This is a genomic window from Bradyrhizobium sp. JYMT SZCCT0180 (genome assembly GCF_018130165.1).
Classification (GTDB): Bacteria; Pseudomonadota; Alphaproteobacteria; order Rhizobiales; family Xanthobacteraceae; genus Bradyrhizobium.
In genome coordinates, this window is the sequence record NZ_JAFCLZ010000001.1 from 227,079 (window position 1) to 283,900 (window position 56,822).

At 62.8% G+C, this 56,822-nt stretch carries 54 protein-coding genes (1 of these 54 only partly in view); 23 read left to right on the top strand and 31 right to left on the bottom strand.

What is annotated here, in order from left to right:
• Both gltB and JQ641_RS01065 read left to right on the top strand, forming a co-directional pair.
• A protein-coding gene (gene gltB / locus JQ641_RS01060) for a glutamate synthase large subunit (protein ID WP_211993951.1) crosses the window boundary here: on the top strand, positions 1–3,606 show its 3' portion. The gene continues 1,158 nt to the left of window position 1, outside the view; only the last 3,606 of its 4,764 coding nucleotides appear in the window; its start codon lies beyond the left edge, outside the window; it ends in the stop codon at positions 3,604–3,606.
• 154 nt (positions 3,607–3,760) lie between these two features.
• Positions 3,761–5,230, top strand: coding sequence for a glutamate synthase subunit beta (locus tag JQ641_RS01065; RefSeq protein WP_211993954.1), 1,470 nt, complete (start codon positions 3,761–3,763; stop codon positions 5,228–5,230).
• 71 nt (positions 5,231–5,301) lie between these two features.
• Here the strand turns inward: JQ641_RS01065 and JQ641_RS01070 are convergent, their stop codons facing one another.
• A complete protein-coding gene (locus tag JQ641_RS01070) occupies positions 5,302–5,544 on the bottom strand; it encodes a hypothetical protein (protein WP_211993962.1) in 243 nt (80 codons plus the stop codon).
• Between the two features lie 252 nt (positions 5,545–5,796).
• Positions 5,797–7,509 carry an outer membrane beta-barrel protein gene (locus JQ641_RS01075; protein ID WP_211993971.1) on the bottom strand — a complete coding sequence of 571 codons (1,713 nt, stop codon included), beginning with the start codon at positions 7,507–7,509 and terminating at the stop codon, positions 5,797–5,799.
• A gap of 193 nt (positions 7,510–7,702) precedes the next feature.
• Between JQ641_RS01075 and JQ641_RS01080 the strand changes: the two genes are divergently transcribed.
• Positions 7,703–8,716, top strand: a complete 1,014-nt coding sequence (locus tag JQ641_RS01080; RefSeq protein ID WP_192738163.1) for a KpsF/GutQ family sugar-phosphate isomerase — start codon at positions 7,703–7,705, stop codon at positions 8,714–8,716.
• 117 nt (positions 8,717–8,833) lie between these two features.
• On the opposite strand, the gene JQ641_RS01085 is transcribed toward JQ641_RS01080, so the two are convergent.
• Entirely contained in the window at positions 8,834–9,385 is a 552-nt protein-coding gene (locus JQ641_RS01085; RefSeq protein ID WP_211993973.1) for a carboxymuconolactone decarboxylase family protein, read from the bottom strand.
• A 93-nt stretch (positions 9,386–9,478) separates the two neighbouring features.
• Here JQ641_RS01085 and JQ641_RS01090 point away from each other — a divergent pair, with 93 nt between their 5' ends.
• On the top strand, positions 9,479–9,799 hold the full coding sequence (locus JQ641_RS01090; RefSeq protein WP_211993976.1) for a winged helix-turn-helix transcriptional regulator: 321 nt from the start codon (positions 9,479–9,481) through the stop codon (positions 9,797–9,799).
• 46 nt (positions 9,800–9,845) lie between these two features.
• On the opposite strand, the gene JQ641_RS01095 is transcribed toward JQ641_RS01090, so the two are convergent.
• The 3 genes from JQ641_RS01095 to hemH all read right to left on the bottom strand — a co-directional run bounded on the left by JQ641_RS01095 (position 9,846) and on the right by hemH (position 12,678).
• Complete coding sequence (locus JQ641_RS01095) at positions 9,846–10,292, bottom strand: NfeD family protein (protein WP_211993978.1); 447 nt, start codon at positions 10,290–10,292, stop codon at positions 9,846–9,848.
• A 182-nt stretch (positions 10,293–10,474) separates the two neighbouring features.
• Positions 10,475–11,485, bottom strand: a complete 1,011-nt coding sequence (locus tag JQ641_RS01100) for an SPFH domain-containing protein (protein WP_211993981.1) — start codon at positions 11,483–11,485, stop codon at positions 10,475–10,477.
• Positions 11,486–11,640: 155 nt separating this feature from the next.
• Positions 11,641–12,678 carry a ferrochelatase gene (hemH, locus tag JQ641_RS01105; RefSeq protein WP_211993983.1) on the bottom strand — a complete coding sequence of 346 codons (1,038 nt, stop codon included), beginning with the start codon at positions 12,676–12,678 and terminating at the stop codon, positions 11,641–11,643.
• A gap of 88 nt (positions 12,679–12,766) precedes the next feature.
• On the opposite strand from hemH, the gene JQ641_RS01110 reads away from it, so the two are divergent.
• Complete coding sequence (locus tag JQ641_RS01110) at positions 12,767–13,165, top strand: MAPEG family protein (protein WP_192738169.1); 399 nt, start codon at positions 12,767–12,769, stop codon at positions 13,163–13,165.
• An 800-nt stretch (positions 13,166–13,965) separates the two neighbouring features.
• A complete protein-coding gene (locus tag JQ641_RS01115) occupies positions 13,966–14,307 on the top strand; it encodes a hypothetical protein (RefSeq protein WP_192738170.1) in 342 nt (113 codons plus the stop codon).
• On the opposite strand, the gene JQ641_RS01120 is transcribed toward JQ641_RS01115, so the two are convergent.
• From JQ641_RS01120 to JQ641_RS01140, 5 genes are all read right to left on the bottom strand, one after another.
• Positions 14,304–14,738, bottom strand: a complete 435-nt coding sequence (locus JQ641_RS01120; RefSeq protein WP_211993985.1) for an acyl-CoA thioesterase — start codon at positions 14,736–14,738, stop codon at positions 14,304–14,306. The two genes, JQ641_RS01115 and JQ641_RS01120, sit on opposite strands and share 4 nt — an antisense overlap.
• A gap of 53 nt (positions 14,739–14,791) precedes the next feature.
• Positions 14,792–15,226: a hypothetical protein gene (locus tag JQ641_RS01125; protein WP_211993987.1), complete on the bottom strand. Its 435-nt coding sequence runs from the start codon at positions 15,224–15,226 to the stop codon at positions 14,792–14,794.
• Between the two features lie 91 nt (positions 15,227–15,317).
• Complete coding sequence (locus JQ641_RS01130) at positions 15,318–16,475, bottom strand: nickel/cobalt transporter (protein ID WP_211993989.1); 1,158 nt, start codon at positions 16,473–16,475, stop codon at positions 15,318–15,320.
• Positions 16,472–17,107 (bottom strand): DUF1007 family protein, encoded by a 636-nt coding sequence (locus JQ641_RS01135; protein ID WP_211993991.1) that lies wholly within the window; start codon positions 17,105–17,107, stop codon positions 16,472–16,474. The genes JQ641_RS01130 and JQ641_RS01135 overlap by 4 nt, the downstream gene beginning before the upstream one ends.
• A 147-nt stretch (positions 17,108–17,254) precedes the next feature.
• Positions 17,255–19,345, bottom strand: a complete 2,091-nt coding sequence (locus tag JQ641_RS01140; protein WP_211993993.1) for a M3 family metallopeptidase — start codon at positions 19,343–19,345, stop codon at positions 17,255–17,257.
• A gap of 211 nt (positions 19,346–19,556) precedes the next feature.
• Between JQ641_RS01140 and JQ641_RS01145 the strand changes: the two genes are divergently transcribed.
• From JQ641_RS01145 to JQ641_RS01170, 6 genes are all read left to right on the top strand, one after another.
• Positions 19,557–19,817 carry a hypothetical protein gene (locus tag JQ641_RS01145; protein ID WP_192738178.1) on the top strand — a complete coding sequence of 87 codons (261 nt, stop codon included), beginning with the start codon at positions 19,557–19,559 and terminating at the stop codon, positions 19,815–19,817.
• Positions 19,818–20,545: 728 nt separating this feature from the next.
• A complete protein-coding gene (locus JQ641_RS01150) occupies positions 20,546–21,688 on the top strand; it encodes a type III PLP-dependent enzyme (protein WP_211993995.1) in 1,143 nt (380 codons plus the stop codon).
• A gap of 248 nt (positions 21,689–21,936) precedes the next feature.
• Positions 21,937–22,539: a GNAT family N-acetyltransferase gene (locus tag JQ641_RS01155; protein WP_211993996.1), complete on the top strand. Its 603-nt coding sequence runs from the start codon at positions 21,937–21,939 to the stop codon at positions 22,537–22,539.
• 94 nt (positions 22,540–22,633) lie between these two features.
• The gene (locus JQ641_RS01160) at positions 22,634–23,023 is read left to right on the top strand and encodes a RidA family protein (protein WP_211993997.1); all 390 of its coding nucleotides are present in this window, start codon (positions 22,634–22,636) and stop codon (positions 23,021–23,023) included.
• 47 nt (positions 23,024–23,070) lie between these two features.
• Positions 23,071–24,513, top strand: coding sequence for a homospermidine synthase (locus JQ641_RS01165; RefSeq protein WP_211994002.1), 1,443 nt, complete (start codon positions 23,071–23,073; stop codon positions 24,511–24,513).
• 157 nt (positions 24,514–24,670) lie between these two features.
• Positions 24,671–24,892 (top strand): hypothetical protein, encoded by a 222-nt coding sequence (locus tag JQ641_RS01170; RefSeq protein WP_211994005.1) that lies wholly within the window; start codon positions 24,671–24,673, stop codon positions 24,890–24,892.
• 33 nt (positions 24,893–24,925) lie between these two features.
• Here JQ641_RS01170 and JQ641_RS01175 read toward each other — a convergent pair whose 3' ends face one another.
• The 3 genes from JQ641_RS01175 to JQ641_RS01185 form a co-directional block, all read right to left on the bottom strand.
• Complete coding sequence (locus JQ641_RS01175) at positions 24,926–25,666, bottom strand: acetoacetate decarboxylase (RefSeq protein ID WP_211994007.1); 741 nt, start codon at positions 25,664–25,666, stop codon at positions 24,926–24,928.
• Between the two features lie 249 nt (positions 25,667–25,915).
• Positions 25,916–26,248, bottom strand: coding sequence for a hypothetical protein (locus JQ641_RS01180; protein ID WP_211994009.1), 333 nt, complete (start codon positions 26,246–26,248; stop codon positions 25,916–25,918).
• A 91-nt stretch (positions 26,249–26,339) separates the two neighbouring features.
• Positions 26,340–27,056 carry an MgtC/SapB family protein gene (locus JQ641_RS01185; protein WP_211994011.1) on the bottom strand — a complete coding sequence of 239 codons (717 nt, stop codon included), beginning with the start codon at positions 27,054–27,056 and terminating at the stop codon, positions 26,340–26,342.
• A gap of 174 nt (positions 27,057–27,230) precedes the next feature.
• Between JQ641_RS01185 and JQ641_RS01190 the strand changes: the two genes are divergently transcribed.
• Positions 27,231–28,181, top strand: coding sequence for a hypothetical protein (locus JQ641_RS01190; RefSeq protein WP_211994014.1), 951 nt, complete (start codon positions 27,231–27,233; stop codon positions 28,179–28,181).
• A 262-nt stretch (positions 28,182–28,443) separates the two neighbouring features.
• Here the strand turns inward: JQ641_RS01190 and JQ641_RS01195 are convergent, their stop codons facing one another.
• From JQ641_RS01195 to JQ641_RS01240, 10 genes are all read right to left on the bottom strand, one after another.
• A complete protein-coding gene (locus JQ641_RS01195) occupies positions 28,444–29,457 on the bottom strand; it encodes a WD40 repeat domain-containing protein (protein WP_211994016.1) in 1,014 nt (337 codons plus the stop codon).
• Positions 29,457–30,515 (bottom strand): CobW family GTP-binding protein, encoded by a 1,059-nt coding sequence (locus tag JQ641_RS01200; RefSeq protein ID WP_211994018.1) that lies wholly within the window; start codon positions 30,513–30,515, stop codon positions 29,457–29,459. Before JQ641_RS01200 ends, JQ641_RS01195 begins: the two co-directional genes overlap by 1 nt.
• A 53-nt stretch (positions 30,516–30,568) precedes the next feature.
• Positions 30,569–31,441: a metal ABC transporter substrate-binding protein gene (locus tag JQ641_RS01205; protein ID WP_211994020.1), complete on the bottom strand. Its 873-nt coding sequence runs from the start codon at positions 31,439–31,441 to the stop codon at positions 30,569–30,571.
• 2 nt (positions 31,442–31,443) lie between these two features.
• A complete protein-coding gene (locus JQ641_RS01210) occupies positions 31,444–32,313 on the bottom strand; it encodes a metal ABC transporter permease (RefSeq protein ID WP_211994028.1) in 870 nt (289 codons plus the stop codon).
• Positions 32,314–32,318: 5 nt separating this feature from the next.
• Positions 32,319–33,086: a metal ABC transporter ATP-binding protein gene (locus JQ641_RS01215; RefSeq protein ID WP_211994031.1), complete on the bottom strand. Its 768-nt coding sequence runs from the start codon at positions 33,084–33,086 to the stop codon at positions 32,319–32,321.
• A gap of 2 nt (positions 33,087–33,088) precedes the next feature.
• A complete protein-coding gene (locus JQ641_RS01220) occupies positions 33,089–33,292 on the bottom strand; it encodes a hypothetical protein (RefSeq protein ID WP_211994032.1) in 204 nt (67 codons plus the stop codon).
• 51 nt (positions 33,293–33,343) lie between these two features.
• Positions 33,344–33,841 (bottom strand): hypothetical protein, encoded by a 498-nt coding sequence (locus JQ641_RS01225; protein WP_211994268.1) that lies wholly within the window; start codon positions 33,839–33,841, stop codon positions 33,344–33,346.
• Between the two features lie 19 nt (positions 33,842–33,860).
• On the bottom strand, positions 33,861–34,463 hold the full coding sequence (locus JQ641_RS01230; protein WP_211994033.1) for a permease: 603 nt from the start codon (positions 34,461–34,463) through the stop codon (positions 33,861–33,863).
• A gap of 125 nt (positions 34,464–34,588) precedes the next feature.
• The gene (gene crcB / locus JQ641_RS01235; protein WP_211994034.1) at positions 34,589–34,963 is read right to left on the bottom strand and encodes a fluoride efflux transporter CrcB; all 375 of its coding nucleotides are present in this window, start codon (positions 34,961–34,963) and stop codon (positions 34,589–34,591) included.
• Positions 34,964–35,230: 267 nt separating this feature from the next.
• The gene (locus tag JQ641_RS01240; protein WP_192738198.1) at positions 35,231–35,830 is read right to left on the bottom strand and encodes a superoxide dismutase; all 600 of its coding nucleotides are present in this window, start codon (positions 35,828–35,830) and stop codon (positions 35,231–35,233) included.
• A gap of 162 nt (positions 35,831–35,992) precedes the next feature.
• Between JQ641_RS01240 and JQ641_RS01245 the strand changes: the two genes are divergently transcribed.
• Both JQ641_RS01245 and JQ641_RS01250 read left to right on the top strand, forming a co-directional pair.
• The gene (locus JQ641_RS01245; RefSeq protein ID WP_211994035.1) at positions 35,993–36,544 is read left to right on the top strand and encodes a GNAT family N-acetyltransferase; all 552 of its coding nucleotides are present in this window, start codon (positions 35,993–35,995) and stop codon (positions 36,542–36,544) included.
• A gap of 93 nt (positions 36,545–36,637) precedes the next feature.
• Complete coding sequence (locus JQ641_RS01250; protein ID WP_211994036.1) at positions 36,638–38,020, top strand: MATE family efflux transporter; 1,383 nt, start codon at positions 36,638–36,640, stop codon at positions 38,018–38,020.
• Between the two features lie 122 nt (positions 38,021–38,142).
• On the opposite strand, the gene JQ641_RS01255 is transcribed toward JQ641_RS01250, so the two are convergent.
• The 4 genes from JQ641_RS01255 to JQ641_RS01270 form a co-directional block, all read right to left on the bottom strand.
• Positions 38,143–39,297, bottom strand: a complete 1,155-nt coding sequence (locus tag JQ641_RS01255) for a DUF3095 domain-containing protein (protein WP_211994037.1) — start codon at positions 39,295–39,297, stop codon at positions 38,143–38,145.
• 73 nt (positions 39,298–39,370) lie between these two features.
• Complete coding sequence (gene htpG, locus JQ641_RS01260; protein ID WP_211994269.1) at positions 39,371–41,239, bottom strand: molecular chaperone HtpG; 1,869 nt, start codon at positions 41,237–41,239, stop codon at positions 39,371–39,373.
• Positions 41,240–41,340: 101 nt separating this feature from the next.
• On the bottom strand, positions 41,341–42,147 hold the full coding sequence (locus tag JQ641_RS01265) for an MBL fold metallo-hydrolase (RefSeq protein WP_211994038.1): 807 nt from the start codon (positions 42,145–42,147) through the stop codon (positions 41,341–41,343).
• 70 nt (positions 42,148–42,217) lie between these two features.
• Positions 42,218–42,397 carry a hypothetical protein gene (locus JQ641_RS01270; RefSeq protein ID WP_211994039.1) on the bottom strand — a complete coding sequence of 60 codons (180 nt, stop codon included), beginning with the start codon at positions 42,395–42,397 and terminating at the stop codon, positions 42,218–42,220.
• Between the two features lie 39 nt (positions 42,398–42,436).
• Between JQ641_RS01270 and JQ641_RS01275 the strand changes: the two genes are divergently transcribed.
• Positions 42,437–42,772: a VanZ family protein gene (locus tag JQ641_RS01275; protein WP_211994040.1), complete on the top strand. Its 336-nt coding sequence runs from the start codon at positions 42,437–42,439 to the stop codon at positions 42,770–42,772.
• A gap of 130 nt (positions 42,773–42,902) precedes the next feature.
• On the opposite strand, the gene JQ641_RS01280 is transcribed toward JQ641_RS01275, so the two are convergent.
• The 3 genes from JQ641_RS01280 to JQ641_RS01290 form a co-directional block, all read right to left on the bottom strand.
• Positions 42,903–43,928, bottom strand: a complete 1,026-nt coding sequence (locus JQ641_RS01280; protein ID WP_502754920.1) for an NAD-dependent epimerase — start codon at positions 43,926–43,928, stop codon at positions 42,903–42,905.
• Between the two features lie 108 nt (positions 43,929–44,036).
• Entirely contained in the window at positions 44,037–45,398 is a 1,362-nt protein-coding gene (locus tag JQ641_RS01285; protein WP_211994042.1) for an HlyD family type I secretion periplasmic adaptor subunit, read from the bottom strand.
• Positions 45,399–45,409: 11 nt separating this feature from the next.
• Entirely contained in the window at positions 45,410–47,056 is a 1,647-nt protein-coding gene (locus tag JQ641_RS01290; protein WP_211994043.1) for a type I secretion system permease/ATPase, read from the bottom strand.
• Between the two features lie 488 nt (positions 47,057–47,544).
• Between JQ641_RS01290 and JQ641_RS01295 the strand changes: the two genes are divergently transcribed.
• The 7 genes from JQ641_RS01295 to JQ641_RS01325 all read left to right on the top strand — a co-directional run bounded on the left by JQ641_RS01295 (position 47,545) and on the right by JQ641_RS01325 (position 56,773).
• Positions 47,545–48,633, top strand: coding sequence for a glycosyltransferase family 4 protein (locus JQ641_RS01295; RefSeq protein ID WP_211994044.1), 1,089 nt, complete (start codon positions 47,545–47,547; stop codon positions 48,631–48,633).
• Between the two features lie 143 nt (positions 48,634–48,776).
• Positions 48,777–49,925: a glycosyltransferase family 4 protein gene (locus tag JQ641_RS01300; protein WP_211994045.1), complete on the top strand. Its 1,149-nt coding sequence runs from the start codon at positions 48,777–48,779 to the stop codon at positions 49,923–49,925.
• A 527-nt stretch (positions 49,926–50,452) separates the two neighbouring features.
• A complete protein-coding gene (locus JQ641_RS01305; RefSeq protein WP_211994046.1) occupies positions 50,453–50,731 on the top strand; it encodes a hypothetical protein in 279 nt (92 codons plus the stop codon).
• Positions 50,732–51,298: 567 nt separating this feature from the next.
• A complete protein-coding gene (locus JQ641_RS01310; protein ID WP_249150131.1) occupies positions 51,299–52,489 on the top strand; it encodes a polysaccharide biosynthesis/export family protein in 1,191 nt (396 codons plus the stop codon).
• Between the two features lie 352 nt (positions 52,490–52,841).
• A complete protein-coding gene (locus JQ641_RS01315) occupies positions 52,842–54,029 on the top strand; it encodes a glycosyltransferase family 4 protein (RefSeq protein WP_211994048.1) in 1,188 nt (395 codons plus the stop codon).
• 74 nt (positions 54,030–54,103) lie between these two features.
• Positions 54,104–55,303 carry a glycosyltransferase family 4 protein gene (locus tag JQ641_RS01320; RefSeq protein ID WP_211994049.1) on the top strand — a complete coding sequence of 400 codons (1,200 nt, stop codon included), beginning with the start codon at positions 54,104–54,106 and terminating at the stop codon, positions 55,301–55,303.
• Between the two features lie 315 nt (positions 55,304–55,618).
• A complete protein-coding gene (locus JQ641_RS01325) occupies positions 55,619–56,773 on the top strand; it encodes a glycosyltransferase family 4 protein (RefSeq protein WP_249150132.1) in 1,155 nt (384 codons plus the stop codon).
• Positions 56,774–56,822: the final 49 nt, after the last annotated feature.

Consider the following 56,822-nt stretch of genomic DNA (forward strand, 5'->3'; position numbering starts at 1 on the left):
ATGGAGCCGTGGGACGGCCCCGCCGCGATCGCCTTCACCGACGGCCGCCAGATCGGCGCAACGCTGGACCGCAACGGCCTGCGGCCGGCGCGCTATCTCGTTACCAAGGACGATCGGATCGTGATGGCGTCCGAAATGGGCGTGCTCAAGATCCCCGAGGACCAGATCATCACCAAGTGGCGGCTGCAGCCCGGCAAGATGCTGCTGGTCGACCTCGAACAGGGCCGCCTCATTCCCGACGACGAGATCAAGGCTGATCTGGCCAAGAGCCATCCCTACAGCGACTGGCTGCATCGCACCCAGATCCAGCTCGAGGAATTGCCCGACGCTTCGAGCAAGGGCATGCGCTCCAACCTGCCGCTGCTCGACCGGCAGCAGGCGTTCGGCTATTCGCAGGAAGACGTTACCATCCTGATGACGCCAATGGCCTCGACCGGCGAAGAGGCCGCGGGCTCGATGGGCAACGACACGCCGATCTCGGCGCTGTCGGACCGGCCGAAGCCCCTGTTCACCTATTTCAAGCAGAATTTCGCGCAGGTCACCAACCCGCCGATCGATCCGATCCGTGAAGAGCTTGTCATGAGCCTGGTCTCGATCATCGGGCCGCGGCCGAACCTGTTCGACCTGCAGGGCCTCGCTTCGACCAAGCGTCTCGAAGTGCGCCAGCCGATCCTGACCGACGCGGATCTGGAAAAGATCCGCTCGATCTCCGACGTTGCCGACAGCCATTTCAAGTCGCGCACGCTCGACACGACTTTCCATGCCGGCTTCGGCGCGGCGGGCCTCGAGCAGGTGCTCGACGAACTCTGCGCGCGCGCCGAAGGCGCGGTGCGCGAAGGCGTCAACATCATCATCCTGTCCGACCGCATGGCGGGCTCGGACCGGATTCCGATCCCCTCGCTGCTGGCCTGCGCCGCCGTGCATCATCATCTGATCCGCACCGGCCTGCGCACCTCGGTCGGCCTGGTCGTCGAATCCGGCGAACCGCGCGAAGTGCATCACTTTGCGTGCCTCGCCGGCTACGGCGCCGAAGCGATCAACCCGTATCTGGCGTTCGAAACCATCATCGCGATGAAGGACCGCCTGCCCGGCTCGCTCGACGATTACGAGATCGTCAAGCGCTACATCAAGTCGATCGGCAAGGGCCTCTTGAAGGTGATGTCCAAGATGGGCATCTCGACCTACCAGTCCTATTGCGGCGCGCAGATTTTCGACGCCGTCGGCCTGAAGGCAGATTTTATCGCCAAGTATTTCGCCGGCACCCACACCCGGGTCGAAGGCGTGGGTCTTGCCGAAATCGCCGAGGAGACCTGCCGCCGTCACAGCGATGCGTTCGGCGACGCGCAGGTCTACAAGACCGCGCTCGATGTCGGCGGCGAATATGCCTACCGCACCCGCGGCGAGGACCACGCCTGGACCGCTGAATCGGTCTCGATGCTGCAGCATGCCGCGCGCGGCAATTCACTGGAGCGCTACAAGGCGTTCGCCAAAATCCTCAACGAGCAATCCGAGCGGCTATTGACGCTGCGCGGCCTGTTCCGGATCAAGTCCGCCGAAGACGAGAAGCGCAAGCCGATCAAGCTCGACCAGGTCGAGCCCGCCAAGGACATCGTCAAGCGCTTCGCCACCGGCGCGATGAGCTTCGGCTCGATCTCGCGCGAGGCGCACACCACGCTGGCGATCGCGATGAACCGGATCGGCGGCAAGTCCAACACCGGCGAAGGCGGCGAAGAGGCCGATCGCTTCAAGCCGATGCCGAACGGCGATTCGATGCGCTCGGCGATCAAGCAGGTCGCCTCGGGCCGGTTCGGCGTGACGACGGAGTACCTCGTCAACTCCGACATGATGCAGATCAAGATGGCGCAGGGCGCCAAGCCCGGCGAAGGCGGCCAGTTGCCCGGCCACAAGGTCGACGCCGTGATCGCGCGCGTGCGGCATTCGACGCCGGGCGTCGGCCTGATCTCGCCGCCGCCGCACCACGACATCTATTCGATCGAGGATCTGGCGCAGCTGATCTACGACCTCAAGAACGTCAATCCGGACGGTCAGGTCTCGGTCAAGCTGGTCTCCGAAATCGGTGTCGGCACCGTGGCCGCGGGCGTAGCCAAAGCACGCGCCGACCATGTGACGATCGCAGGCTTTGAGGGCGGCACCGGCGCGTCGCCGCTGACCTCGATCAAGCACGCAGGCTCTCCGTGGGAAATCGGCCTTGCCGAAACCCACCAGACGCTGGTGCGCGAGCGACTGCGCAGCCGCATCGTGGTCCAGGTCGACGGCGGCTTCCGCACCGGACGTGACGTCGTGATCGGCGCGCTGCTCGGCGCCGACGAATTCGGCTTTGCCACCGCGCCGTTGATCGCGGCCGGCTGCATCATGATGCGCAAGTGCCATCTCAACACCTGCCCGGTCGGCGTCGCGACGCAGGATCCGGTGCTGCGCAAGCGCTTCACCGGCCAGCCCGAGCACGTCATCAACTACTTCTTCTTCGTCGCCGAGGAAGTCCGCGAGATCATGGCCCAGCTCGGCTACCGCACCTTCAACGAGATGGTCGGCCAGACCCAGATGCTCGACCAGTCGACGCTGGTGGCGCACTGGAAGGCCAAGGGCCTCGACTTCTCAAAACTGTTCGTGCGCCAGAAGGAACAGCCCGGCCAGAAGATCTATCACGCCGAGAGCCAGGACCATCATCTGGAAGCCGTTCTCGACCGCCGCCTGATCGAGAAGGCGCAGGCCGCCATCGACCGCGGCGCGCCGGTGAAGATCGACGAGGAGATCAACAACACCGACCGCTCGGCCGGTGCGATGCTGTCGGGCACGCTGGCCAAGATCTACGGCCATGCCGGCCTGCCGCTCGACACCATCCAGGTCAGCCTGAAGGGCACCGCGGGCCAGGCGTTCGGCGCCTGGCTGACGCGCGGCGTCACCTTCGAGCTCGAAGGTGAAGGCAACGACTATGTCGGCAAGGGCCTGTCGGGCGGCCGCATCATCGTCAAGCCGCCGCGCAATTCCGGCATCGTGCCGGAAGAGTCCATCATCGTCGGCAACACCGTGATGTATGGCGCGATCGAGGGTGAATGCTATTTCCGCGGCATCGCCGGCGAGCGCTTCGCGGTGCGTAACTCCGGCGCGGTCGCGGTCGTCGAAGGCGCCGGCGACCATTGCTGCGAATACATGACCGGCGGCATCGTCGTGGTGCTGGGCAAGACCGGGCGCAACTTCGCAGCCGGCATGTCCGGCGGCATCGCCTATGTGCTGGACGAGGCCGGCGACTTCGCCAAGCTGTGCAACATGGCGATGGTCGAGCTCGAACCGGTGCTCTCGGAAGAAATGATCAACCAGAACACCTATCACCACACCGGCGATCTCGAAGCGCATGGCAGGGTCGACGTGTTCCAGAACCTGCTCGACTCCGACGTCGAGCGGCTGCACGTCCTGATCACGCGGCACGCCAAGCTGACCGGTTCGAAGAGGGCCGAAGAGATCCTCGCCGACTGGAAGACCTGGCTGCCGAAATTCCGCAAGGTGATGCCGGTGGAATACCGCCGCGCGCTGAAGGAATTGAAGGCGAACGCCGACGCCGAGCCAAAAATCGCGATCGGGGCGTAATGTTATCCTCATGGTGAGGAGGCGCTTGCGCCGTCTCGAACCATGAGGCCACGGTTGGGCCTCCCATCCTTCGAGACGCGGCAAAGACGCCGCTCCTCAGGATGAGGGTCTGAGAGGGAATGACGAAGCTTAAGTTGCAGGAACGTTGGGTTTAATGGGCAAGATCACAGGTTTTCTGGAAATCGACCGGCACGACCGCAAATATGCGCCCGTCGCCGACCGCTTGCAGCACTATCGCGAATTCGTCATTCCGCTGAGCGAGAAAGACACCCGCGACCAGGCCGCGCGCTGCATGAATTGCGGCATTCCCTATTGCCACGGCACCGGCTCGGTTCAGCCGGGTACGCCGGGCTGCCCGGTCAACAACCAGATCCCTGATTTCAACGACCTCGTCTATCAGGACAATTGGGAAGAAGCCTCGCGCAATCTGCACTCGACCAACAATTTCCCGGAGTTCACCGGCCGCATCTGCCCGGCGCCGTGCGAGGCCTCCTGCACGCTCAACATCGACGACAACCCGGTCACCATCAAGACCATCGAATGCGCGATCGTCGACCGCGCCTGGGACAATGGCTGGCTGAAGCCGGAAATCGCCCCCAGCACGACCGGCAAGAAGGTTGCGATCGTCGGTTCCGGCCCTGCGGGCCTTGCCGCCGCGCAGCAGCTCGCGCGCGCCGGCCATGACGTCCATGTCTACGAGAAATTCGCCAAGGCCGGCGGCCTGCTCCGCTACGGCATTCCCGATTTCAAGATGGAAAAGCACGTCATCGACCGCCGCGTGGCGCAGATGGAAGCCGAGGGCGTCACCTTCCATTACGGAGTCCATGTCGGCGGCACTTCGCAAGGAAATGGTCAAACCGCGATCGATCCGCGCGAGTTGCACCGGCAATACGACGCGGTGGCCCTGACCGGCGGCGCCGAAGCCGGCCGCGATCTGCCGATCCCGGGCCGCGACCTCGACGGCATCCACTTCGCGATGGATTTCCTGCCGCAACAAAATCGCCGCGTCTCCTCCGAGCCGCTCGGGGCGGCCGCGGAGATCCTCGCCGGCGGCAAGCATGTCGTCGTGATCGGCGGTGGCGACACCGGTTCGGACTGCATCGGCACGTCGTTCCGACAGGGCGCGAAGTCCGTGACCCAGCTCGAAATCATGCCGGCGCCGCCCGAGCACGAAGACAAGGGCGTGACCTGGCCGAACTGGCCGTTGAAAATGCGGACGTCGTCGAGCCAGGCCGAAGGCGCCCGCCGCGAATTCGCGGTGCTGACGCAGAAATTCTCAGGCGTCGACGGCAAGGTGCAGAAGCTGCATTGCGTGCAGGTCAACGAAAAATTCCAGCCGGTCGCCGGCACCGAATTCGAACTCGACGCGCAGCTGGTGCTGCTGGCGATGGGCTTCGTGCATCCGGTCCATGACGGCATGCTGAAGACGCTCGGCGTCGACCTCGACCAGCGCGGCAACGTTCGCGCCAACCTGACCGACTACCAGACCTCGGTGCCGAACGTGTTTTCCGCCGGGGACATGCGCCGCGGCCAGTCGCTGGTGGTGTGGGCGATCCGCGAGGGGCGCCTCTGCGCCCGCGCCATCGACCAGTATCTGATGGGATCGACCACGCTGCCGCGGTAAGCGGGGCCTGGCGCAATCGGACATAAAAATGGTGCAGCGCGCCGGAGCACGCTGCACCATTTTCGCAAGTGTCAGTCCTGCGGAACGCTGAACTTACGGACAGATCCGCACGGGACCAGCCCAGTAGCAGGAAGGCGCATAGTAGCCGCCGCCATAACCGTAGCCGCGACCACGACCGCGACCACCACGATGGTGGTGGTGATGGTGACCACGACCGCCGCCACGGCCTCGTCCGCCGCCGCGACCACCGCCACCGCGGCCTCCGCCGCCACGACCACCGCGCTGCGCGTACGCTGCCGTTGTCGATCCTCCAACCATCAGCGCCGTCACACCGACGATGCTGAAACAATAGATGCCAACGAGAATAATCGTAGCCAAAGTACGTGATAAAATGCTGCGAGAGGCGGTTTTGCCTTGGGCCATTGAAACTCCTTCTGTAAGGAGTACCAGAGTGGGGCCGCTTTGCTCTGCGGTCAAGCACTAGTGGGTGTGACACCGTCACACAACTGTTAGCGGTGTGTCACAATTTCCTCCCCTCGCCTTGGCACGCAAGCGAGGCGATGAGTTCAGTGCTGAAGGCGCACGCCGAGCATGACGATGGTGGCGGCAGTGCTGTTGCCGGGGAGGTTTGAATCCAGCCAATCGCGGCGGACCGTGCCCTTGACCCAGAGATTGCGGGTCATCTTGTAGATGAGGTCGCCGGACACCGTATAGATCTTGTCCTTGCGGTTGTCGCCCTGGTAGTCGAGCGTGCCCCAGGTGAACTTGCCGATCGCGGTCAGCCAGCGGCGGAAATCATGATCGACCTCAACGGTGTAGATGTGCGTCAGCACGCCGGATACGCCGGGCAGCGTGGTCTCGGTGATCGTGGTGTCGGAATAGAACTTGGCCGTGGTCAGCGGTGTCGCCGTCCAGGTCAATGAAGCCGAGGTCAGCAGGCCTTCGAGGCGGTTGAGGCGGCTGTCGACATAGTCGCGCGCGGCGTAACCGACCGCGATTTCGCCGGTGAGCAGCCGCGAGAATTCGAAACTCGTGCCGCCCTTGACGTAGCCGCCGGTGGAATCGCGCGCGAAGCCGCTGCGGTCGAGTCTCAAATCATGCACGCGGCTGTCGGCCTGCGCTTCCACGAATGGCTTCAAGCCCGGCATCAGATCGTAGCTGACGCGGCCGACGCCGCCGAACTGGTTGAAGTTGCGGTCGTCGTTGCTGGTCGAGGTGCCGTCGGTGAGCTTGGAATAGGTATAGGCGGTGCGATCGACGGTGGCGCCGCCGGAAACCTGCAGGCGGTTGAAATTCTGGTCGAAGCCGAAGGTGCCGCCGAACGTGGCATAGACCGGATATCTTTGCAGGCCGGCCTGGATGTTCGGACTGCCCGGATTGTCGGTGGCGAGACGCAGCCGCGCCTGCGCGAGCAGCCGCGTGTCGCGCGAGACGTCGAGACGGCCGTCGACATGGCCGGTGAAATCCGGACGATCGACAACGACCGGCGCCGGCGAAACCGTGCCGTCGGCCGGCGGCGGAAAAGTGTTGCCGTAGCCGGTGAACGATCCGCGCAAATCCGCGACGACAGCGTGGCGCTCCCAGTCCGACATCACGAGGAGTTCCGGCGCGATCACATAGAACGGCGAGCCCTTCTCATCGACGGTGCGGCGCGGGTTGGTGTTGTAGCCGCCCGAGAGTTCGAGCGCCGATTTGATCAGGAAGCTGCCGGCGTAATCGCCGACCGCGCCGAACGGATCGTCATCGATCTTGAGCCGCTTGCGAGCGGGTTGGCCTACCACCGTGCCGGCCATCGCCGGCGGGATCGGGGCCTTGTTCGCGGTCTGCGACGGCGGAATCGAAAGCCGCAGCGGTGTGTTCGACAGCAGCGGCGGCCGGCTGCCGGGCCCCGGCGGCGGCTTCGGCCGGACCTGTCCCGGATAATATTTCGGCTTCTGAAGCTTGCGGTTGAGCGAGTCGTAGCCGGAGCTGGAGGCGCCGCTGGCGGCGGGCAGGCCATAGCGCGGGATCGCCCCGATGCGCGACGGCGCGGGCTTCTCCTTGTCGCGAACCCGGGCGTCGTTGGCCTCGTCGCTGGTTTTGTCGTTGGCCTCGGCACTGGTCCGCCGCAGCGGCGAATCCACCGGCATCAGCTGGCTGCTGCGGGTCGGGCTGAACAGGTCAGGCGTGACGGTCTGGGCCTGCGCTGGGGTCCCGGTCAGGGCAATCAGCGCAAGGCATGGCAATACCGCGCGGAACACTGTCGCGCGCCTGCTACGGCCCTCTACTGGACCTGCCATCACGATGAAAATACTCCAACAACGTCAGCTACTTATTCGACGTGTTCCGAGCGCGCGGGGGAAACGTCGTTAATGGAGTTAAAACAATTATGGTTAATGACCCGTTGAGAGCCGGCGGCCCGCGTCGCATCGCCAAATCGGCCGTGCTAAGGAGGGGTCCGGGGGCTTTGCCCCTCCTCCCTGGATTTAAGACATGGCCAAGCCGAAACCGCTGATGGCAAAATCATCCGGCACCGATCACGCCAACGCCGCCATCGAGTCGGCCCTGCGCACGCTCGATGTCGAGGCCGGCGGCATCGCCGCGATCACGGCGGCGCTGCAGTCCGACCTCCGCGCGCCGTTCGCGGCGGCCGTCGATTGCATCGGCAACGCCAAGGGCCGGCTGATCGTGACCGGGCTCGGCAAGTCGGGCCATATCGGCCGCAAGATCGCCGCGACCTTTGCCTCCACCGGCACGCCGGCGTTCTTCGTCCATGCCGCGGAGGCCAGCCATGGCGATCTCGGCATGATCACCGCCGACGACGTCATCCTGGCGCTGTCCTGGTCCGGCGAGCAGCCGGAGATGAAGAATCTCATCACCTATGCCACCCGCTTTTCCATTCCCCTGATCGCGATGACCGCGGACCGGGAATCGACCCTGAGCAAGGCCGCCGACGTCGCGCTGACCTTGCCGAAGGCGCGCGAGGCCTGCCCGCATAATCTGGCGCCGACCACCTCCTCGCTGATGATGCTCGCGCTCGGCGACGCGCTGGCAATCGCGCTGCTCGAAGGCCGCGGCTTCACCTCGGTCGATTTCAGCGTGCTGCATCCCGGCGGCAAGCTCGGCGCGCTGCTCAAATACACCCGCGACCTCATGCATTCGGGTGACGCGGTGCCGCTGAAGCCGCTCGGCACCAAAATGTCGGATGCGCTGGTCGAGATGTCGTCGAAGGGCTTTGGCTGCGTCGGTATCACTGACGGTCGCGGCCATATCGTCGGCATCGTCACCGATGGCGATCTGCGCCGCCACATGCGCCCCGATCTGATGACCGCCACCGTCGACGAGGTGATGACGAAGAATCCCAAGACCATCGGCCGCGACCTGCTCGCGGGCGAGGCGCTGGAGATCCTCAATTCCTCGAAGATCACCGCGCTGATCGTGACCGACGCCAGCAAGCCGGTCGGCATCGTGCATCTGCATGATTTGCTCCGCGCGGGCGTGGCGTAGCTCCAAGGGACTTCGTAGGGTGGGCAAAGGCGCAGAGCGCCGTGCCCACCATCCCGACCGTGCGCTCGAGGGTGGGCACGCTGCGCTTTGCCCACCCTACAATTCCCGCAATGACGGCTATCTGGGAAATCTCGCCGCCGTTTCCTCGAGCGGCAAGGCCAGCGCGTTGGCCAGATATGACACCGTGCGGTAGAAGCCGCAGAGCTGGATGATCTCGACGATTTTTGCGTCGTCATAATGTGCCGACAGCGCCTTGAATTCGGCCTCATCGAGCGTCGCGCGGTCGTGCAGGGCATCGACGGTTGCGATCAGCACCTGCTCGGCTTCCGACCAGCAGGCGGCCCTGGCATCGCCGAGCACGATGGCGCGGACCTGTTCGGCGGTCAGGCGGGCGGCCTCCGCGAACGCCGCGATATGCACGCCCCATTCGTACTCGCAGCCGGTCCGCGCGCAGGTGCGGTCGATCACGATCTCGCGTTCTCGCAAGCTGAGCGGGCCGCGATCCAGCAGACTGCCGCCGCGGAATTTCTCCCAGGCGCGGGCGTTGCCGGCCACCACCCGGAACAGCGTCAGCGGCGGCGCGCCGCGCATGATGCGCTCGAATTGCCCTTGAATCTCGGGTGGATAAGGCGGTTGCAGCGGCGCTATCCGGGGCGCGGTCTGTGACATCGGTCCACTCCTGTGCTACAATAAATGTAGCACTACGCTACAATATCTGTAGCGGCTCGCAAGAGCTTTCCGATTCCGAAACAGGCCCCTGCCATGAAGAAACGCGCCGTCCGCGGCTCCCGCACCGGCCGGCCGGTGATGGCGCTGCTCGACCTGCTCGGGCGCCGCTGGACCTTGCGCATCCTGTGGGAGCTGCGCGAGGGACCGCTGACCTCGCGCGCGCTACGCACCGCCTGCGACGGGGCCTCGCCGACGGTCATGCAGACCCGGCTGACCGAGTTGCGCGAGGCCGGCCTGATCGAACTGCTGCCGGGCGATGGCTATGGCCTCACCGCGCTCGGCCTCGAATTGAACGAAACCTTCCTTCCTCTCCACCGCTTTGCGGAGCGGTGGAGCAAGCAAATGCAAGCTTGAGCATGATCTGATCGGAAAACCGGTACCCACTTTTCCGGATCATGCTCTAGGCCACCGCTACCGTCAGGCTGGCGCCATCGGCCTGCACGACCTTGACGCGGCTGCCGGCCGGCGCATCGGGGCCGGCGACGCGCCAGATCGTGTCGTCGATCCGCACCGTGCCTGTGCCGCCAACGATCGGTTTTTCCAGCGTGAACTCCCGGCCGATCATCGCTTCGGTCCGCCGGTTGAGGAACGGGTTGCTCTGGCTGCTGCTGCCGGCGCTCTTGGCAAAATGCCGCCACGCCGGCACGGCCGCGGCCGCGAACAACGCGAACATCAAAAGCTGCGTCTGCCATGACGGGTTGATCGCAAACGACACCAGCCCGACCATCAGCGATGAAAGCCCGAGCCAGAACAGGAAGACACCCGGCGCCAGCAATTCCAGCGCCATCAGGATGAAGCCGAAGATCAGCCAGTTCCAGGTGCCCAGGGTAGCAAACATGTCGGCCATGACACGACCTCTGTCCTTTTTAGTCGAACTCGACAACACACCGGCGGTGCGCCCCCTCTCCCGCACTTGCGGGGGAGGGTTGGGGTGGGGGCTCTCTCCGCGAGATGACTCGTGGAGAGAGCCCCCACCCGCCTCGCTTTCGCTCGGCACCCTCCCCCGCAAGCGCGGGAGAGGGAAATCTCTTACCGCTGCGGCGAGAACGGTGACGGCGGCGGCGGCGGTGGCGGCGTCGGACCGGTGCTCGGCACCGAACCACGCCGCGCGACTGCCGCGGTAGCGGCGTCGCCGAAGGTCGCCTTGGCGATCTCGCCGATGCCGGCGAGCGAGCCCAGGATGCTGGTCGCCTCGATCGGCAGCATCAGGATTTTCTGGTTCGGCGATTCGGCCAGTTGCCCGAACGCCTTGATGTATTTATCGGCGATGAAGTAGTTCAGCGCGGCAACGTCGCCCTTGGAGATGGCTTCGGACACCATCTGCGTCGCCTTGGCTTCGGCCTCCGCCGAACGCTCGCGCGCCTCGGCGTCGCGGAACGCGGCTTCTTTGCGGCCCTCGGCCTGCAGGATCTGGCCCTGTTTTGCGCCTTCAGCGCGTAAAATCTCCGACTGCCGCTGGCCTTCGGCCTGCAGAATGTCGGCGCGCTTGACGCGCTCGGCCTTCATCTGCCGGCCCATGGCCTCCACGAGATCCGCCGGCGGCACGATGTCCTTGATCTCGATGCGGTTGACCTTCAACCCCCACGGCGACACCGCGGCGTCGACCACGCGCAGCAGCCGCTCGTTGATCTCGTCGCGGTGCGACAGCACCTGGTCGAGGTCCATCGAACCCATCACCGAGCGGATGTTGGTCATCGTCAGCACGATGATCGCCTGCTCGAGATGGGCCACCTCGTAGCTGGCCTTGGCGGCGTCGAACACCTGGAAGAACGCGACGCCGTCCACCGTCACGGTGGCGTTATCCTTGGTGATCACTTCCTGCTCGGGAATGTTGATCACCTGCTCCATCATATTCATCTTGCGGCCGACGCGGTCGAAATAGGGAACGATGATGTTCAACCCCGGCGACAGCGTGCGGGTGTATTTGCCGAACCGCTCGATGGTCCAGTCATAGCCTTGCGGCACCGTTTTGACGCCGGCGAACAGGGTCACAATGACCAGCAGCAAAAACGCAATCGCGAAAATGTCGAAACCAGTCATGAATTCCCTCCAAAACCGGCAAGACCGTTGCCGGACGCGGTCGTCCATATGTCTGCCGGATGCCACCGCCGGTTCAGCCCGGCTGTTCTCTTACAATGGTTACGTAGGGAGCCGTTTGACGCCTGCCAGATGTATGGCGCTTGGACAATGGAATATCAAATCCAGCCCTGAAGCTCGCGCAACACGAGCTGGCGGATCACGTCCATGCCGGGCTCGGAGTCGTTGAGGCAGGGGATCAAGGCGAATTGCTCGCCGCCATTGTGCTTGAATATTTCGGCGTTTTCCTGCGCGATCTCTTCCAGCGTCTCCAAGCAATCGGCGGAGAAGCCGGGGGTCACCACGGCTATGCGCTTGACACCATCCTTCGCGAGCTGCGCGATGGTCTTGTCGGTGTAGGGCTGCAGCCACTCGTCGAAGCCGAAGCGCGATTGAAATGTAAGCTTGAGTTTGGACGCATCAAGGCCCATGCGCCGGCGCAAGGCGTCGGTTGTTGCGATGCACTGCGCCTGGTAGGGATCGCCCTTGTCGACATACTTTTGCGGCATGCCGTGAAACGACGCGACGATCAGTTCGGGCTGGAACGGCAAGGTCGCCAGATGCGCATTGATTGAGACCGCCAGCGCGTCGATGTAGTCGGGGTCGTCATAGTAAGGCGGCGTCACCCGCAATATCGGCTGCGCGCGCATGCCGGCCAGCACGCGGAAAACCTCGTCGCACACGGTGGCCGAGGTCGCCGCGGAATATTGCGGATAGAGCGGCACGACCAGCAGACGGTCGCAGCCTTGCGCGGTCAGGGCATCGATGCGCGAGCGGATCGACGGATTGCCGTAACGCATCGCCCAGTCGACCACGACGTGATCATGGTCCGCGATCGCCTCGGCCAGCTTCTCGGCTTGCGCGCGCGTGATGGTCTTGAGCGGCGATTCGTCTCGATCGACGTTCCAGATCTTCTGGTAGTCGCGCGCCTTGCGGCGGGGACGGATGCGCAGAATGATGCCGTTGAGGATCAGCTTCCAGCGCAGCCCCTGGTCCTCGATCACGCGCGGGTCGGAGAGGAATTCCTTGAGGTAGACCCGCACGCCCCTGGTATCGGCGGTATCGGGCGTGCCGAGATTGACCAGCAGCACGCCGACGCGCTCCGGCTTGGCTTCCGGCGCAGGCTTCGCACTTCCTATGGGAACGACCACGGTCATGATTTCCGTGGCTTCGCGCGTTGCACCATCCTTGTCAAGACAAGCATCGGTTCGCTACGCTCAGGTCTTGCCCGGGGCGGGAGGAACCATGACGGTCGCCGAATGGTGCGTTTTCGGAACGCTGCTGCTGTACTTGCTGACGATCGCCTCGGTCAAATGGATCGGGTTTCGCCGTTTCGACAATGCGAGGCCCCGCGACCCCGATTTCTACGAGGATCCGATCCGCGCCCGGGCTCTGGGCGCCCATCAGAACGGCATCGAGGCCTTTCCGTTTTTTGCGGTCGCGGTCCTGCTGGCCGAGTTTCGCCTCGGGCCGCAACATTTGATCGACGAGCTGGCGGTGCTGTTCCTGATCGTGCGGATCGCCTACGTCTTCACTTATCTCGGCAACCGCCCGACGCTGCGCTCGATCCTGTGGTCCATCGGTTTTGCGATCAACATCGCGATCTTCTTCCTGCCGGCGGTCAAGGGGTATTTGCCGGGGTAGCGCCATCTCTCGTCGTCCCGGCCTTGAGCCGGGACCCATACGCCGCGGCAGTTATTGTGCGAAAGGTGTCTAACGTCTGCGCTCTCACCGATGGGCCGCGGCGTATGGGTCCCGGGTCAAGCCCGGGACGACGGCGGTGTTTTTCGCTACACCATATCCAAACACACCTTCGCGTTCTCGCGACGCGATGCGCCCGAGCTTTGCCAGAACTTCCTTGCCCTCCAATGAGAGGGCGCAGGGAAGACCGGGTGCGCGCTGCACCCGCGGTCCCGTGTGCGGTCTGCACTAAGTAGGCTGCACACGAGCATACAGGGCAGCGGGGAACACCCGGCCTTCCCTGCGCAATGGCTTTACGGCTAATGCCGTGCTCTCCCCGGAGACGAGTTCTTGGTTGACTCCGTCGCTGCCGTTCCCGCTCGCGCTTCTTCGACAGCTTGACGCCGGCAACGGACGCCAGGACCACACGGTTTTGCCGTACGCTTAGTCCACGCCATCGTCTCAGCGCAAACCAGCGTCCACCGCAACCCGTCCAACGTCCGTGACGACGGCCGACGCCCTCTGAGTGGGACGGGATGCGCGAATATATGCACCTGATTTTCATTCTGGTAAACAGAAATATTTTTTGCTCTGGGGCTTGACACAATTTCCGCAAATCGGAAGTGATTTGCCCGTCGGGCCAAATTGCCGCAGCTTTGCTTGCCTGTCCGGGCACCTTCAGTTCACATTGAACCTTCAAGCGGCGGAATCGCACCAAGGCACAAGCGCGGCTCGCTCCAAGGCGGCGCGGGAGATTTCATGTGATGGATACTGTGATGGATAGTGCCGTACAATCCCGCCGGTTCAGCATTATCGGCAGCGTGACAGGCCTGTTGGCGCTGCTGGTCTCGGCGCTGACGCAATTGGTGCCGGGGATTTATCTTTCCGGGCTCGTCGGTCAGGCGACCTGGAACGAGGTACTCTCAACGGGGGCGGCCGCGCTCGGCGTGATCGCCATCTCTTTCGCCGTCGTCGCGATCATCATGAAGGAAGGAAAGCTGCTGGCAGGTATCGCGGCCGTCCTCGGCTTCGTAGCCATCGCCGTCCAGATATGGTGGGTTCTGCTCATCCTGGCGATCGCTCTCATCATCCTAAACTCCCTCTAGGACAGGTGCCGCTCCCGCGTCGTGATGAAATCCCGGATCGATTGCGGGATCGGGACCGGACGGTGGGATTTCTGATCGGTATAGACCCAGACGATCTCACCGGTCACCAGCGCCTCGTTGCCTCCCTTGAGAAAGATCGCAAGCTCGAAGGTAAGGCTTGAATTGCCGATCCGCGCCACCCGCGCGCCGACGTCCAACTCCTGGTCGAACAGCACCGGCGCCTTGTACTCGATCAGCGATTTGACGACGTGGAAGTCGATGCCGGTCTTTCGGGAGTCGGCATACTGGTCGTAGCCCAGCGCGCGGAAATACTCGGTGATGGTAGTGTCGAAATAGGTCAGGTAATGCGCGTTGAAGACAACACCCTGCCCGTCGATTTCGGAATAGCGCACCCGAAACGGGTGGAAGAACCAGAACTGCTCGCGTGACATTGAATCCCCTGTAGCGCCTCTTACCTGCTCGTCTCTCGCTTACCCTACACGCTTTAATCCGTTTCAGTACCGTCCGTCCCAATGGTCTGCGTCGCGAAAGCGGGCGGGAGTCCATGCAACCGCAGAGCGGCCTTCGCGGCGACCTTGCCGACCTCCCCGCTTGCGCTAACCTTGTAGGTGCAGCTGTCGTGCGCCAGCTGCAATGCAGTGAACTCGCCTCCATCCTTTACAAAGAGGCGATCCTGCTCCCGACCGCCTTCATCGCGGACCACACCATTATGCGCGGTATAGCGAGCCGAGGTAACACCGGGATTTTCCGTTACGCTTATGTTCAAAACTGCGTTCTTTATGAAATAGACGTCGATGCCGCCATTGGCCTTGGCGATACGATCTATCCAGCAGATCGGGGCCGCAAGGGATGGCATTGCCGTCACAGCCCAGCAGACCGGAATCAGCAAGCAGGCGACGGCAATTGATCTGAAGCGCATTGCTGCCTCCCTATCGTTGCCAAATGAAGGCGCCAGTATTGCTCCTCGCGGATAGTATTCTATTCTGCGCCGCGCTCGTCCGGGCTACGGATCACAGACACGTCACCCGCTCTGCGGCGAGATAGCCGAACAAGAGGCCGAGGCCGAACAGCAGCACGAGGCCGGCCGCGCCGAATTCGATGCCGCGCATGATCAGCGCGCCGCCGCCTTCGCGGCCGGCGCTGAGGCGCTCGGCGAGGCCTCGCGCGGACACCGCGACGATGGCGATGGTCGCGACCGTGATCGCGGTGCCGAGGCCCATCACGAAGGTCGCGGCGATGCCGGCCCAGAACAGGCCCTGCGCCAGCGCGAACACGAGAACGAGGATCGCGCCCGAACAGGGCCGCAGGCCTACGGCGAAGATCGCGCCGAGGCCACGTTGCCAGCCACCGGGACCGGCAAGCTGATCCGGCGTCGGGCCGTGGGAGTGGCCGCAATGCTCGTCATGGACGTGGCCGTCCGCGTGGGAATGAGCGTCGGCATGAGCGTGCGCGTGGGCATGACCGTGCGCATGGGCGTCTGCGTGCGCGTGGGCATGTTGATGATGTTCATGGTGGTGATCGTGGTGATGGTGATCGTGGCCATGATTGTGATGATGGCCGGCCGCAGCCGTAGCGGTGGCCATCGCGGGCACCGGCTTGGCCTGCAGCGCGCGCATAAAACCGCCGCCCTTGGTCCAGACCAGCCGAGCGCCGAACGCCGCGATCAAAGCGTAGCTCGCGATCTCGATCGCCTTCTCCGCCCCGCACATGGTTTTTGCGGTGGCGTTGAGCAGCCAGGCGCAGATGCCGACGATCAGCACGGCGACCAGCGCCTGCAGCATCGCGGATGCAAACGACAGCACGATGCCGCGCCGCGCGGTCTCGTGATTGGCGACCAGATAGGACGAGATGACAGCCTTGCCGTGGCCGGGACCGGCGGCGTGGAAAATCCCGTACGCAAACGAGATCGCCAGCAGCGTCCAGACCGCCGAGCCATCGGACTTGGCGGCGCGGATGGTCGCCGACATCTCGCGATAGAATTCCGATTGCTTGGCCAGGAGCCAGCCGACGATGCCGCCGACCTGCGGCTCAGGGGCTTTGGCCGGCCGTGGGCCGCCGAACGGGTTTTGCGCCAGCAGGACGTGCAAGGCGCCGTCGACCGCGACAATGGCGGCGAGTGCGACGATCCCGATCAGGAGCGCCTGGGCAACGCTGGTGTGGCGCCTCACGGGCAATCCACCAGTATCTTGTTGGCGTACATGGCGCCGTAGTTCGAATTGTCGCCGTTCATAAAGTTGTTTTCGTTGAGCCGCTGCGCATTGGCGGTGCCGTCATTGGGCCTCTGGAATTGCAGCTTGCAGTCGGCGGGCGCGCCGACCAGCTTGATCGGGTCCTTCTCCTCGAACTTGAAATCGATGAAGTAGGCCGGATCGAACACTTCCAGCGCGGCCTGTCTGGCCTTGAACGGCGTCTTGGCGGGCAGCATGAAGTGCAGCGTCAGCGCGTCATTCTTGAATTCGAGATAGTAGTCGACCGGCTCCAAAAACCTCTCCTTCTTGCCGTCGGCCCTGGCGAAGGTGAAGTAGCCGAATTCCTTCAGCGACTCGATATTGGTCTGCGCCAGCGGCGCCAGTTCCTCACGGCTGTAGACGCCTTTTGTCTTGGTCTCGATGCCCTGCAACGCATAGGTCGAGAACATGTCGTCAAAGGTCCAGGCGTGGCGCACGCCTGAGATCGAGCCGTCGGGCGCGTAGACCACCTCGCTCTTGGCGGTGATCCAGACATGCGGATGCGCCTGGGCAGGGGCAGCGCCGAGGAGTGACACGACGATCAAGCCTAAGAAGCCGAACAGTACACGCATGACGTCGTCCCTGCGAACGCAGGGACCCATACGCCGTGGCGTCTCTTTTTGGCAGTGTGGCAATGGCGTTCCTTCAAAACAGACATCAGTGGTTATGGGTCCCCGCGCCCGTGCGCAATTGCGCACTAGGCGGGGACGAAGTGGGGCTCACGCCGCCTCTGGCGTTTCGAGCAAGCCCCGGCGGCGCAGCAGCGCGTCGGGCTCCGGCTCCCTGCCGCGGAACGCGACATAGGCATCCTCGGGGTCGCGCGAGCCGCCGGACGAATAGATGTCGTCGTGCAGGCGCCTGGCGGTGGCGGGATCGAAGATGTCGCCGGCCTCCTCGAAGGCGCCGAACGCGTCGGCGTCCATCACCTCCGACCACATGTAGCTGTAATAGCCCGACGCATAATGGTCGCCGGAGAAGATGTGGCCGAACTGGGTGGGCCGGTGGCGCAGCGCGATCTCGGCGGGCATGCCGATTTTCTCCAGCTCCGCCTTCTCGAACGCGCCGACGTCGCGGCTGGCTGATGCCGGCTGGGTGTGGAATTCGAGGTCGATCAGCGCCGAGGAGACGAACTCCACGGTGGCAAAGCCCTGGTTGAATTTGCGCGCGGCCAGGAAGCGGGTGAGCAGTTCGTCCGGCAGCGGCTCGCCGGTCTGGTAGTGTTTTGCGAACTGCCGCAGCACCTGCGGCTGCTCCTGCCAGTGCTCGTAGAGCTGCGAGGGCAGTTCGACGAAGTCGGTGAACACGGACGTGCCCGACAGCGAGGGATAGTTCACGTTGGACAGCATGCCGTGCAGGCCGTGGCCGAACTCGTGGAACAGGGTCCGCGCGTCATCAGGCGACAGCAGCGACGGCTCGCCGTCGGCGCCCTTGGCGAAATTGCAGACATTGATCACCAGCGGGGCGATCGCGCCGTCGAGCTTCTGCTGGTCGCGCAGCGAGGTCATCCAGGCGCCGGAGCGCTTGGACGGCCGGGCGAAGTAGTCGCCATAGAACAGCGCCTTGTGCTTGCCGTCGGCGCCCTTGACCTCCCAGACCCGAACGTCCGGGTGCCAGACCGGGATATCCTTGCGCTCCGAGAACGTGACGCCGAACAGGCGGGTGGCGCAGTCGAAGGCGGCCTCGATCATGTGGTCGAGCACCAGATACGGCTTGATCGCGGCGTCGTCGAAATTGGCGCGGACCTGACGCAGCTTTTCGGCGTAGTAGCGCCAGTCCCACGGCGCCAGCGCGAAATTGCCGCCCTCTTCCGCGATCATGGCCTGCAGCGCGTCGCGGTCGGCGAGCGCCCGGGCCCGCGCCGGCTTCCAGACCCGCTCCAGGAGGCTGCGCACCGCCTCGGGCGTCTTGGCCATGGAATCTTCCAGGCGGTAGGCGGCATAGGTCGGGTAACCCATGATCTTGGCGGCCTCCTCGCGGAGCCCCAGGATCTCCACCACGGTGGCGTTGTTGTCGTTGGCGTTGCCGTTGTCGCCGCGGGCGGTGAAGGCACGGAAGACCTTCTCGCGCAGGTCACGCCGGTCGGAGCTCTTCAGGAACGGCTCCACGGAAGAGCGCGACAGCGTCACGATCGCCTTGCCGGGCATCCCGCGCGCCTCGGCGGCGGCCTTGGCGGCGGCGACGAAGGCTTCGGGTAGCCCGCCGCGGTCGTCCTCGCCGAGCTCCATGAACCAGTCCTGCTCATCGCCGAGCAGATGATGGCTGAACGAGGTGCCAAGTTCGGCCAGCCGCTCGTTGATCTCGGCCCGGCGCGCCTTGGCGGCTTCGTCGAGGCCGGCACCAGCGCGGTGGAAGTTGGTGTAGGTGCGCTCCAGCAGCCGGATCTCCTCTCCGGTCAGGCCGAGCGCGGCGCGGTTGTGGTGGAGCATGGCGATGCGCCCGAACAGCACCGCGTTCATCATGATCGGATTCCAGTGCCGCGCCATCCTGGGCGACACTTCCTTGTCGATCTCCAGGATCGCCGGATTGGAGTGCGCCGACACCAGGTCGTAGAACACGGCGGAGACCTTGGAGAGCAGCTTGCCGGAGCGCTCCAGTGCCGTAACCGTGTTGGCGAAGTCCGGCGCCGCGGGATCGTGGGTGATGGCGGCGACCTCGGCGGCGTGATCGGCAAAGGCCTGCTCGAAGGCCGGCAGGAAGTGCTCCGGGAGAATTTCGGCAAAGGGCGGCGTCTCGAACGGCGTCTGCCACGGCCGGAGCAGCGGATTTACCGGGGCTTCCGGAGGGGCTGCATTTTGCTGGGTTTCCGACATCACAAATCCCGCTTTCGCGCTGAAGCCGCTTCGGGCCCCAGCCTTGTTTTTGACGCGTTTTCCTACCGCGAACCGGTTATCCACTTCGGCTCGAAAACGCTCTGAATGATGCGTCAATCTATATCACGCGATACGGCATTTTTGGGCCTTTTAAGCTTGATAGTGGGGGCCTTTTCGGAGAGATTGCGCCCACCCAACAGGACCCGTTTCCATGAGCATGCAGCCTTCTTCCGGCGCCAAGAGCGAGATCATCTGGCCGAGCGTCATCACCGTCATCTCGGCGGCGATCCTGATCGGCGCCGAGGTGTTCGGCGCGGCGTTCGCCGGCGGCTGGGCGCTCGCGATCCTGCTCGGACTCTCCGACACCGGCGCGCACATCCTGCAGGCGGTGATGTTCGGCATCGGCGTCGTGATCATGGTCGGCTTCATCCGCCAAGCTCAGCGCATCGAGCCGTTCTGGAAACGCAGCTGACGCGCTGAGCCAGGAAGCTGCTCAAGAAAGCGCTGCGGCACAGGCGCTTTCGCGATTCCACTTCTCACGACACGCTCCGTAATTTCCCCGACAAATCTTAACGGCTGTTCATGTTTGACGCCGCCAGCGCGCGCTGAGCGACGTCAAGCGACGCGCCGGCGACGTCAAGCGACGCGCTGAGCGCGCTGCTGTAAGCACGCGTTAGGGAAATTTGCCCACAGCCTAAAAAAAATGTTGCGAAGCGGATTCAAAAGTCTTATTTCCAGCCTTGCCCAATTTCGCACGTGCCTGTGGTCGTGTGTCAGTCGGTAGGTATCCGGACAAGAGGCCGGACAGCCGCCAAGGGATGAAGAACCGAGGGTCGCTTCATAAGCGGCCAGCATCTCTCTCAAGAGATGCCGTTGAAGGTCTCTGCATCCTTTGCAACCGTGACTGGCAGCCGGAGGCGAACCGGCGCACCCCGCTCTCAACGGGGGACGCGACTTAAAGCAACGACGGATCGGGCTTTTTTGGTCTCTACCGGCATTCCAACGCCGGCGCGGGCTACTGAAAAGGCTTGTCCTTCATTGCCAGGTGTGCGGGCGGGAAATTCCCAACCAATCCACGGCAGCACTATTCGGTCTGAGTCCAAGGCCTAGTCGCGTCTCCATCGTGCGACTGCGCCGAAGCACTTATGGCCGAGATTCACATTTGAACGCGTCCCGTCGCTGGGCCGTTTGGAGGGTGCTATGACCGAACGTATTCAGGAATTCCTGCGCAACCGCCGCAGCGAGGGCCAGGACACCGAGCCGTGCCTCGTGGTCGACCTCGAAGTCGTGCGCGACAATTACCAGACCTTCGCGAAGGCGTTGCCGGACAGCCGCGTGTTCTACGCGGTGAAGGCAAACCCGTCGCCGGAAGTGCTGGCGCTGCTGGCCTCGATGGGCTCGTGCTTCGACACCGCAACGGTGGCCGAGATCGAAATGGCGCTGGCTGCCGGTGCGACGCCGGACCGCGTCTCCTATGGCAACACGATCAAGAAGGAGCGCGACATCGCGCGTGCCTTCGCGCTCGGCATTCGCCTGTTCGCGGTCGACTGCGCCGCCGAAGTCGAGAAGGTCGCCCGTGCTGCGCCCGGCGCCAAGGTGTTCTGCCGCATCCTCTATGATTGCGCCGGCGCCGAATGGCCGCTGTCGCGCAAGTTCGGCTGCGATCCGGAGATGGCGGTCGACGTGCTCGACCTCGCCAAGCGTCTGGGCCTGGAGCCGTGCGGCATCTCGTTCCATGTCGGCTCGCAGCAGCGCAAGGTGAAGGCGTGGGACCGTGCCCTGTCGATGGCCTCGTCGGTGTTCCGTGACTGCGCCGAGCGCGGGATCAACCTGTCCATGGTCAACATGGGCGGCGGCTTCCCGACCAAGTACCTCAAGGACGTTCCTCCGGTCCTGCAATATGGTCGGTCGATCTTCCGCGCGCTGCGCAAGCATTTTGGCAACCAGATCCCGGAAACCATCATCGAGCCGGGACGCGGCATGGTCGGCAATGCCGGCATCATCGAGACCGAAGTCGTTCTGATCTCCAAGAAGAGCGACGAGGACGAGGTGCGCTGGGTGTATCTCGACATCGGCAAGTTCGGCGGTCTCGCCGAGACGATGGACGAGTCGATCCGTTACGCCATCCGCACCCCGCATGACGGTGCGGAAATGACGCCGTGCGTGCTCGCAGGCCCGACCTGCGACAGCGCCGACGTGCTGTACGAGAAGCTGCCGTATCCGCTCCCGGTTACGCTCGAGATCGGCGACAAGCTGCTGATCGAAGGCACCGGCGCCTATACGTCGACCTACTCGTCGGTGGCGTTCAACGGCATCCCGCCGCTGCGGACCTACCACATCTGACGTAGCGAGGCGCTGCGCTGTCCTTCACCTCTCCCGCTTGCGGGGGAGGTCGGCGCGAAGCGCCGGGTGGGGGCTCTCTCCCATCGAAGAGTGCGAATCGCGGAAGCACCCCCACCCCACCCTCCCCCGCAAGCGCGGGAGAGGGAGTGATAGAGCGGAAGCCGGTGCGCCGGCTTTTTCCAGACATCCAAGTTTTCGAGACAACGCTCCGCGGCGTGATCTGCCGTTGGAGTGAGGACTGACGTGCCATGACTGCTTTGCGGAAGACCACTGTTGCCCTCACCCCGAATGCCGCTCCGTTCGCGATCCGTGCGGAACGGGCTTCGGACGTCGTTGCGCGTGAAGCGCTGCTGGATGCCTGCTTTGGCGCAAACCGCCATACCCGCACCTGCCAGCGCCTGCGTGACGAACGTGCGCCCGCCGAAGGCCTTGCCTTGTCGGCCGTGGCACGAGGGAAGCTCGTGGGCACCGTCCGGTTGTGGCACGTCAGCGCCGGGGGCATCCCGGCGCTCATGCTCGGCCCGCTGGCGGTTGAGGAATCCTCCCGCAAGCTCGGCGTCGGGGCCGCGCTGATGGACCACGCGCTCGCGGCGGCGACGGCGCGTGGCCATCGCGCGGTGATCCTGCTCGGCGACGCGCCCTATTACGTCAGGTTCGGCTTCTCGGCCGAAAAGACCGGCGAGCTGTCGCTGCCGGGCCCGTTCGAGCGCGACCGCCTGCTCGGCCTCGAGCTGCGCGGGGGCGCGCTCGACGGTGCCTGGGGCATGATCTCGGCGTCCGGCGCGCCAATGTCCAAGGCAAGGGCATCGCGCGCGAAGAAGGCGTTGCAAGCCGTGCCGCACGCGGCCTGAGCCGTCGCATCAGAGGGGTTGCGCGGTCCGGCGAAAAGCCCTTAAACCGCGCCAAATCAGCAATTTTCGGATCAGGCCGCAAATCGAGGTTCCGATGCCCCGCCGTCTCATATCCACCGGTTCGCCGTTCGAGAAGACCGCCGGCTACAGCCGCGCCGTGATCGACGGCGATTTCGCCTTTGTCGCCGGCACCACCGGCTATGACTACACCACCATGACGATGCCTGACGATGTCACGAGCCAGTCACGGAACTGCTTCAAGACCATCGAGGCCGCCTTGAAGGAAGGCGGCTTCGCGATGGCCGACATCGTCCGCGCGACCTACTACATCACCGACCTCAGGGATGCGGATGCCCATTTCGCAGTCTGCGGCGAAGTTCTCGGCGACATCCGCCCGGCCGCCACGCTTCTGGTGGTCGCAGGGCTCTACAAGCCCGAGATGAAGATCGAGATCGAAGTGACCGCCAAGCGCCGCAGCGCCTGATCCACCCCTTACCTTTTGTTTGCCAGACTTTCCGGAGAAACCATCCCATGAGCCCCGCCTCGCAGATCTACGCGAAGATCACCGGTCCCATCGTCATGGTCGGCTTCGGCTCCATCGGCAAAGGCACGCTGCCGATGATCGAGCGGCATCTCGATTACGACAAGTCGCGCATCACCGTGCTCGATCCCAAGGACGAGGGCCGCAAGGCGCATTGCGAGAAGCACAATGTAAAATTCATCCAGCAGGGCGTGACGAAAGACAATTATCGCGAATTGCTCACCCCGCTGCTCACTGAAGGCGGCGGCCAGGGTTTTTGCGTCAATCTGTCGGTCGACACCGGCTCCACCGACATCATGGAGCTCTGCAACGAACTTGGCGCTCTTTATATCGACACGGTCAACGAGCCCTGGCTCGGCTTCTATTTCGATTCGTCGAAGGGCCCGGAAGCGCGCTCCAACTACGCGCTTCGCGAAGCGACGCTGGCCGCCAAGAAGGCGCGCCCGGCGGGCTCGACGACGGCCGTCTCCTGCTGTGGCGCCAATCCCGGCATGGTCTCGTTTTTCGTCAAGCAGGCGCTGCTCAATGTCGCCGCTGACCTGAAGCTCAATGCCCCCAAGCCGAAGACCAAGGCCGAATGGGCTGATTTGATGCGGCAGGCCGGCATCAAGGGCATCCACATCGCCGAACGCGACACCCAGCGCTCCAAGTCGCCGAAAGAGCCTGACGTCTTCGTCAACACCTGGTCGGTGGAAGGTTTCCTGTCGGAAGGCGTGCAGCCGTCCGAACTCGGCTGGGGCACCCATGAAAAATGGATGCCCGAGAACGCGCGTACCCACGAAGCGGGCTGCGGCGCCGCCATCTATCTGATGCAGCCCGGCGCCAACACGCGCGTGCGCACCTGGTGCCCGACCCGCGGCGCGCAGTATGGCTTCCTCGTCACCCACAACGAGTCGATCTCGATCTCCGATTACTTCACGGTGCGTGACGCATCTGGCACGGCGATCTATCGGCCGACCTGCCACTATGCCTATCATCCGGCTGACGATGCCGTGCTGTCGCTGCATGAAATGTTCGGCCGCGCGGCGAAGATGCAGGAGAAGCACCACATCCTTGATGAGAACGAAATCGTCGATGGCATCGACGAACTCGGCGTGCTGCTGTTCGGCCATGACAACAATGCCTACTGGTACGGCTCGCAGCTCTCCATCGAAGAGACCCGCAAACTCGCGCCCTATCAGAACGCCACCGGCCTGCAGGTGACCTCCGCCGTGCTCGGCGGCATGGTGTGGGCGCTGGAAAACCCGAACCAAGGCATCGTCGAAGCCGACGAGATGGATTTCGATCGTCTGCTGGAAATCCAGATGCCCTACCTCGGGCCGGTAAAGGGGTACTACACCGACTGGACCCCACTGACGGACCGGCCGGGCCTGTTCCCGGAAGACATCGATACCTCCGATCCCTGGCAGTTCCGCAACATTCTGGTGCGATAGGTATGGTTCCACCCCTGATGCGACGCAGCATCAGGGGCCTCCAGCCACCGTAACGCTCGCTTAATAAAATCGCGCAATCCTGAAAGGTACCTCTTTTACGAGGACCTTGAGCCGTTCTGCGTCTCTTCGCAGCGGCGTCTTCGGTGGAGCGATGGACATGCGTGCCCTACTTGCAATCATGCTATCGGCGGTCGTTTTGGCCGGGTGCAAACCTGACAACAACAACGACATCACCGGCTCGATCGATAACTGCGCCCGCAAGCTCTACAGCTCCTACAATCCCAAGGACCTGAAGCAGTGCATTAACGTGTGCATCTCCTGCCAGCGCGGCGTGATGACGACCTGCTCGACCTCCTGCACGCTGAAGGGCGCGCAGTAGAGCGTCTTCGTCATTCCGGGTTGGTGACGACCGTCACTTCGCCAGATAATCGAACGCCACCTTCCCCAACCCCAGCGTCAGATCAGCCTTGAAATGCAGCGCGGAAACCACTTCGCGCACCGGAAGCCGGGCGACGTCGCAAAGCGCGTGGGGAAACAGGCCAAGCGCGGCCGGACCGCTCCATGCTTCCTTCAGCGTGATGTCCTCGAGCCGGAAGCGGACCAGTTCGCAGATCCGCGGCGTGCCGTCGACATGCGGGATGATCTTGAGAATGAAGTTCGGCGCCTTCATGCCTTTCAGCACGGCGTCATGATCGACCGGACGGTGCTTGTAACCCATGGTGGCGGAGGCGCAGAGCACCGAGCCGTAATGCAGCGAGCCGACCAGCACATCGCTCTCGACTTCGATCTTCGGCTTCGCCAGCTTCTTGGGAAATCCCCAGATTTCGCGGCCGCCGGCGATCGGGCCTTCGTCGTCAAGGTACATGGCGTGGGTATAAGCGCCCTCCTCGCCGTTGAGACGGACCGGGATCACCTGGCCGGTTTCGGTGTAGTCGCCGAAGCCGGTCGAGTCGGGCATGCGGATAAATTCGTATTTGACGATGGGTTCAACGACTTCGAGCGGCTCCGGCACCAGCGCGCGAAGCACGTCCGGATCGGTCCGGTAGGTGATGATGAAATATTCGCGGTTGAAGAACCGATAGGGCCCCGGCGGGAAGGACGGGTTGTTCAGCGGCATCGAATAGGCGGTTCGTCTGACATCGTCGATCTTCATGGCCTGCCCCATCTGTCGTCGGCGCGGTCGCGCGATGACGTGAGTATGCGGCAGCTTGAGGATGTAGGCGAGGCTGTAAATCCGGCAGCGTCAGTCAAATCGACGTCAGCAGTCTCCGTCATTCCGGGATGCGCCACTCGGCGCAGGCCCGGAATCCATTTATCTGCGTAACTCGCCGCCTGATGGATTCCAGGTTCGCGCTACGCGCGCCCTCAGATGCGCAATCGCGCATCGGGGAATGACGAGAGACTACTTCTGCTTGATTGGTTCGGCCGTTTTCTCGGCCGGTGCAGGCGGCAGCGCGGGCTGGGCGCCCGCCTTCTGCGCGTCGACATCAGGCCGCGCCGGTTCGGGCGGCACGTTGGACGGCCGGGTGCCGGTCGTCGTCTCCGCGGGCACCGACGGCCTGGTTTCCGCGCCCGGCGACGATTGCAGCGGTTGGGTCGCTTGCGCCAGTTGCTGCGGACCACGCGCGCGCAACTCGGCCAGCGACAGGCCTGATATCACGAGGCCCGTGGTGACCAGCGCGGCCGCAACGAGAAAATCAATCCGGTAGCTGCGCTTGTTCTGATCGGCAGACATATCGTTCACCGCATGGTTGTTCACGATGACAACGGCCGTCAGAGCGCATTGTTCCGCGACCCGCAGCGTGCGGAACCGGGCAAGAATCAAACTAGTCCTTGGTCGAGACTTCCCAGGTGGCGTGGCGAACGCCGGGCTGGCGCTGCAGATCGACCGCGACCGCATTCAATTCGTTGGGATCGATCGCGGTGGAGACCAGCGTGGCGACGATCTCCAGCAAGTCATCGCCATGCTCGACCACATTGAGTTCAGCGACCGGATATTTTGCATGCTCCAGCCGCTCGACCAGATGGTCGCGCATGTCAGGCAACGCCTCCGCACTGACCGCGAGCTTGAAGTAGTAAGTCGCCTCGGACGCACGTTCGTCGATCGGAATGCGGTTGATCGCGTTCACCAGCGGACGCAGCAAGGTGTTGCCGGCGACCACGAACAGGGTCAGCGCCGCCGCCTGGGCCACCATGTCGGCGCCGGCGCAAGCTCCGACCCCGGCCGATCCCCAGAGCGTCGCCGCAGTGTTGAGGCCGCGGACGTTCATGCCCTCTTTCATGATGACGCCGGCGCCGAGGAAGCCGATCCCCGAAACGACATAGGCGATCACATGTACCGCGCCTTCGGCGTACTTCAGATGCATCGCCAGATCGACGAAAGCAGCCGCGCCGACGGCGACCAGCACATTGGTGCGCAGGCCCGCGGTCCGCTGCCGGTATTGCCGCTCGGCACCGATCAGGGTGCCCAAAACGAACGCCGCGGTCAGGCTGACCAGGGTGTCGAGGAAATCGGCGATCTGGAAGGTCGTGAGAAAGCGCATGGCGGTTTTCTAGGGGAGAGAGGTGACGAATCTATCACAAGCTGAACGATCTGGCCTGTCCCGGCGACTAACGGTCGCCGGGTCCGGTGCGAGCGACGAGCCGCTTCGCTGCGGGCAGCGGCGCTCGGTGCGGTCCCAGATAGAATAGATTCGCCTGATTTTGCGAGAATTGTCATGAAAAGATTGCTTTACGTCGCGGTCGCACTGCTTGGCCTACAATGCTCGCCCGCGGCGGCCGACCAGAACTGCATGACCGGCTATTACCGCGCCAAGCTGCCCGCCTGCGTCGACAGCGTATTGTCGCAAATGCGCGCCGGCCCAAACGCCGATCCCAGCGCGGTGATTGGATTCCTGGCACAGATCTTCAGCACGTCGCCCGCGGAAAAGCAGCGCATCCTGCAACTTGAAGCCTCTTCCTACGTCAAATCGGTGAAGCTCGTGGCGCTCTACGGCGCCGGCCTCACGGAAGACGCGCAGAAATTTGCCGAGGAAAACCAGATCACAGCCACGCTGCAGAAAATCGAAAAGAACCAACCGGCTAAACTTGCCGTGGTGCGGCCGTCGTCGAATGCCGCCGACAACGACCTCTTGATTGGCGCCTATATGGCATCCGGTGACACCAGTTTCATTGAAAGAATCCTCGCCAACTTCTCCAGCGCAGATGACGACATGGCCGGCATTGCCATCCGCATGGGATTCATGAAGAGCAAGTTCGGGCCGAACATGACCGCGGAAGGCCGGGACAACGTGATGGCCAAAATGGCCTGCGACAAATACGCGTGCAAAACCGAGCCCGCCAAATTCTTCCGCGTGCTGACATTGGCGAGCGCATTCTGGGCGTTGCAGTCACTGGCATCAGCCGACGACGGCATCAAGAAGACGTTCACCGGCTTTTTTGCGAACGATCCTCGCCTGAAGAACCTGTTCGCGGCCGAGCAAGCGGCGTTCGGAAATTATGTGACGGCACTCACCATGCTCGCCGTCTTCAAACCCGACCCGAAGGATCGCGACAAGACCGCCGAAAACATGAGCAAGGCCGCTTCGGCCTTCGAAAACCTCGAACCGGCCGGCAAGACGTTTGACCACATCGAGGCTTACGTCAAAGGTGGGAAGAAAGTGAAGTAGGCTGATGGGTTTGAATTGAACGGTGCTGGCGTTCAGGTCACCTCGCCCCGCTTGCGGGGAGAGGCATAGGCCGCCGTTGGCGGCCGTCCTAGAAAGGACGCCGAAGCGAAACTTCGGCTATGTTGCGAAGCAATCCGGGTGAGGGGGTACCGGTCTATCAATTGACACCGGCGTGAGTGGATAGAGCCCCTCACCCCAACCCACTAAGAGCGAGCTTCGCTCGTCTCGACCCCGCGAAGTGCGGGGCGAGGGAGAAAAAGAGCTACAATTCCACCATGCCGGCGTCGCCGTCTTCGGTGCCGAAGGCGAGCAGCGATCCCTTGGGGCTCCAGGCCAACGCGGAAACCGCGGCGTTGCCCCTCCGGCGCACCAGAATTTCCGCGCCGTCCTCGATCCGCACCATCAGCACGCAACCGTCGCTGTAGCCCGCAGCCAAAATGTCGTGTTTCGGATGACAGGCGACCGCGGAGACGCGGGCCTGCAGCGGCGCCAGCATCGCCGGCTCCTTGCCCATCGGCCCGTCCTTGCTGGCGAACGGCCAGATGATCACGGTATCTGCGCCCGAGGTTGCGAGCCCCTTGCCACCGGCGCTCCACGACATCGAGCGGACGCGGCCGGGATAGCCGCTCATGCGCATATGCCGGTTGTCGGCGAGCCGCCAGCCATGCAGCGCGGCCTCGTGCATCCCGGTCACCAGAAACTTGTTGTCCGGGCTGAAGGTGACGGACAGATGCGAGCCGGCCCATTCCAGAAATTCAGGCTTCGCCGCCATGTTGGGAAACCACAGCGTCACGCCGTTGTAATGCGCGACCGCCAGCCGCAGGCCCTTTGGCGCGAACGCCAGGCCGCCGACGGTGGAGGGCATGTCGAATGATTTTTCCTCGCCCTTGCTGCGAACATACGAGACCTTGCCGGCCGACCACGCCACCGCGCCATCGGGATGCAGCGCGACATTGTCGATCCAGCGCCGCTTGGCGTCGGTCGCGAGTACCTCGACCTCGCCCTTGGCGTTGAGCGCGACGAGCTTGCCGTCGTCGCCGCCGGTAACGATGCGCGCGCCGTCGGACGCCGCGCACAGCACCGCGCCGCCGTGAATATCGACAAGTAAAATCTCGCCGTCGGCGCCGACGATGGCAGCCTTCTCCTCGGCGCCGACGAAGACCGCGGTCTCGCCGAGAAAATGCACCGACGATACCGGCATGCCGACCGCAAGCGGCCGCACCTTGTCGGTGATCGAAGCAATGGAGGCGCCTTCGCCCGGATCAAACTGTTTCATCACGTGGTGATACAGCTCTCAAAACCGTCGCGGATCATCTGCTCCGGCAATTCGCGACCAATGAAGACAAGCCGGCTCTCGCGCCGTTCGTCATCCTTCCATTTACGCTGATGGTCGCCCTCGAGCATCATGTGCACGCCCTGGAACACGTAGCGGTCGTCATCGTCGCTGAAGGCGAGGATGCCCTTCGAGCGCAGGATCTTCTGTCCTTCGGAGGCGACGAGGTTCTGCAGCCACGGCATGAACTTGGTGGCATCGAGCGGCTTGTCGGTGCGCAGCGACAACGACTGCATCTCCTCGTCATGATAATGCTTCAGCCCGCCATGGCTGTGGCTGTGATCATGATGATGGTCATGGCCGTGGTGATGATCGTGATCATGGTGATGATCATGGCCATCGCCGGCATCGAGGAATTCCGGCTCGATTTCGAGAATGCGGTCGAGATCGAACGCGCCGCGCTCCAGCACATCAGCCAGCGCCACCTTGCAACGCTCGGTGCGGTGCAGCTTGGCGTAAGGGTTGATGCCGCGGATTCGCGCCTCGACTTCGGCGAGTTCGGCTTTGGAAACCAGGTCGGTCTTGTTGAGCACGATGACGTCGGCAAAGGCGATCTGGTTCTTGGCTTCCGGGGCGTCTTTCAAGCGGTCGCTCAGCCATTTGGCGTCGGCGACGGTGACGACCGCGTCGAGCCGGGCGTTCTTCTGCACGTCCTCGTCGACAAAGAAGGTCTGCGCCACCGGCGCCGGGTCGGCCAAGCCGGTGGTCTCGACGATGATGGCGTCGAATTTGCCCTTGCGCTTCATCAGGCCATCGAGGATGCGCACGAGGTCGCCGCGCACGGTGCAGCAGACGCAGCCATTGTTCATCTCGAACACTTCTTCATCGGCGCCGATGATGAGGTCGTTGTCGATGCCGATCTCGCCGAATTCGTTGACGATGACGGCGTATTTCTTGCCGTGGTTTTCCGACAGGATGCGGTTGAGCAGCGTGGTCTTGCCGGCGCCGAGATAGCCCGTCAGCACGGTCACAGGAATTTTGGAGGACGAGGATTCAGGCATAACAACTCCGGCGGAATTTCGGGCGCGCCGGCAGCAGCAGGGAGGCCCCTGCCCTATTCGCCAAGCGCGCTGGTCAGGGCCTTTATATTGTGCCTGACCATATCAATGTAAGTGGGGGCATCGCCCTTTTCGGCCGTCAAACTGTCCGAATAGAGGGTCCCGCCGATCCTGGCACCGGTCTCGGCCGATATCCGGCGGATCAGGCGCGGATCGCTCACATTTTCCAGAAAAACCGCCGGGATTTTGGCTGACCGGATCTGGGTGATAATACCGGCGATATCGCGGGCGCTGGGCTCGGATTCCGTGGATACGCCGACGGGCGCGATGAATTCGACGCCGTAAGCGGCGGCGAAATAGCCGAAAGCGCCATGGGTCGAAATCACCTTGCGGCGGGCTTGCGGGATTTTTGCGACGGCTTCGCGCGCCTCGCGGTCGAGACCGTCGAGTTTCGCCAGATAGGCCTCCGCATTGGCGCGAAAACCCTGGGCCGAGGCAGGATCGGCGGCCACCAGCGCGTCGCGGATATTGCCGACATAAATTTTGGCATTGGCGACGGACTGCCAGGCGTGCGGGTCGGCGTCCGAGCCGAACTTGAGCGGCGCGATGCCGGCGGTTGCCGTCACGACGGTAACCTTGCTCCCTGCGGATTTCAGCAGCCGTGGCAGCCAGCCCTCGAAGCCAAGGCCATTGACGAAAATCAGCTTGGCATCGGCGATCTTTTTCGCATCCGCCGGCGTCGGGGAGTAGACATGCGCATCGCCGTCAGCACCGACCAGTGTCGTGACGCTGACGCGGTCGCCGCCGACATTGCGGACGAAATCGCCGAGGATGGAGAAGCTGGCGACAACCTTGAGGCGCTCCTGCGCGCTGGCCGGAACGACCGTGGCGATCAGCACCAGACACATGAACCCGAACAAACGCTGCATCGTTACGCCTCGAGATGCCGGCCGGGGAACAGCTGTCTCACCAGGCCGCTGACATTGCCGAACAGCACGGACACCACATAAATCCCCGCCGCGACCAGAATGACCGCGGGGCCTGACGGAATTTTGGTCTGGAACGACAGCACCAGCCCGGCATAGCCCGACACCATGGCGCTCGCGACCGCGATGCAGATCATGCCGGTGATGTCGCGCGACCAGAACCGCGCGATGCCCGCGGGCAGGATCATCAGCCCGACGCCGAGCAAGGTGCCGAGCGCGTGAAAGCCGTTGACGAGGTTGATCACGACCAGCGCCAGGAACGCCAGATGCGCCGGCGCGCCGGCGCGGCTCACCGTGCGCAGGAACACCGGGTCGACGCATTCGATCACCAGCGGGCGATAGATCACCGCCAGCACGAGCAAAGTTATGGTGGCGTTGAAGGCGATCACCAGCAGGGTCTGGTCGTCCATCGCCAGGATGTTGCCGAACAGCACGTGCAGCAGGTCGATATTGGTGCCCTTGATGGACACGATGGTGACGCCGAGCGCCAGCGACACCAGATAGAACGTCGCCAGCGAGGCGTCTTCCTTCAGTTCGGTGGTGCGCGCGACCACGCCGGCGAGGATCGCGACCGTAAAGCCTGCGATCAGGCCGCCGGTCGTCATCGCGAACAGGTTGAGCCCGGAGACCAGGAAGCCGATCGCGGCCCCGGGCAGGATCGCATGCGCCATGGCGTCGCCGACCAGACTCATCCGCCGCAGCATCAGGAACACGCCGATCGGCGCTGCGCCAAGCGACAGCGCGATCACGGCCGCGAGCGCGCGGCGCATGAACTCGAATTCGGTGAAAGGCGCGATCAGCGCATCGTGGAGCATTGGAGCTAGGCCGCCCGCGACGGCGCATCGGCGGCGCAGGCCGCGGCCCGGTCGTCGAAGGCTTCGCACATCTTCATCGCCACCATCAGGTTATCCGGCGTCAACACCTGCGCGGTCGCGCCCCATGCTACCGGCCCACGGGCCAGCAGCAGGGTTTCGGGGAAATGGTTGCGCACCATGTCGAGATCATGCAGCGCCGCCAGCACGGTGCGGCCTTCGCCATGCCAGCGCTTGACCAGCGCAACCAGGTCCGCGGAGGTCTTGGCGTCGATGGCGTTGAACGGTTCGTCCAGCACGATCAGGCGCGCGTCCTGCAGCAGCACGCGCGCGAACAGCATGCGCTGCATCTGGCCGCCGGACAGCGTGCCGATCGGGCGGTTCTCAAAACCGTTGAGACCGACGGCGGCAAGCGCCGACCGAATCTTGTCGCGCGCGGCCTTGCCCATGCCGCCGAAGAAGCCGGTGGAGCGCCACAGTCCGGTGCCGACGAAATCGAACACCGAAATCGGAAAGCTGCGGTCGATGTCGGCGGTCTGCGGCAGGTAGGCGATATCCTTGCTGTCGAGCCCGCCCAGCGCGATCGAGCCCGACAGGGGTTTAAGGATGCCGGCGAGGCCGCGAAACAGCGTCGACTTGCCGGCGCCGTTCGGTCCGATCACCGCGACCAGCGCGCCCCCGGCGACCTCGAGGTTGAGGTGGTGCACCGCCGGATGCCGATCATAGCCGAGCGTGACGTTGCTGAATTTGACCTGAGCTTTTGCCTGCGCCGCCATGCTCACCTCATCGCCACCAGCACGACCACCCACAGACAGGCGCTGACCGCCAGCGCCGCGCCAAGCCGCGCCGCCATCGTCATCCGCAAGATCGACCACGGCGCCGGCTGCGCCGGATGCGGCGTCGACGGGTCGTGGTGATGGGGATGACCATGGCTATGGGCGTGGTGGTGGTGGTCGTCGGAATGGGAATGGGAGTGAGCCATGCCAAGGATGTTATATTATAACATTACCTGAGTCCACCGAAGCCCCCTGCCTCACGGCTTCCCGATCGCCATCGCCAAGGCCGCCGCCAGGAACGGAAACGGCACCGAGACCGCGGCCCGGAACCAGACGAAACGCGCCGGCATGAACGGGATCTCCCACAGGATCAGCCGCTGGAAGGCGAACAGCGCCCAGGCGACGACATAGGCGATCACTTGCGGCGAGCCGCCGCCGACCTTCAGCGCCACCGCGCCGATGGAAAAGCCGACCACCGGGCCTCCCGGCGTCAGTCCGCCTGCGATCACGGCCGTGAGCACGCCGAGCCAGCCGGAATCCGGGCCCAGCCAGCCGGTGATGATTTCGGGGGGAATGACGGCGGCGATGTAGCCGGAGCCGATCACGCCCAGCGCGATCCGCGGCACGATGTTGATGAAATCCATCGCGCCCTCGCGCGCCGCCGAAACCACCACGACACGGCCGCGCCGGAACGCGATGATGCCAAGCACGAGTACGGAGCCCCACAGGCTGATGTCGATGATGAGCGCGCTCATCGTCATGACGGCTTACCCTTCATGACGGCTCACCCTTGGGATACATCCGCACATAGACGAAGCGCCCGAGCGCGCCGGCCAGGACCGGGATCGGCAGCGAGATCACGATCCGCCACAGCGTGAAATCGGTGCCGAGAATCGGCAATTCCCAGGCGACCGCGCGGCCGTAACCGATCAGCGTCCAGCTCACCACCATCGCGATGGTGGCGCCGAAATCCGCGCCGACCGTGAGCAGCGCCGCCGCCACCGGATAGGCCGTGAACGGCCCGCCCGGCAGGATGGCGCCGAATGCCGTTCCAATCAGCAATCCCTTCAGGCCAGAGTTCGGCCCGAGCGATCGCGACACTTTCTCGTGCGGCAGGATTTCCGTAATGAATGCGCCGAGCAGGCAGCCGGCCAATACGCGCGGCAGGATCTCGCCGAACAGCCAGAGATCATGGGTGAGAATCTTGAGCACGCCGTCGATACCGTCGCGGCGATAGACCAGCGTGGCGCTGACCGCGACCAGCACGGCGATGAAGATCATCGACCAGCCGACCGGCTTGCGCTTGCGTCGCGGGACCGCTTCGGCCTCCGGGCTGTCGTCGGCCGGCGCCGGCTGTTTCAAAGGAGGTTCTGACAATGCAATGAATCAGACAGGTGAAAAGTCCAACCCTGCTTAGTCCCGGCCGGGGCCTCACGCAAACGGAACAACTGAAACATCCATGCGCCGCTCAGGCATGGCCATGCAAGGCTGTCACGGGCTTTTCAGGTCAGGTGGCGCACCAGCGCGAGACCGGCAAACAGGCCGGCAATCGACAGCACCACCGAGCCGACAATGTAAGCCGCCGCCAGGCCAAGCTCACCCCGCTCATAGAGCACGGCGGTATCGAGCGAGAACGCGGAAAACGTGGTGTAGCCGCCGAGTATGCCCGTCATCAGGAACAGCCGCCACGGCTGCGAGGTCTCGCCCTTGAGGGCGAGATAGCCCGCGATCAGCCCCATCACGGTCGACCCCGAGATGTTGATGATGAAGGTGCCCCAGGGAAATCCGGTGCCGATGCAACGGGCGCAGGTGAGATTGATGAAATGGCGCAGCGATGCGCCAAGGCCGCCACCGACGAAGACCAGCAAATAGCTCATCGCAGCATTTTCCACATCGCGAAATCACCCGGCAACAGCGCTTTTGCCGCAAGCCCGCGACGCCTGCAAGGATGCATGGGAGGCAAAAGACAAGGGCGGCAGTTTTGCACTGCCGCCCCTTGCGATGGGTTCGCTGTCATTCCGGGGCAGCCCGCAGGGCTGAGCCCGGAATCCATTTCACGTCAGAATATGCGGTCCTATGGATTCTCTGATGTGCAATTGCACATCATAGTTCGCGCTATCGCGCGCCCCGGAATGACAAAGCAATCAGGAAGCCTTGCCGAACAGCTGGTCGACATATTCCCAGTTCACGAGATTATCGACGAACGCCTTCAAATAGTCCGGGCGGCGGTTGCGATAGTCGATGTAGTAGGAGTGCTCCCAGACGTCGCAGCCCAGAATCGGGGTTGCGCCATGAACCAGCGGGCTCTCGCCGTTCGCGGTCTTGGAGATTTCGAGCTTGCCGTTCTTGACCGACAACCAGCACCAGCCGGAGCCGAACTGGCCGACGCCGGCGGCGGCGAAGTCGGTCTTGAACTTGTCGAGCCCGCCGAGATCCTCGGTGATCTTCTTTTCCAAACGGCCGGGCAGCTTGCTGCCGCCGCCATTCGGCTTCATCCAGTTCCAGAAATGCAGATGGTTGTAGTGCTGGCCGGCATTGTTGAACACCGCCGGGTTCTTGCCGAACGAGGCCTTGACGATCTCCTCGAGGGACTTGCCTTCGAATTCGGTCCCCTTGATCGCGTTGTTTCCGTTGGTCACGTAAGCCTGGTGATGCTTGTCGTGGTGGAATTCCAGCGTTTCCTTGGACATATAGGGGGCAAGGGCGTCATGGGCATAGGGAAGGTCAGGAAGCGTGAAGGTCATGGGGTGATGTCCGAAAATGATGGGAGACGTGGTGTAACGGGAACCCTTATAGAAGGTTCCATCGCGCTTAAACACCGCAATTTGACAAAGCGGGCGGCTTCTTCGGTAACGATGCTCCGCGTCCAGCGTATGACGGGACATGCGGCTATTGCGGGGTAAAAGATGAGTATCGAGATCGATGTCCTGAACGGGGACGCTTCATGGCCGCGGGTCGAACCGCTGATGAATGCGGTCTGGCCGACGCATGTGGTCGAGAAACTGTCCTGGGGCCACGTCAAATGGGCCCACGCCGATTTGCGCGTGCTGATCGAGGCGCCGGAGGATTCTAACGGCGAATCGCCAAAACCCGGGCTTGCCTGCCACGTCGGTATCTTTTTCCGCACCGCCACCTGGAACGGGCGCAAGGTCGATATCGGCGGTATCGGCGGGGTTGCGACCCGCGAGGACTTTCGGGGGCGAGGGCTTGCCGGCCTCGCGCTCGGCGCCGCGGTCCAGACCATGCGCGACCACGAAGCGATCAAGTTTGCTCTTCTGTTCTGCGAGCCGCATAATTTCGCCTTCTACGAGGCCCGCGGGTGGCACAAATTCACCGGCGAGGTCTATGCCGAGCAGCCGGAAGGACGCATTCGTTTCGAGGCGATGGCCCCGTTCGTGTTCGACTTCACCCGCGCTCCGCGCGACGGCGTCATCGACCTATGCGGGCTGCCATGGTGACCCCTGCGCGGCGACGGGGTGGCTTGCGCATGCGCCTGCCGATAATATGTTGGCCATAATATATTGCCCTTCTGGCCGACAAACCGGTGACGCATGACGATCGACGCCCAGCTTGATTTGCGCCCCGCGGCCGCACCAACCGCGCCGGTCAACAGCCTGTTGATCTCTCCGATCCTGCCGACGCTGCTGAAGCTCGCGCTTCCCAATGCGATCGCGATGGTCGGCACCGCGCTGGTGGCGGTCGCCGAAACCTCCTATATCGGCCGGCTCGGCACCGAGCCGCTGGCCGGGATCGCGCTGGTGTTTCCGTTCGTGATGCTGACGCAGATGATGTCGGCGGGTGCGATGGGCGGCGGCGTGTCGTCCGCCATCAGCCGCGCGCTCGGCGCCGGCAACCGCGAGCGCGCCGCTACGCTGGCGCTGCATGCGGCCATGATCGGCACCTGCGCCGGATTGTTCTTCACCGTAGTCATGCTGACGCTGGGCCGGCAATTCTACTCGCTGCTTGGCGGTCGCGGCGGCGTGCTCGAGCAGGCCATGCAATATTCGCACGTGCTGTTCTCGGGCGCGGTCTCGATCTGGCTCGTCAACACGCTGGCCTCGGTGGTGCGCGGCACCGGCGATATGCGCCTCCCATCAATCGTGCTGATCTTTGTTGCGATCCTCCAGGTTTCGGTCGGCGGCGGCCTCGGTCTTGGATTATTCGGCCTGCCGAAACTCGGCATGCCCGGGGTCGCCGCAGGCCAGCTCATCGCTTTCACGCTGGGCGCGATTTTCCTGGCGTGGTATCTCGCCAGCGGCCGCAGCCGGCTGAAGCTGAATTTCGCCGCCTTCAGGTTCGAGCGCGACATGTTCGTCGACATCCTCAAAGTCGGCGCGATCTCCTGCCTGGCGCCGCTGCAAACCGTCCTGACCATCCTGATCTTCACCAAAATCGTGGCCGGCCTCGGCACGGAGACGCTGGCCGGTTACGGCATGGGTTCTCGGCTGGAATTCCTGCTGGTCCCGATTGCATTTGCGTTCGGCATCGCCTCGGTGCCGATGGTCGGCATGGCTGTCGGCGCTGGCCTCGTGGCGCGGGCGCGCCGGGTGGCCTGGACCGCGGCCGCCGCGGCAGGCCTGACCGTCGGACTGATCGGCCTGGTCGTCGCGATCAAGCCGACGCTCTGGATCTCGCTGTTCACCAACGATCCCGGCGTGACGGCTGCCGCCTCTTCCTACTTTGCCTGGGCCGGCCCGGCCTTCGGCTTCTTCGGCACCGGCCTCGCCCTCTACTTCGCCTCGCAGGGCGCAGCAAAGGTCGGCGGCCCGGTCATGGCCGGCACCATCCGGCTGCTGCTGGTCGGCCTCGGCGGCTGGTGGCTGGCGTCATCCGGCGCACCGGCCTGGACCCTGTTCGCGCTCGTCGGCGCCGCGATGGTGGCGTACGGCCTCTCGACCGTGCTGTTCATTCGCTTCACGCGCTGGGGCAAGTGAGCATCCAGTATCCTCATCCTGAGGAGCGGCGGCTTCGCCGCGTCTCGAAGGATGGCGGCATCGGGGCTCTCATGGTTCGAGACGGCGCAAGTGCGCCTCCTCACCATGAGGAATGAAATACTTCAAGCCGCCATCGCCTTCAAGGCGGTCGCCGCCGAAGCATAGCCGCCGCGTGCGCCATCGATGAAGTGAACGTGGTCGCTGCGCATCACTGACGGCGTGAAGCAGGTCATCATCGCCGCGTCCTGGCGGTGCAAGCCATAGCGCACGACACCGTTTGAGGCCGCCTTGGCCAGCCGTTGCGCCAGCGCCTGCTCGAGCTCCGGCGTGCAATCGAGGATCATGCGCAATCCATCGTCGTATTTGCGGAAGTCGGAATTCTCTACCACTTGCTGCATGTAGGTCTTCGGCACGAAATTGCCGACCTTGATGCCGAAGCGCAACACAACATAGGCCCACAGCGCGATGGCCAACGCGGAACTGCGCCGACGCAACAGCGACCCGCCGCGCGCCGCACGCGCCTCGTATTCGACGCCCGCCGGAGGAAAGCGGATATCGGGTCCGCCTGAAGGCACCGGCCGCCCGGCATCAGGGCTGCGTTCGACAAGATCGATGATGTCTTCGATCGCTTTGCGGAATGCGCGCGGATCGGCGCCCTTTGCCGGCACCACCAGCACCGAAAGAATGAGACCGCGCGCGGAGGGAATTTCCTCGAACCGGCATGACAGGCCGGACAAATCCGGCTGCTCGCCCGCCGGCGCTGCGGGGACCGCGAACTCGCCGCGCTTCATCGCCGCGTCCGCCCAGCCGAGACCGCCGCCGGAAAACATCGCAAGGGACAAATTGGGCGACGGCCCGAAACGCGCGACTCTGATGTCGAGGCCCTGCGCGCGGATTGCTTTCACCGGCACCAGCGCCACCCGCATCGAAAGATCAAGGCCTTCGCTGACCCAGGTCGCTGTCGCCGCCAGCGCCTCGCGCGCGCGGCCGAGATCGGCGGGCGCCACCGCAAAGCTGGCGCCATCGCCGCCGAACACGAACGGAAACTCGCGTCCATCCAGCGCATTGGTCACGGCGGCGATCACAGCGGCGCCGGCCATGTTGACCGCCTTGTAGCGCTGGTTGGCGATCGCCTTGGTCGATTCCACGATGTCGGCGACACCGACGGTCCAATCATCCGGCAACGGCGAATACAGCGCCGGATCCATCAGACGGTCGAAGCCGCGAAAGACCGGAATGCCGCCGTAAAATATGTCGGTGCCGTCGGGCGTGGTCATTGCGATGCAAGTTACCCCGTTTTCCGAAGCTGTCTAACAGATACGGCCTAACCCATATTCGGGTTTGCCCCTGCTACAGTTTGACGCCCCGCAGTACCAATTGATTGAGTCTGCTCGCAAATGCCGCCGGGTCTTCCGGCAACTCGCCATCGAGGATCTGCGCCTGCTCCAGCAGCAGGAACGACAGATCCGCGGCTGCGTCCTTGGCCCCGGCAATCGCCGCCACCAAAGGATGGCGCAGATTGATCTCGAGGATCGGCTTGGTCACTGACCCCTGGTTCTGCATTGCCAGCAGCCGTTCGAGCTGGCGGTCGCGGCCGTCGCCGCCGGCCACCAGGCAGGATGCGCTCGACGTCAGCCGCTGCGACGCCCGCACGTCGGAGACACGTTCCCCGAGCGTGTCCTTGATGACGGCGATGGTCGCGGCCTCATCCGTGGTGCTCTCTTCCTTCTTGTCGTCCACCTTGTCGTCCAGCAGCGGGATCAGACCGAAATCGATATCGCCCTGGCTCAGCGATTTCAGCGGCTTGCCGCCGAAATCGAGCGGCGCCGAAGTCCAGAACGCATCGACCGGATCGGTCAGCAGCAACACCTCGATGCCGCGGGCTGTGGCGGATTCGAGTTTCGGGTTCGACTTCAGCCGCTCGATGCTGTCGCCGGTGAGGTAATAGATCTCGGTCTGGTTCGGTTTCAGGTTTTCGACGTACTGCTTGAGCGAACGCTGCTCGCCCGACGTCGTGGTGAAGCGCGACAGGCCCAGCAGCTTTTCCCGCCGCTCGAAATCTTCCCAGATGCCTTCCTTGATCACGGGCCCGAACGAATCCCAGATTTTCGCGAACGCCTCCGGCTCCTTTTCGCCGAGGCTTTCCAGTTCCGTGATCACGCGGGTAGTGACGGCTTTACGGATTTGCATTAGCTGCGGGTTGTTCTGCAGCATCTCTCGCGAGATATTGAGCGGCAGGTCCTCGCTGTCGATCACGCCGCGGATGAAGCGCAAATAGGCCGGCAATAAATCAGCATCGTCGGCAATGAAGACGCGGCGGACATAGAGCTTCACCTTGCCCTTGCGCGCCTGGTCGAACAGGTCGAACGGTTTCGTCGACGGCGCGAACAGCAGCACCGCATAGGACTGGCGGCCCTCGGCGCGGTAATGCAAGGTCATCGCGGGCTCGTCGAACGCGCCGGCGATCGATTGATAGGCGCCCTTGTAATCGTCAGGCGTCAACTCCGATTTCGGCCGCTGCCACAGCGCGCTGGCCGAATTGATCTGGCGCGGCTCGCCCTCCTCCGGCACCAGCTCAATCGGAAACTGGATGTTGTCGGAATAGGCGCGGACGATGCGCTCGATCTCGTAGGTCTCGAGGTATTTCTCCGCGTTGTCTTTCAGATGCAGCACGATCTCGGTGCCGCGCGTGATGCGCGCGGCGTCCTCCTCGCTCGCGGGCGCGATCTCAAATCCGCTGCCGCCCGACGACGACCAGGTCCAGACCTGATCCGAACCGGCGCGGCGGCTGGTGACGACGATGCGCTCGGCGACCATGAAGGCGGCATAGAAGCCGACGCCGAACTGGCCGATCAGGTTGGCGCCATCCTTGGCCTCGGTCAGGCGCGACAGAAACGACTTGGTGCCGGAGCGCGCGATGGTGCCGAGATTGTCGATCAGTTCCTGCCGGTCCATGCCGATACCGCTGTCGACCACGGCAAGGGTGTTCGCCGCCTTGTTCGGCACGATCCGGATCGCGGGAGGCGCGCCATCGGTGATCAGCTCGGGTGCGGCGATCGCCTCATAGCGCAGCTTGTCGCAGGCGTCGGACGCATTCGAAATCAGTTCGCGCAGGAAAATATCGGTTTCCGAATAAACCGAGTGCACCATCAGATGCAGAAGTTCGGCGACCTCGGCCTGGAACGGCTGGGATTCGGGGGCAGTCGTGGTGGTCATCAGGGGCTCACGAGGTCAAGCGTGGGTGGGAAAGCCCTGATATAGCGATACTATCTGGAGTGGCAAGGTTCGACGGCCTGGCTGGTTCCCGCCCTCGGCCGGCCCTAATCCGCAATCGCGGCCAGATAGCGCCGGACCGAAGCATCGAATGCGGCCTTTGCGTCCGCCTCGATGTTCTTATCCCACCACGCACCGTAAATGCGGTCGAACGCCAACGGCGCAACCGCGCGCGCGATACGTTGAACCGATTTCGCGTTCAGGGGGATGTAGTTCGGGAAGCTGTACATGAAGCTCAGCGAGCGGCGGTCCATCGCCACCATGGCAACATCGCCGGTGAGCAGCGCGCCTCGCCCCTCCGCACCCGCACGCCAATGCAGGATCGTGCCGCCGGCGAAATGACCGCCGGTGCGGATGAGAACAATGTCATCGGAAATCTGGCAGCTGTCGCCGGTCCACGGCACGATCGCGGCATGCGGCCGCGTGACCCATTGCCGATCGTCGCCATGCAGATAGATCGGCACGCCGCCAAAGGCCTCGCTCCAGTCGGCGACCGCGCCATAATAATGCGGGTGCGAAATCGCAATCGCCTTCAGGCCGCCGAGCGACCGGACATGGTCCACCGCCTCCGATGTGGCCAGGGGCACGCAATCCCACATCACGCAACCGTCGGGCCCGGGAATGAGCAGCGCGCGCTGCCCGATCGCGAAGCCCGGATCGAGAGCGATCCCTGCTATGCCGAGGTCATCGCGCCAGACGAGCTTGTGGCGCTCGGCCAATGCTTCGCGCGAAAGCCATTGCTGGCCCTTCCAGTTCACGTACTGCCGTTCGTCCTCGCAAATCGGGCACGCTGCCGGCGGCGTGATACTGTCCGGAAACTGGGCACCGCATTGCTCGCAAGTCCACAAGGGCATCGCCGTCACTCCCATCCGGTAGAAGCGCGACTCTGGCAAATGCGCGGTTTCGGATCAACAGGAGGGAATTTTAACCTTCAAGTTCAATTGACTTGCTTCGGCGCTGTTGGAGGGTAAGTTCCGGTACATGATCTGGTTTTGCCTTGGGTTCACTTTTTTTATTGCTGCTGTGATTATTGCAGGACGCGCGCACAGCCGGCGTCTGGACAGGCTGGACGATCTCCACGCCCAGGGTTTTCTCAACAATCATTGACGAGGTCCGGTTATCGCGACCATTCAAAAATTATGCATGATTATCGGCTGGCTGGCGCTGGCATTCATCGCCTTCGCAACGCTGTCGCCGATCGACGCCCGCCCCGTGCTTGCCGAAGGTCTGATTGAGCACTTCGTCGCCTTCGCCTTGCTGGGCCTTGCGCTTGCCCTCGCTTACCCCAGCCGCGTGGTTTTTGTCGTCGCGATCGTTGTCGGAGGCGCAGTGGCGTTGGAGATCTTGCAACTGCTGACGCCGGATCGCCACGGCCGTCTGCTTGATGCGGCCGTGAAAGTGGCGGGCGGCATCTGCGGGATTGGCGCCGGACGATTGGTAGTCATGCTGCTGAGGCGCAAGACCGGCCGCGCCAAATAGCGCATTTCGATTCCATTCTTACGGCTATTTCAAATAGCCCTTGCAGTCGCAAGGCGTGAGAGCTCCGGGCAGCTCGCCGGTGAGTCCGGCCGCAACCATTCTTTTTTCACGCCCGGATGGGCCGTGCCGGTCAGCCCGCCACGCCATGGTAACCGCGATACCATTCGACAAATCGCCGCAGGCCTTCAGCCAACGGCGTCGAAGGCGAGAAGCCGACATCGCGTTGCAACGCCGATATGTCGGCACAGGTCTCGAGCACGTCCCCCGCCTGCATCGGAAGGAGATCCCGAACCGCCGGCTTTCCGATGATCTGTTCGAGCGTCGAGACAAAATCGAGCAAATTCACCGGCCGGTTGTTGCCAATGTTGTAGACGCGATACGGAGCCGCACTTGTAGCAGATTCGGGCCGCTCCGCATCCCAGGCCGGATTCGGCGCAGCCGGACGATCCAGGGTGCGGATCACTCCCTCCGCGATATCGTCGACATAGGTGAAGTCGCGCCGCATGTTGCCGCGGTTGAAAATCCTGATCGGCTTGCCTTCGAAAATCGCGCGCGTGAAGAGATAGGCCGCCATATCGGGCCTTCCCCACGGGCCATACACGGTAAAGAACCGCAGGCCGGTGACCGGAAGCCGGTGTACATGGGCATAGGTGTGCGCCATCAGTTCGTTGGCTTTTTTACTCGCGGCGTAGAGGCTGACCGGATGATCGACCGAGTGCTCCGTCGAGTACGGAAGCGTGCGGTTGGCGCCGTAAACGGAACTCGACGACGCAAAGACCAGATGCTTCACGTTGTGGCGGCGGCTGCTCTCCAGCACGGTAACGAACCCGTCGCAATTGGCCCGGATGCAGGCGACCGGATCGTCGATCGATGCGCGAACGCCCGGCTGCGCGGCAAGGTGCACGACGCGATCGGGTCTGACCGCATCGAAAACAAGTTTCGTCGCGCTGGAATCCGCGAGGTCCGTTTCATGAAATGCGAAGCCGGTGTGCTGATTCAGGTAATTGAGCCGGGCACGCTTCAACGCCGGATCGTAATAGGGCGTGAGCGCGTCGATACCGACAACCTGCTCACCACGCGCGAGCAGCCGTTCGCACACCTGCATGCCGATAAATCCGGCGGCCCCAGTGACAATCACAGGTCCTAAAGTCGACACGGTCATCCTCATTCGGTCTGCGCATTAACCAGCGTAAGGCAACTCGCCGCGCTTCAAGCGCAATCTGCCAAATTCGCGTGCAGCGTATTTAAATCGCCGTTTGCGGGTTCAATCCCTGAAAGACGTATGCAAGGCATCCGTCAGCGGCGACACGATATATTCCAGCGCCGTGCGCTCGCCGGTCGCGACCACGACGTCGGCCTGCATGCCCGCGATCAGCTTGTCGCGGTAGCGTGCATCGAGCTTGGCATCGGAGAGATCGATGAGGCCGAGAAAATAGGGCTGCTTGGTCACGTCGTCCACCAGCCTGTCATGCGAAATAGACGCCAGCTTTCCGGTCATCATTTGAATGCCGCGCGCGCGCAGCCCCGGGAAACGAATTTCGGCGGTCTGCCCCACGCTGAGATGTTCGATCGAATTGACAGGAAGCTGGGCGTGGACAACGAGCTTTTGGTTGCTGGGAACGATTTCCATCAGCGACTCGCCGGGACGAACGACCTGCCCGACCGTGAACACCTTCAGATTCTGTACGGTACCTCCCCGCGGCGCGCGAATATCGAGGCGGGTGAACAAATCCCGCGCCACGATCAGCTTTTCCTTCGCGGTATTTATCTTCTGGCGCGTTTCCAGCAGCTGGGCCGAGACTTCCTCCTGGAATTTCTGCTCCAGCTGCATCACCTGCAGCCGAGCTTCGCTGATTCCGTTGGTCGCTTTCGCCGTGTCCGCGATGGCGCGGCCGATGATGCCTTCAAGGCGCGTGCGCTCCCTTTCCATGGCAAGCACGCGCGTGATCGGGATCAGTCCCCGCTCTTTCAGCGAACGCAGGCCGGTCAACTCCTCGTCGAGGAAACCGATCTGCTTTTCGGTCGATGACTTCTCGACGGCGATGCCTTCCATTTCCGACCGCAGCTGCTGAATCTTGGATTCGATCAGCGTGATCTGGGTCGCGCGCGAGCGCTTGCGCTCTTCAAACTGCAGCGTCTGGTCCTGGACGATCCTGGCCAGGACCGGGGACGCGGCTTGCCGCTCCAGCAGTTCCGGCGGAAAGGTGATGCGATCGCGGCGATCGATTTCGGCAACCAGCGACGCTTCGAGCGCGAGTGCGCCGTCGAGTTGGCTACGCACCGTCTCGAGCCCCGAGCTCGCCTGCAGCGGCGACAGATTGACCAGCAATTGCCCCTCAACGACGGACTGGCCTTCTCTGACCGAAATCTCGCTCACCATACCGCCTTCGAGGTGCTGCACCACCTTGCGGCTGTCCTCGAGCATGACGACGCCCTGCGCAACGACGCCGCGGTCGAGCGGTGCGACAGCCGCCCATCCCCCCATGACACCGAAGGTGAAAATGATCAGCGTATATCCGGCGATCGCCGTCTTGCTTTGCGCATGTGCGAATGGCAGCGAACTGGGGACGCGCCGGGGAATACCGGCCTTGAAAAACGCAGGAATTGAAAAGGGAAGCTTGAACATGATGACCGTCCTCAGCCTGCCGCAGCCCGAACGGGCGCTGGAGGAGCGATCAAATGCTTGAGCACGTCGTGGCGGGGACCAAACACCTGCGCCATGCCGCCCTCCAGCACGAGGATCTTGTCGGCGACGGTCAGTACGCTGATCTTGTGGGTAATCAGGACGATTGTGGTGCCGAACGAGCGAAATCGCCTGACAGCCTGGACCAGCGCTTCCTCGCCGCCCTGGTCCAGACTTGCATTGGGTTCATCGAGCACGACCAGGGCCGGACGATCGAAGAACGCCCGCGCGAGCCCGATGCGCTGGCGCTGGCCGCCCGACAGCGTGGCGCCTCCCTCGCCGACCGCCGTGTTGTAGCCGTCCGGCAAGAGCTGGATCATCTCGTGACATCCGCAAAGCCGGGCGGTCTCGATCACCGTTTCGCTGTCGACCTCCTGAAAGCGCGCGATGTTCTGCGCGACGGTTCCGGAGAACAGCTCGATATCCTGCGGCAGATAACCGATGTAGCGACCGCGTTCGCGCGGATTCCAGTGCGAAAAATCGAAGCCATCGAGACGCACATTGCCTGACGACGGTCGCCACACGCCCGTAATCACCCGAGCCAGGCTGGATTTTCCGGCGGCGCTCGGGCCGACAATGCCCACGACTTCGCCCGGTCGTGCTTCGAACGAGATATTCCGCAAGGTGCTGCGAGACTGTTCCGGAGGCCCTGCGGTGACCGCCTCGAGCGTCAGATGGCCGACCGGTCGCGGCAGGCTCACCCGCTTCGGCTCCTCGCCGGCGACGGCGAACAGTTTGACAAGCCTGCCCCAGCTGTTGCGCGCGTTGGTCAGTCCCTTCCAGTTTCCGACGACGCCTTCGACTGGAGCAAGCGCCCGCCCGACAAAGATCGAGGCGGCGATGATCATGCCCGCGGAAATCTGATTGTGGATCGCAAGATAGGCGCCAAGGCCAAGTACCATCGTTTGCAGGAACATGCGAACGAACTTGGACGCGGCCGCCATCAACCCCGACCGGGTGCCCGCGACAGCCTGAAGATTGAGCACGTGGTTATGTTGCGCAATCCAGGTCTCGCGCAGGACATCGAGCATGCCCATGGCGTGAATGACTTCGGCGTTGCGCAGGGCAGATACGGCCTTCTGGTTGGCCGCGATCGACGTCTTGGAGGCCTGGCTCATCGGGCCCGTGGTGGCGAGCTCACTGGCAAGCGTAAACAGGAAGATAACGGCCGAACCGACCAGCGCGATAGCCCCGAACCAGGGGTGAAGAAAGAAGCAGGTCACGATGAAGATCGGCATCCACAGCAAGTCGCACAGCGCAATCAGCGCGGGACCGGCGATGAACTCGCGAACCGAATCGAGGTCCCGCAGCGTTTGTCCCTGGGCAAGACGGGGGAAATGCAGGCCGGCGGAATGCGTTGCATCGAAGACCGAGCCGGCCAGCTTGCTGTCGACCGCGAGACTGGCCTGAACCATCAGGCGCGAGCGCAGCATCTCAAGCAGCGCATTGATGATCAGGAGATAACCGACCAGCAGCGTGATGCCGAGCAGCGTGGTCTCGTTGCGGCTGCCGATCACCCGGTCATAGATCTGCAGCATATAAAGCGGGCTGGTGAATGCGAGCAGATTAATGAAGAAGCTGAAAACCACCGTCGTCGTCACTGCCGGAACGCACGACCTCACGCCGTTGACGAGAACGGCGCTTGCCTTAATTGGACCAGACCCAGCCATTGCGAAAATCCCGCTCCACCATTCCGCGCTGATCCAACAAGGAAACATGCCCGCACAAATCCCATGCGCGCAGAATGTGTGCTTTTTGTTGCGCGCTGGGTTCCATCTCCGCTCAATTAAATCCAGCCGACAGCGCGCGCCTGATCACATCAAACCAAATTCGTTCCTAAATAATTAGCACGCTGCAAGATTCATGAAGCCGACATGCTCGTTTGGTTTGCTTTTGATTGAGCCTCTCTTGCCAGCACGGCATGTGGTGATTTAACGGAGGCCGCATGCGTGCGGAACGGTTCCCACGGATGGTTCGCCATGCCAGACTTCGCCATGCCTGACTCGGCAGAACTCGAACTCACTCCCTCGTGCCCACTAACAAGGCAGCAGCCGACGCTGGGTTGCGTGAAAGCTGAAGAAGATCGTCTTTGAAAATTTTCATCAACGGTAGATTCCTGTCGCAATCGCTCACGGGCGTTCAGCGCTATGCCGCCGAAATGGTTAAGGCGATGGATCGCCTGCTGGCGTCCGGGCAAGCCGCGCAGCCGCTGCTCGCGGCGGAATGGCAGCTCCTCACCCCGCCCAACGCGAAGGCCGAGCTCGACCTCGCCGTCATCAGGACCAGACAGGTGGGCCGGCGGACCGGGCATGCCTGGGATCAGATCGACCTTGCGCGGGCGTCGGCGGACGGCCGGCTGATCAGCCTCGCCAATTCCGGGCCGGTTCTGCACCGTAACCACCTCGTCGTCCTTCATGACGCCCAGGTGTTTCGCCGGCCGGACTTCTTCAGCCGGAGCTACCTGCTGCTGCACCGGACGCTGGGCCATCTGCTGGCCCGAACCGCGACAATTGCAACGGTTTCCGAGTTCTCGCGGCGAGAACTCGCCGCCGCCCTGCGGCTGGCACTGCCGGCCGTGCCGGTGTTTTCCAACAGCGCGGAGCATTTTGCGGCAACGGTGCCGGATCTTGGGGTGATCGACCGGTTGGGCCTCGTTCCCAACAGGTACTTTCTCTTCGTCGGATCGATGACGAAAAACAAGAACGTTTCGCTGGCCATCCAGGCGTCGGAGCGGCTCGGCCGCGCGGATATTCCGCTCGTCGTGGTCGGCGGCGACAACAGCAAGGTGTTTTCGGACGGTCCCACCGCCGCAAAGGCCGGGGTCGTAATGGCGGGCCGGCTCAGCGACGAAGAGATCGCGGCGCTGTTTTCGCGTGCAAATGCATTTATTTTCCCCAGCCTTTATGAGGGCTTCGGGGTCCCTCCGCTGGAGGCAATGTTCTTCGCCTGTCCGGTGATAGCGAGCACGGCAGAGGCGGTACGCGAAACCTGCGGCGACGCCGCGGCTTACTTCGACCCTCTCAACGTGGACGAGCTGCATCAACGCGTGCTCGAAAGAATTGCAGCAGGAGGCATCTCCGGCCCCGAGCGGCAGAAACAGGAAGCGCGCCTTTTAGCCTATTCGTGGGCCAAATCCGCTGCCGCCATGTTGCGTTTTCTCGAAAAACCACCAGTTTAAAATTTAAATGAACGTATTAAACCTGAACAAAGGCAGGAACCCACCACATCGCGGCCCAATTATTGCTGCGTATGGGGATCAGCCTTGTCGTATCGGCGTGAAGAAAATAAAGGATTAAGGTGCCCAGCAGTCAGGTTAAAACCATGAGAATCTTGCATGTCGCCGAAACGATCCGGGGCGGCATTGCGACTTATCTCAACGAGCTGCACCCCCACCAGCGGGCCAGCCTCGGCGCCGGCAACGTGCACTACGTGATACCATCCGGTCATCGGGCCGATTTGGTTGGGATCGAAGACGCGGAAATCACGGAATTCGGCCGTGCGGACCGGGGTGTTTCAGGCCTGTTCCGGATGCTGGTCGCGACCCTGCGCGCTGTTCACCGCCAGCAACCGGATGTCGTTCACCTGCACTCCTCGTTCGCCGGACTGGTTCTCCGCCCGTTCCTGTTGCTGAGGCGCAAGCGGCCGCAGGTCGTCTACTGTCCGCACGGCTGGGCGTTCTCTCGCGAGACGGGCCGGCTGAGCCATCAGGTCACCAAGATCACGGAAGGTATCCTCGCCAGGATCACGGACCGGATCATCTGCATTTCGAGGGATGAATATAAAGAGGGGGTTCGGGCCGGAATTGACGCCGATCGCCTGGTTCTTGTGCACAACGGCATTTCGAAGAATCGCCCGCTGCTCAATACGGTCTCGGCGATATGGCCTTCGGAAAAGACCAAGGTTCTATTCATCGGCCGCCTCGACCGCCAGAAGGGGTACGATCTCCTGACCGAAGCCGCCCGCGCGCTCGAGGACCAGGTCGACGTCCGGATCGTCGGGGCTTCGGTGATCGGCAAAGACAGGGATGAGGGGCGCGCGCTTCCCTCCAACGTCACGCTGCTGGGCTGGCAGGACCGGCACCAGATCGAGGCCCAACTCGAAAAGGCCGATCTCGTCGTCATCCCTTCACGCTGGGAGGGCTTCGGCCTCGTCGCCGTCGAGGCAATGCGGGCGGCCAAACCGATCGTTGCCTTTCGTATCGGCGCCTTGCCTGAAATCGTCGAGGATGGCGTGACGGGCGTGCTGTGTGAGCCGGTTTCCGCCGCCCAGCTCGTTGAAGGGTTTCGGCGCGCGCTGAAGCTCGATCTGCCTGCGGTCGGCCAGCGAGGCTACGAGCGCTTCAGACAGCTTTATGACATCGAGAAGACGCATCGCGCGCTCAGCCAGGTCTATGTCGACCTCGGTCGAGGCGATCACATGCGATCCCGGCAACAAGCCGAACTGCAATCGGATCTGCCGAACAATTTCTGATCGCAGCCACTGCCTTGCGGTGCCGGCTTAATTCTTCAAAGATTTCAATTTTCAAAGGCATTAATTTTCAAAAGCCTGGACGCCTCGCCGAACGGCTGGCGGCCGGGCCTCGTCAAATCACCTGCCCAGCCACAGAAAGTCGACTCCGCGCGGCTTCTGGTCATTGTTGGCAGCGGATTCGTTCCCGCGCTCGCGCCTGTCGGAGAACGACCACCGTATCAGGACAGCGACGAGCAACGCGCAGGTCAAAAATCCCGCGGTGAACGCCAGCAATGCCACCGGTAGGGCATCCATTTCGCTTGCCTCCCTTTTCTCGTTTGAAGCGAGTATAGCTAGGGAGCCCGGATTAGTAAGTAGTTACGTCAATCCAACAGACTCGTGCTTAACGGCTGAAATCCCTAACAAATATTGGACAACCGGCTATCGCTGCGGCGCGCGAAATATTATTGCGCCGCGGCATCGATTTGCGGCGAGTTCCCCATGCCAACTCATGTATAAGTGACGGATGCCCCTGAGGAGGCTTCCATTTGGAAACGCTGCTGTACGTTTTGGCAGGCTGGTTCGTGTTTAATATCTTTTTCGCCGTGGCAATGTACTTCCGACCGATCCGGCCAGATCCTGCCTCAACCGATAACCCGGCCCAATCTCACGCTGCGGATCCATCCGATGCCGCGAGCGGGCGTCCAATACAGTTTGAATCGTCCGGTGGACGCGGCCATTCCATCGTCACCAGGGTTTTGTTCTTTGGCCACTGGCTGAGCGACCGCGTTCGCTCATCGATCGCGGCGAAGCAAGAACCCACCTAGCCGCTCAAGCCGCTCAATCCTGCGTGCACCCGCCGTAGCCGATCCGGGACGCCACCCCAGGGCGCGCCGTACCGCCCCCCCGGGCGGGCGCTCAGCAGCCGCGCCGAGCGGCGTTCGCGGCCTTGGGCACGGCGTCCCAGGGATCGTTCGGCTGATCGCACAGTTGATCCCTCGGCTGGTCGCTCGACCTTGCATGTTGACCTTGATCCACCCGGCGCGGCGCAACCGCCGCAGCGTATGCGCGCCGTCGCCCTGATATTAAATAGCGCCGAATAACAGGACATTTAATTTTCCGCCTGTCATGAAGGCGAGATAGTGACGATAAAATGGCGCATTTACTGAGCGGTACACGCCATGCTCAAACTTTAGCCAGGTTTTGCTCAGAACCCTCTCAGTGCAAGTTGCAAGAAGGACACATGGCCGAGGCTTTACCTCGGATGGCGGTTGCTCGGGAGTGACTTCGGATCCGGATGATTGCTACGGTTAAATGGGACGAAGAGTTTTAAATTGGACCAAGCGTATCACGAGGGTGCTGCAGTGATTGAAAGAAGAGCAAAAGCAAGAGGGTTGATTTGTTCTTCTGCTCTTTTCGCGGCACTGGCGTTCGGCCTTGGCGGCTGCGCGGGCTTTATTCCGACGGATGCGCCGGATGGATCAGCGACGCATTCGAACGCTGCGATCGTTACACAGCCGTCGGCACCGCTTCCCTACATACTGATGCCGATCAATCCGGTGGTGCTGCAGGCCACCAATTCCTTTACCGACGGGGCGGGATTGGTATTTTCCAAGTTGCCTGGCGGGAACTACCGCGATGTGACCATTGGTGTCGGCGATATCGTAACCGTCACCGTTTACGAGGCGCAGGCCGGCGGTCTGTTCATTCCGCGCGAAGCGGGCGTGAGGCCGGGAAATTTCGTCGACATTCCGCGCCAGCAGGTCGACCAGTCGGGCAATATCAACATTCCGTATGCCGGTTCGATCAAGGTATCCGGCCTGACCCCGCGCGCGGTGGGCAATATCATTCGCGAACGTCTCAAGGACCGCGCGATCGACCCGCAGGCCGTGGTCAGCGTTGCGGAGCAGCGTGGCAACCAGGTTAGCGTGCTTGGCGAGGTCAACACGCCGCTGCGCTTCCCGGTCGATCCCGGCGGTATCCGGCTGATGGGCGCCATCGCACGTGCAGGCGGCCCCAAATATCCCTCTTACGAATCCACCATCACGATCAAGCGAAACGGCCGTACCTACAACGAGTCGATGTCGAGCGTGGTCCGACATCCCGGCGAAGACGTACTGCTCGCTCCCGGCGACGTCGTCTTCCTGACGCGAATTCCGAGGGTGTTCATGGTGTTCGGCTCGACACCGTCGCCCGGCTCGATCGGCGGCACCAACAACCGCCGTTTCACCTTCGAGAACGACAGCATGACGTTGGCCGAAGCGCTGGCGAAAGCCGGCGGTCTGGACGGTATCCGCGCCGATGCCAAATCGATCTTCGTCTATCGCTTCGAACCAAAGCCGCTGCTGGAGAAGATCGGACTCGAAGTAGCTCAGTTCCCGACCCAGCTGGCGCCCGCCATCTACAAGTTCGACATGAGCAAGCCCGACGGCTGGTTCCACGCGGACTCATTCCGGATGCGCGATCACGACGTGATTTCGGTAGCGGAGTCGCCGTCGACCGAGTTCATCAAGCTGATGAATCCGCTGAACGCGGCAACCACGAACGCGGCAAATATCAGCGCCACCATTGCGAACTCGAGATAGACCAGGGAGCATCGCCCAACTCGAACCGCAACAAGCGAAGAATGACGCATTCAGGCAATCGATTGCTCGCAATCGGCCATGGGCGTGATCCCTTGTCTTGATCAAGAGCCGGAACACATCGGGCGCCAGGACCCGCACGCTGTTCCGGCATGCCCTGCAACTGAAAAGGCATGGCAGCCGATAGCGAGACTACCTATCTCTGCCCATCAAGCACCGAAGCCAAATGCCGAAACGGCATGCCGCATCGGAACCCTGCTGCCGGCCGATGCAGATGGCCCGACTTCCCTCGCCTTCAAACTCCCCTTGGCGAATGGAACTCTCGCACCGGCAAGCTTCCAACCTGAGGCGATCCTTGAGAATACTCATCGTCAATACGCTTTATCCTCCGGAGATCATCGGGGGCGCTGAAGTTTCCGTGTCGCTGCTCGCGCAAGCCCTTTCCCGCAACCACCATCAGGTCTCCGTCGTCAGCCTGCACGGCGCGCAGAACACCGCGGTCAGCGACATAAAGGGTGTCCGCGTCTACAGACTTCAGCTCGACAATGACTACTGGCCATTCGGCCAGGATCGAAAGCCATCGCGGCTGCAACGCCTGAAATGGCACTTGCGCGACACCTGGAACCGGAAGGCCGCCAAACGGTTCGCGGAGATCCTGGATATTGAAAAGCCTGACGTCGTCCACACCAACAACCTGACGGGATTTTCAGTGGCGCTCTGGGCTGAAGCCAGGCGACGCAACATCAGGATCGTGCATACATTGCGCGACTACTCACTGCTTTGCAAAAGGTCGACGCTTTTCAGGAATGGCGCTACTTGCGAGCGCCGATGCACGTCCTGCGCAGCCATGACGGCTTCGTCGCGGCTCGCCTCGCGCATGGTCGATGCCGTCGCCTCCAACAGCCAGTACGTGCTCGATCGGCATCAGCGTCTCGGATACTTCTCCAAGATTCCGGATCGCGTGATCTTCAACATTGCCGACACCAGCGCACTTGCCCCTGCGGCGGCGCCCTCCGATGAGAATGACCTGACGTTTGGATTCATCGGGCGGATTGAAGCCGAGAAAGGCATCGATGTCGTGCTCAAGGCCACAGAATTGCTGCCCGACACCGGTTGGCAGCTCAAGATTGCCGGTAACGGGCTCGAGTCCGATGTCCGGGAATTCAAAGCCCGTCACCCGAGCGACCGGGTGAAGTGGCTGGGCTTTGCCAGATCTCAGGATTTTTACGCCGGTATCGACGTCTGCCTGATCAGCTCGGTCTGGCCGGAGCCGCTGCCGCGCACCCTGATCGAGGGAATTAGCGCCGGCCGCGCCACAATTTGCTCCACTGCGGGTGGGATACCCGAGATATCGGGGTTTTCTAACCTTATCGGTATGTACCAACCAAGCGATCACCGCGAGTTGGCCGGACTAATGTTGAAGGGGATCGACGAGGCCGCTCGATGGAAAAAAAGCCTGCCTCCGCGACCAGACTTTGCGGAGAAGTTCACACCTGAGACCATTACACGCGAATATTTGGAGATGTATTCGGCCGACAGCTAGGGGGACCGTTCTGTACCAATGAGAGCAATTGCAACCAATCGCTATGCGATCTGCACCGGGACGGCTCATTTTTGATGAGGGTCCTTGTTACAACATCCCTCTATCCGACGCCGCTGGCCCCAAAGGTCATCGGCGGTGCGGAAATATTCGTACGCAAACTGGTCGAAGGCTTCGTCGCCAGTGGGGACAGTGTGGAAGTGATCCGCGCCGCGTCAGCCCCCAACCAGCAAACTGAATCGTGCGACGATGTCGATATCTATTCCGAGCCGGTCAGCAACATCTACCTGCCGTTCACCGAACAACACAGCGCACCAATGCGGGGACTCTGGCACGCGGTCGAGGATTGGCGACGATCGACAAAACTGGTCGCCGACCGGATCAAGGCGTTCAGGCCTGACGTGCTGCATTCCAACAATCTGTCGGGCCTGACGACGGCGGTCTGGAAAGCCGCATCCGACCACGGCGTCCCTATCGTCCACACCTTGCACGATTATTACCTGACGTGCCCGCGATGTTCGCGCTTCTCCCACGGCAGCACCTGCACGCACACCTGCTTCAGCTGCAAGTTGCTAACCGTAAGCCGCCGCACCGCGACCAGGCAGCTCAGCGCGATCGTCGGCGTGAGCCAGCGCATTCTGGATATTCACACGGAGTTGGGCCTCTTCGCAGACACCCCGCTTCGCAAGGTCATCAGACACGCTTCGGCACTCCCGCCGGTCGCGCCCGAGCCCAGACGACCAACCGACCTCCTGACGCTGGGTTTCATCGGACGCCTCACGGAGGAGAAAGGCATTTACAATCTGGTCAAGGCTGTCGGCACGTTGCCGCCAAACACCGTCAAGCTGGTGATCGCAGGCTCTGCCGGCGCCGAGATGAAGGAGCGGTTGCGTGCCTTGGCACCTGATGCCCAGATCGAATTCCTGGGATTTGTCGCCCCCGAAACGTTCTATCGTCAAATCGACGTCGTGGTCATTCCGCCGATCTGGGAGGAGCCCGGCCCCATCGTGGTCGCTGATGCCCAGGCCGCCGGCAAGCCCTTCCTCGGCACCCACTTCGGAGGCATACCGGAGGCCATCGCAAGGGGCGCGGTCGGGTGGCTCACGGCGCCCGACCCCGACTCGCTGGCCGAAAGCATCAGGAAGATGTTGTCGAATCCTGACGAAGTAACAACAATGACCCGGAAGTTCGCCGACAAGAACAGTCAACGCACATTCTCGGAAGTCGTCGCCGAATACCGCGCTATCTTCGACGAGTTGCTCCGCCGTGAGGAATAGCCGTGTGGTGGAGAACGATGCGGCTCCGATTTCTCCCGTACCGTGCCGCCAGCCGAGCAGCCAACCCTCCGTCAGCGCCCGTTAACAGGGATTTAATTTCCGGATGTCCTCCGGCAAGGGGACATTTAATACTGCACACGTTGTTGTTGCAGTGCCGCGCGTTTCGGCTGGCAGCACCGCTTGGTGGAAGGTAAGGTCGAACGAGTCGATCGTTCAGGACCTGCTTCGCAACAAGGCACCGGCGGCAATCGATCGACACCGATGAGGCGATAGTTGAAGATACTTCTCGTAAACAGCCTTTACCCACCGGAAATCATGGGAGGCGCTGAAGTTTCCGTTTCTCTGCTGGCGGAAGCACTGGCCCTCAGGGGTCACCAGGTTTCCGTGATTTGCCTTCACAAGGCGGCGGAAACCTCGATCAGCGAGATCAGGGGTGTTCGCGTATACAGATTGCAGATCGACAACGACTATTGGCCATTCGACCAGGATCGAAAGCCGTCGCGGCTGCGACGACTTAAATGGCATTTGCGTGACACCTGGAATCGCGAGGCGGCCAAGCGCTTCGGCGCGGTTCTAGATGCTGAGGCGCCCGACGTTTTGCACACCAACAATCTCACGGGATTTTCGGTATCGTTGTGGTCGGAAGCCAAGCGCCGCAAGCTGCGGGTCGTCCACACGCTGCGTGACTATTCCCTGATCTGCAAAAGGTCGACCCTGTTCCGTAACGGACAGACATGTGCCCGGCGGTGCCCGGCCTGCGCGACCATGACCGCCCCTTCCCTGATTGCTTCGCGTATGGTCGACGCCGTCGTTTCGAACAGCCAATTTGTGCTGGATCAGCACCAGAAACTTGGCTATTTCGCCAACATCCCGGGCAAGGTCATCTTCAATATTGCCGACGTCAGCGAGGCGGCCCCGGTTTCGCCGCCCGCTACCGGCGATCTGGTGTTCGGCTTCATTGGACGGATCGAAGCCGAAAAGGGTATCGAGGTCGTCCTGAAGGCGGCCGAACTGCTGCCTGACGCAGGTTGGAGGCTGAAGATTGCCGGAAAGGGGCTCGAGCAGTACGTAGGCGGCCTGAAGGCCGGCCAGAAGAACGATCGCATCGAATGGCTTGGCTTTACGAAAGCTGCGAATTTCTACGCCAGCATCGACGTCTGCCTCGTCAGCTCGGTCTGGCCGGAACCGCTGCCGCGGACGCTGATCGAAAGCATTAATGCCGGCCGCGCAACCATTTGCTCGACGGCAGGAGGGATTCCGGAGATTTCGGGATTTTCAAATATGGTGGGCTCCTACGAGCCGAGCAATTTTCGTCAGTTGGCCGAACTCATGGTGAAGGCGGTCAACGACACAACGAGATGGAAAATGACGCAGCCGCTACAATCGGACTTTGCAGATAAATTTTCGCCGGAGTCGGTCACGCGGCAATACATGGAGGTTTATTCGGCCGGCAATTCAAACGCTTCCTGACCGGGAATAGTTTCAAGCATCCATTTTTTATTTTTCTTGGGGACGAGAC

What these genes read in the sequence shown, in the direction of transcription:
- JQ641_RS01120 (WP_211993985.1), bottom strand. Translation starts at nt 14,738, where the DNA reads ATGTCACGCGAGCAGTTCTGGTTCTTCCACCCGTTTCGGGTGCGCTAT.
- JQ641_RS01285 (WP_211994042.1), bottom strand. Translation starts at nt 45,398, where the DNA reads ATGTTCAAGCTTCCCTTTTCAATTCCTGCGTTTTTCAAGGCCGGTATT.
- JQ641_RS01270 (WP_211994039.1), bottom strand. Translation starts at nt 42,397, where the DNA reads ATGATTGTTGAGAAAACCCTGGGCGTGGAGATCGTCCAGCCTGTCCAG.
- JQ641_RS01265 (WP_211994038.1), bottom strand. Translation starts at nt 42,147, where the DNA reads ATGCCCTTGTGGACTTGCGAGCAATGCGGTGCCCAGTTTCCGGACAGT.
- JQ641_RS01250 (WP_211994036.1), top strand. Translation starts at nt 36,638, where the DNA reads ATGACGATCGACGCCCAGCTTGATTTGCGCCCCGCGGCCGCACCAACC.
- JQ641_RS01190 (WP_211994014.1), top strand. Translation starts at nt 27,231, where the DNA reads ATGAAAAGATTGCTTTACGTCGCGGTCGCACTGCTTGGCCTACAATGC.
- JQ641_RS01325 (WP_249150132.1), top strand. Translation starts at nt 55,619, where the DNA reads ATGGGAGGCGCTGAAGTTTCCGTTTCTCTGCTGGCGGAAGCACTGGCC.
- JQ641_RS01195 (WP_211994016.1), bottom strand. Translation starts at nt 29,457, where the DNA reads ATGAAACAGTTTGATCCGGGCGAAGGCGCCTCCATTGCTTCGATCACC.
- JQ641_RS01140 (WP_211993993.1), bottom strand. Translation starts at nt 19,345, where the DNA reads ATGTCGGAAACCCAGCAAAATGCAGCCCCTCCGGAAGCCCCGGTAAAT.
- JQ641_RS01115 (WP_192738170.1), top strand. Translation starts at nt 13,966, where the DNA reads ATGGATACTGTGATGGATAGTGCCGTACAATCCCGCCGGTTCAGCATT.
- JQ641_RS01225 (WP_211994268.1), bottom strand. Translation starts at nt 33,841, where the DNA reads ATGAGCGCGCTCATCATCGACATCAGCCTGTGGGGCTCCGTACTCGTG.
- JQ641_RS01100 (WP_211993981.1), bottom strand. Translation starts at nt 11,485, where the DNA reads ATGACTGGTTTCGACATTTTCGCGATTGCGTTTTTGCTGCTGGTCATT.
- crcB (WP_211994034.1), bottom strand. Translation starts at nt 34,963, where the DNA reads ATGAGCTATTTGCTGGTCTTCGTCGGTGGCGGCCTTGGCGCATCGCTG.
- JQ641_RS01170 (WP_211994005.1), top strand. Translation starts at nt 24,671, where the DNA reads ATGCGTGCCCTACTTGCAATCATGCTATCGGCGGTCGTTTTGGCCGGG.
- JQ641_RS01175 (WP_211994007.1), bottom strand. Translation starts at nt 25,666, where the DNA reads ATGAAGATCGACGATGTCAGACGAACCGCCTATTCGATGCCGCTGAAC.
- JQ641_RS01165 (WP_211994002.1), top strand. Translation starts at nt 23,071, where the DNA reads ATGAGCCCCGCCTCGCAGATCTACGCGAAGATCACCGGTCCCATCGTC.
- JQ641_RS01110 (WP_192738169.1), top strand. Translation starts at nt 12,767, where the DNA reads ATGACGGTCGCCGAATGGTGCGTTTTCGGAACGCTGCTGCTGTACTTG.
- JQ641_RS01210 (WP_211994028.1), bottom strand. Translation starts at nt 32,313, where the DNA reads ATGCTCCACGATGCGCTGATCGCGCCTTTCACCGAATTCGAGTTCATG.
- JQ641_RS01245 (WP_211994035.1), top strand. Translation starts at nt 35,993, where the DNA reads ATGAGTATCGAGATCGATGTCCTGAACGGGGACGCTTCATGGCCGCGG.
- JQ641_RS01145 (WP_192738178.1), top strand. Translation starts at nt 19,557, where the DNA reads ATGAGCATGCAGCCTTCTTCCGGCGCCAAGAGCGAGATCATCTGGCCG.
- JQ641_RS01135 (WP_211993991.1), bottom strand. Translation starts at nt 17,107, where the DNA reads ATGCGTGTACTGTTCGGCTTCTTAGGCTTGATCGTCGTGTCACTCCTC.
- JQ641_RS01220 (WP_211994032.1), bottom strand. Translation starts at nt 33,292, where the DNA reads ATGGCTCACTCCCATTCCCATTCCGACGACCACCACCACCACGCCCAT.
- JQ641_RS01320 (WP_211994049.1), top strand. Translation starts at nt 54,104, where the DNA reads ATGAGGGTCCTTGTTACAACATCCCTCTATCCGACGCCGCTGGCCCCA.
- JQ641_RS01255 (WP_211994037.1), bottom strand. Translation starts at nt 39,297, where the DNA reads ATGACCACGCCCGACGGCACCGACATATTTTACGGCGGCATTCCGGTC.
- hemH (WP_211993983.1), bottom strand. Translation starts at nt 12,678, where the DNA reads ATGACCGTGGTCGTTCCCATAGGAAGTGCGAAGCCTGCGCCGGAAGCC.
- JQ641_RS01275 (WP_211994040.1), top strand. Translation starts at nt 42,437, where the DNA reads ATGATTATCGGCTGGCTGGCGCTGGCATTCATCGCCTTCGCAACGCTG.
- JQ641_RS01240 (WP_192738198.1), bottom strand. Translation starts at nt 35,830, where the DNA reads ATGACCTTCACGCTTCCTGACCTTCCCTATGCCCATGACGCCCTTGCC.
- JQ641_RS01095 (WP_211993978.1), bottom strand. Translation starts at nt 10,292, where the DNA reads ATGGCCGACATGTTTGCTACCCTGGGCACCTGGAACTGGCTGATCTTC.
- JQ641_RS01155 (WP_211993996.1), top strand. Translation starts at nt 21,937, where the DNA reads ATGACTGCTTTGCGGAAGACCACTGTTGCCCTCACCCCGAATGCCGCT.
- JQ641_RS01180 (WP_211994009.1), bottom strand. Translation starts at nt 26,248, where the DNA reads ATGTCTGCCGATCAGAACAAGCGCAGCTACCGGATTGATTTTCTCGTT.
- JQ641_RS01300 (WP_211994045.1), top strand. Translation starts at nt 48,777, where the DNA reads ATGAGAATCTTGCATGTCGCCGAAACGATCCGGGGCGGCATTGCGACT.
- JQ641_RS01090 (WP_211993976.1), top strand. Translation starts at nt 9,479, where the DNA reads ATGAAGAAACGCGCCGTCCGCGGCTCCCGCACCGGCCGGCCGGTGATG.
- JQ641_RS01085 (WP_211993973.1), bottom strand. Translation starts at nt 9,385, where the DNA reads ATGTCACAGACCGCGCCCCGGATAGCGCCGCTGCAACCGCCTTATCCA.
- JQ641_RS01200 (WP_211994018.1), bottom strand. Translation starts at nt 30,515, where the DNA reads ATGCCTGAATCCTCGTCCTCCAAAATTCCTGTGACCGTGCTGACGGGC.
- JQ641_RS01205 (WP_211994020.1), bottom strand. Translation starts at nt 31,441, where the DNA reads ATGCAGCGTTTGTTCGGGTTCATGTGTCTGGTGCTGATCGCCACGGTC.
- JQ641_RS01185 (WP_211994011.1), bottom strand. Translation starts at nt 27,056, where the DNA reads ATGCGCTTTCTCACGACCTTCCAGATCGCCGATTTCCTCGACACCCTG.
- JQ641_RS01075 (WP_211993971.1), bottom strand. Translation starts at nt 7,509, where the DNA reads ATGGCAGGTCCAGTAGAGGGCCGTAGCAGGCGCGCGACAGTGTTCCGC.
- JQ641_RS01080 (WP_192738163.1), top strand. Translation starts at nt 7,703, where the DNA reads ATGGCCAAGCCGAAACCGCTGATGGCAAAATCATCCGGCACCGATCAC.
- JQ641_RS01150 (WP_211993995.1), top strand. Translation starts at nt 20,546, where the DNA reads ATGACCGAACGTATTCAGGAATTCCTGCGCAACCGCCGCAGCGAGGGC.
- JQ641_RS01125 (WP_211993987.1), bottom strand. Translation starts at nt 15,226, where the DNA reads ATGCGCTTCAGATCAATTGCCGTCGCCTGCTTGCTGATTCCGGTCTGC.
- JQ641_RS01065 (WP_211993954.1), top strand. Translation starts at nt 3,761, where the DNA reads ATGGGCAAGATCACAGGTTTTCTGGAAATCGACCGGCACGACCGCAAA.
- JQ641_RS01160 (WP_211993997.1), top strand. Translation starts at nt 22,634, where the DNA reads ATGCCCCGCCGTCTCATATCCACCGGTTCGCCGTTCGAGAAGACCGCC.
- JQ641_RS01215 (WP_211994031.1), bottom strand. Translation starts at nt 33,086, where the DNA reads ATGGCGGCGCAGGCAAAAGCTCAGGTCAAATTCAGCAACGTCACGCTC.